The following is a 55,437-nucleotide window of genomic DNA, read 5'->3' on the forward strand; positions in this document are numbered from 1 at the left end:
GCTGGACCGCTACCACGACGCCTTCCGCAACGGCTACTTCGTCACCCTCGGGCTGATCGCGCTCGCGCTCGTGCTGGGTCTGCTCGATCTGCGCCGCCGCCGGGTGACCGCCCGCGGAGCTGAGGTAGACTAGGACCCGTAACTCCACAGTGTGCGACGAACGACCCACTCCAGCGGCCTCCGGGCCGTCGGGTGCTCGCGGGGATGATCGGTTTCGACATTGCCTGCGAAACTGCGAGAAGCGGGTCGAGGATCCAGGGTCATCTCGTCAACGATCCCTGGAAAACACAGGTGCCGAACAGAAGCGCACCGACTTCGCTCTCGCTGCCTAAGCCAGAGTAGATAGTCCGTCAGCCCGTGGGTGCGTCCTCGCCCCGGATCCTGGCGTCATCTAGAGGACTTGCTGCGTCGTTACGCCTGAGGGCGACGCGGGACTTGCACTCGGGCTGGGCCCGTCGACCGATGCGCCGATGGTAACGGTCGGGGCCGAGCAGAACGCTCTCATCGGCTACACCCGTAGAAGGCGCAGAATCACAGCGATGGACGGGGGTTCGATTCCCCCCATCTCCACCACCGGTCGTCGTCGCACACTGGGAGCTCCGCTCCGCCGCCCTCACGACGGGCGCACGTCGAGCTGTCTGATCCGCCCGTAGAGGGTGAGCATCGCCAGCCGGTCGTCGTCGTCGTGCGCCGGGCCGGCGAGAGCCTGCGGCGGGGCCCAGTCCCGGTAGAGCACGCCCGGCGCCAGCACGGCGACGGCGGTGCCGGCCGGGTAGTGGGCGCTGCGGTCCACCGGCAGCTCGGCGAACGCGTCGGGCAGGAGCCGGTGCAGCACCTCCAGCAGAGGACGGAGGCGTACTGCTCGCGCCTCGTGCACGGAGAGGGTCACGGCGTTCATCGCGGCGAGCGCGGCCACCAGGTGCTCGGCGGCGGCGTCGTCGTCGCACCGCTCGGTGACCAGCAGCGAGACCACCCCGCGCGGCTTCAGCCAGCCGAGCGTGGCGGCCTCGGCGTCGCCGTCCACCGAGACGACGCGGTCGGAGGCGTGGGCGTAGTCGTGCAGGAGCCGCGACCAGACGTCGCCCGGGCCGGGCCCGTCGACCTGCGCGACCGCCTCCGCCGCGGCGAGCAGGGAGCTCTGCCGGTGGAGCCTCGGGAACAGGCTGTCCGCCGGTCCCCAGTGCTGCTCGGCCGTGCGCGAGCGCTCGGGGGGTTCCTGATCGTGCCGGTCCTGCATGTCGACTCCTGAGCCGCCGGTCTCCGCGCCCCCTCGCGCCTGCCGGTCGTCCCTTCACCCTGCGCTCCGCCGGAGCGCGTGTCAATGAGCCGAACGGGGGTCGATCGGAGCCGTGGTCAGCGAGCGGAGCCGAAGAGGCTGCCGGTGGTGGAGTCGTCGGCCGGATCGAGGACCGCGCAGACGATCGTGCGGTCCCCGTGGCGCCAGCCGACCTCGGAGGGGACGAGCGAGCGGTACTCGAGGGCGGAGTCGCCGTAGGCGATCCCCATCACGGCGCCGAACTCCGGCTCGCAGCCCGCCTCGGCCTGGGCGAGCAGCGTGTTGCGGCTGGTGTAGCGGTCTCCGGGCTGCGCGAACGTGTGGAAGACCTCCAGTTCGTGCTCCTCGGCGCAGGGAACGACGTCCACGTCGGCGATGCGGTCGTCGCCCGGGTCGGCCAGGCAGTCGCCGCGCCGCAGCGAGAACACGTCGGTGACGCCGGCGGTCGCCACCGTGCCGCCCTCGTCACGCACGGCCTCCGGGCCGTCCGGCCCGACGACGGAGGAGCAGCCCGAGAGGAGCAGGAGGAGCGCCGCCGAGGCGAGCGCGGCCGTCCGGCTCCTCATCGCGGCGCCACGATCGCGAGCACCTCGTCGTGCAGCAGGCCGTTGGTGGCGACGGCGCTGCCGTGCCACGGCCCGTCCTCCCCGTCGGCGGAGGTGAAGCGGCCGCCCGCCTCCTGCACGATCGGCACCAGGGCCGCCAGGTCGTAGGGCTTCACATCGAACTCGCCCGCACCGTCGAGGAGGCCCTCGGCGACGAGCATGTAGGGCCACGCGTCCCCGTACGCCCGGTCGCGCCAGACGGCGCCGGCGAGCTCGAGCAGCTGCGGGAGACGGCCCGCGCCCTCCCACTGCTGGATGCTGTTGTAGCTGAAGGTCGCCGAGGCGAGCGTGTCGATCCCCGAGACGCGCAGCGGTCGCGGCTCGGCCCCGGCCTCCAGCTCGACGGCCCAGGCGCCGGAGCCCTCGGCCGCCCACCAGCGCGTGCCGAGAGCGGGAGCGGAGACGACTCCGACGACGGGGACGCCGTCGACCGCGAGCGCGATCAGGGTCGCCCAGATCGGGACGCCGCGGAGGAAGTGGGCGGTGCCGTCGATCGGGTCGAGGATCCACTGCCGCGAGGCCTCGCCCGAGGTGCCGAACTCCTCGCCGAGGATCGCGTCGTCCGGACGCTCGGCGGCGAGCAGCGCGCGGATCGCCTCCTCGACGGCGCGGTCGGCGTCGGTGACCGGGGTGCGGTCGAGCTTCGTGTCCACGACGAGGTCGAGCGCGCCGAACCGCTCCCGCGAGATCGCATCGGCCGCGTCCGCCAGGCGGAGGGCGAGTCGGAGGTCGTCGTCGAAGCTCTGGTCACTGCTCTGCGGGGTCACGCGACCACGATACCGGTGGGTCCCGCGGAGCCTCCGATCGCTGCCGCGGGCTTTCCGTCGCACTCGATTTGACGAGACGGGGGGAGACGCTGGTAATGTGATCCCTCGGTTCGGCAAGCACGATCAGCCGGCCGGAACGCACCTCTAGCTCAATCGGCAGAGCAACTGACTCTTAATCAGTGGGTTCTCGGTTCAAGTCCGAGGGGGTGCACCACCAGCCCCGCACCTCCTCGTGAGGTGCGGGGCTTCGTCGTTCCCGGACCGAGTCCGTTCCCGACCTCCTCGGAGCGCCCGCGGGGGGAGCGCCGGCCCGTGCTCACTCGCTGGAGGGTGCGGCGGTCGACGGGTCGAGCAGCGGCAGGACTCCGCGGAAGCCGACGCTCGTGGAGCCGATCCCGACGTCGAGCGCGTCGGAGGCCTGGCCCTGGTCGTCTGCGGCGGCGGTCAGGCTCAGGGTGATGCCCGTCCGCGTGAAGGCCCGGGCGACGGTGCTCCAGGCGAGGTCGACGTCTCCGTCCGCCGACGCCAACAGGCGCCTGAGCATCCGCACGGTGTCCGGCGCAGAATGCGGACCGACCCCCGTTCGCGTGGCAGGATCTCCGTTCGCTTCCGTTTCCCCTCCAGAAAGGACCGATGTGCCCGAAGACGTCCTCCCCGTGATCGGCTCGATCGCGCTCGCCGTGGTGATCGCGGTCGTGATCGCCGTGGTCGCGACCGCCGTCGTCGCCCTCGTGCTGCGCTCGGTCGGCAAGCGCAAGACCTGGGCGCGCCTGCTGATCCGGCGTCTGCGCATCCCGTTCCGCGTGCTGCTGATGACCATCGCGGTCTGGGCCGCGCTCGCCGCCACCGTGTCGGGCGACCCCTGGCCGGGTCTCGTGCAGCGGGTGTTCCAGATCGCCACGATCGGCGCGGCGGCGTGGGTGATCGGATCCCTGTTCGTGTTCCTCGAGGACCTGGGCGCCGAGCGCTACCGGACCGACACGGCCGACAACCGCCGGGCACGCCGCCTCCGCACGCAGATGACGATCATCCGGAGGGTCGCCGTGGCGGCCGTCGTGGTCATCGCGATCGGCGCCTCGCTGCTGACCTTCCCCGAGGCCCGCACGGCCGGTGCGAGCCTCCTGGCCTCGGCCGGCGTGCTCTCGATCGTGGCGGGCCTGGCCGCGCAGTCGAGCCTCACGAACATCTTCGCCGGGATGCAGCTCGCCTTCAGCGACGCCATCCGCCTGGACGACGTGGTGATCGTCGAGACCGAGTGGGGGCGGATCGAGGAGATCACGCTGACCTACGTCGTCGTCCACCTCTGGGACGACCGCCGCCTGGTGCTGCCCACGAACTACTTCACGACCCAGCCGTTCCAGAACTGGACCCGCACCGGGTCCGAGCTGCTCGGCGCCGTCGAGCTCGACCTGGACTGGCGGGTCAGCCCCGAGCAGATGCGCGAGGAGCTGCACCGCATGCTCGAGGAGACCGACCTCTGGGATCGGCGCACCAGCGTGCTGCAGGTGACCGACGCGACGGGCGGCTTCGTCCGGATCCGGGTGCTCGTCACTGCGAAGGACGCGCCGACGCTCTTCGACCTGCGCTGCTACGTGCGCGAGCGGCTCGTCTCGTGGCTGCACGAGAACGACCCCGTCGCCCTCCCGCGTCAGCGCGTCGAGATGGAGCGGGAGCCCGCTCCCGCCGCGACCCCGCGCCGGCACGGGTCCTCCGCCCCGGACAACCTGTTCTCGGGCGACGAGCGCTCGAACGAGCGGGGGGCGATGTTCACAGGTCTCATCGACCTGCGGGACACCCCGAAGCGGGACACCCCGAAGCGGGAGCTGCCGCCGCGGGACTGACTCCTGCGAGGACGCCGCTCGCACGGCCGCACCCGGGGTGCGCGCGGCGAGCGGCGTCCGCAGGGCGGTCAGCGGTTCACGGAGCTCATGTCGGCGTAGCGGTCGCCGACGGGGGCCTCGAGCGAGCCGAGGACGTCGAGCTGCTCCGCGGTCAGCACGAGGGCGTCCGCGGCGGCGTTCTCCTCGATGCGCGAGACGCGCTTGGTGCCCGGGATCGGAGCGATGTCCTCGCCCTGGGCGAGCAGCCAGGCGAGCGCCACCTGCGCGGCGGTCGCGTCCGCCTCTGCCGCCACACGGTCGACGGCCTCCACGATGCGGAGGTTCGCCTCCAGCGCTCCGTCGGCGAAGCGGGGGTTGTCGCGGCGGAAGTCGTCGCTGCCCAGCTCGGCGACCGAGCGGATGCTGCCCGTGAGGAAGCCGCGGCCCAGCGGCGAGTACGGGACGAAGCCGATGCCGAGCTCGCGGAGGACCGGCAGCACCTCCGCCTCGGGGTCGCGGGTCCAGAGCGAGTACTCGGACTGCACAGCGGTGACCGGGTGCACGGCGTGAGCGCGCCGGATCGTCGCTGGCGCCGCCTCCGAGAGGCCGTAGCCGCGGAGCTTGCCCTCCTGGATCAGCTCCGCGAAGGCCCCGGCGGTCTCCTCGACCGGGACGCCCGGGTCCATGCGGTGCTGGTAGTAGAGGTCGATGCGGTCGGTGCCGAGGCGCGCGAGCGAGCCCTCGACGGCGAGCCGCAGGTTCTCCGGGGAGCCGTCGAGTCCGCGGCCCCCGTCGCCGCGGTGGCGGATCATGCCGAACTTGCTCGCCAGCACCACCTCGTCGCGGCGGCCTGCCAGCGCGCGGCCGAGCAGCTCCTCGTTGGTGTACGGGCCGTAGATCTCGGCGGTGTCGAGGAACGTGACGCCGAGCTCGAGGGCGCGGTGCACGGTGCGGATCGACTCCGCGTCGTCGGTGCCGGCGCCGGTGTAGAACGCCGACATGCCCATCGCGCCGAGACCGAGGCGCGAGACCTCGAGGGCGGCGACGTCGGATCCGAGGGTGATCGTCTTCATCAGTGGGTGGTCCTCTCCTGGTACGCCGCGATCTTGATGTCGATCGCGGCGAGGCTGGCGTGTGTCCGGGCGAGCTGCGCCTCGACCTCCTCGCGGTGCGTCCGGAGCAGCGCGAGGCGCTCCGGCTCCGTGGCGGGCCCGATCCGGAGGAGCCGGGCGTACTCGCGGATCCGCGCGATCGGCATCCCGGTCGCGCGGAGCTTGGTGAGGAAGTCGACCCAGCCGACGTCGGCCGGCCGGTAGCGGCGGTGCTGCGACGAGGCGCGCTCGACCGGGTCGAGCATGAGCCCGGCGCGCTCGTAGTAGCGCAGGGTGTGCACGGTGAGACCGGTGACGGCGGCGACCTGCGAGATCGACAGCACCTCCGGCTCGGCCGGGGCGGCGGTGGCGGTGGACATGGCGTCAACCTACGACTTCGAGTGCGCTCGAGGTCAAGCGGGAGCGGGCGACTCAGCCGACCTCGCGGCTGAAGCCCAGGAGGGCCTCGGCGATGCGGGCGTCCGCCTCCTCGTGGCTGATGGTCGCCTCGCCGTCGCCCGCCTGCGGCCCGTACCAGCCGAAGTGGGCGTGGTTGGCGCCGTCGATCTCGACGAGGTCGGCGGAGGAGGGCAGCCGGACGCTCGCGTCGGCGACCTTCTCCGGCGTGCTGAGCCCGTCCTCCGATCCGCTGACACTGAGGACGGGGAGCCCGGAGCCCGAGAGGTCGTTCGCGCAGTAGCTGCCGAGCAGCACCAGGCCCGCCACGGCCGGGTCCTCGGCCCACTGGCAGGCCTTCACGCCGCCGAGGGAGTGGCCGCCGACGAGCCAGCGGTCGACGCCCTCGGCCTGGCTGGTGAAGGTCTCGAGCGAGCGGAGATCGAAGAAGGCCAGGTGCAGGATCGGCCGCGTGATCACGACGGTCGCCCCGGCGTCGACCAGCGGAGCCAGGGTCGCCTCGTAGGAGGAGGCGTCGACCTTCGCTCCGGGGATGAAGACCAGGCCCGTGCCGGCCAGCTCGCCGGTCGAGGTCGGCGTCATCACGAGCGCGTCGTCCGTGCGCTCGACCGCGATCGCCGGATCGGCGCGCACGCGGGCGAGGGCGTCCTCGTCGGGGCCGCTGACGATCGAGCTCCATGTGAGGAAGCCGAGGACCGCGACTCCGAGGACTCCGCCGATGCTCGCGAGAACGACGCGGCGGCGCCTCATCGGGCTGCCGCGATCGCGTCGGCCGCCTGCACCAGGGCGAGGTGGGAGAGGGCCTGGGGAGTGTTCCCCGCGTGCCGGCGGCCCTCGACGTCGTACTCCTCCGAGAGGAGGCCCACGTCGTTGCAGAGCCCGACGAGCCGGTCCATCAGGGTCCGCGCGTCGTCGATCCGGCCGGAGTCGGCGTACTGCCGGACGAGCCAGAAGGAGCAGGCGAGGAACGGGTGCTCGCCGCCGGCGAGGCCGTCGACCGAGGACTCGGTCCGGTAGCGGTGCAGCAGGCCGTCCTGCAGGAGCACGCGCTCCAGCTCGGCGACGGTGCCCAGCATCCGCGGGTCGTCGGCGGGGACGAAGCCGACCATCGGCAGCACGAGGAGCGACGCGTCGACCTCGGGCGAGCCGTAGGACTGCACGAAGTGGCCGCGCTCGGCGTCGAAGCCCTGGGCCTCGATCTCGGCGCGCACCTCGTCGCGGAGGCGCTCCCAGGTCTCGACCGGACCGGGCAGGCCGTTCTCGCGCACGGCGCGGACGCCCCGATCGAGCGCGGCCCAGATCATGACCCGCGAGTGCGTGAAGTGCCGCGGCTCGCCCCGGATCTCCCAGATGCCGTTGTCCGGCCGCTGCCAGTTGGTCTCGACGAAGCCCAGGAGCGCGCGCTGGAGCGGCCAGGAGAACTCCGTCTCGTCCACTCCGGCCACGCGGGCCTCGTGCAGAGCGACCATCACCTCGCCGATCACGTCCGCCTGGTACTGGTCGACGGCGGCGTTCCCGATCCGCACGGGGGAGGCGCCGTCGTAGCCGGGCAGGCTCGGCATCTCCCGCTCGGGCAGGTCGCGCTCGCCGGCGAGGCCGTACATGATCTGCACGTCCTCCGGCGCGCCCGCGACCGCGCGGAGCAGCCAGGCCCGCCACTTCTGCGCCTCCTGCTCGAACCCGTGCGCGAGCAGGGCCTGCAGGGTGAGCGAGGCGTCGCGGAGCCAGACGTAGCGGTAGTCCCAGTTGCGGGCGCCGCCGAACTGCTCCGGGAGCGAGGTGGTCGCCGCCGCGACGATGCCGCCGGTCTCGTCGTCGGTCAGGGCGCGGAGGGTCAGCAGCGAGCGGACGACGGCGTCGCGGTGCGGCCCGTCGTAGTCGATCGCCGACGCCCACTCGGACCACCAGGAGAGCGTGCGCTCCAGCGCGCGGTCGACGTCGAGGCGCTTCGGCGCCCGCTGGTGCGAGGGGAACCACGCCATCGAGAGGTCGACGACCGCGTCCGCGTCGACGTCGAACTCCGCCGCGTGGGCGTGGTCGACGGCCTTCAACCGCACTCCGCGCACCACGACCGCGTCGGGCCCGGCGACGGCGACGAGCAGCGGATCCTCGTCCGTCCCCTCCTGCCGCACCCACGGCATGGTGCGGGCGTAGTCGAAGCGGATGCGCAGCTCCTGCCGCATCCGGACGGTCCCCGACACTCCGCGCACCCGGCGCACCAGCTCGGCGCGCTCGTCGCGCAGCGGCATCACGTCGACCACCTCGACGACGCCGGTGGGAGTCGTCCACCGGGTGACCAGCGCGAGCGTGTCGCCGAGGTAGTGGCGCTCGCTCGTCGCCTCCCCGTCCACCGGCCGCAGCGACCAGCGCCCCTGGTCGTCGCCGCCGAGGAGGGCGCCGAAGACGGAGGCGGAGTCGAAGCGCGGCAGGCACAGCCAGTCGATCCCCCCGTCGCGGGAGACGAGAGCGGCCGTGCGGCAGTCGGAGAGGACGGCGTAGCCCTCGATCGGGGAGACCATGCGGCGATCCTCTCAGGTGCGGCTGTGGCCTCCCAGTCAAGGCGGAGCGGGGCTCTTCAGCGCCGCCGTAGGGTGAGCCGCATGGCACAGACCGTCTCGACCCTGCTCATCCTCGGAGCGACGGGGGACCTGTCCTCGCGGCTCCTCCTCCCCGCCGTCGGCCAGCTGCTGACCCGCGAGACCGACCGGCGGGTCCACCTCGTCGGCGCAGGACGCGAGGACTGGACCCAGGAGCACTGGCACGAGGTGCTGACCGCCTCCTTCGCCACCGTCGAGGCGCAGGGCGAGGGCGTGGACGCGCTCACCTCCGGCACGCGCTACCAGCAGGTCGACGTCACCGATCCGGAGGCGCTCGCCGCACTGCTCGCGAGCTGCGCCGGTCCGGTGGCGGTCTACTTCGCCCTCCCGCCGGCGATCGCGGCGAAGGCCTGCGAGGCGCTCGCCGCCCACGACCTGCCGGAGGGCACCGTGCTGGCGTTGGAGAAGCCGTTCGGGACCGACGAGGCGAGCGCGCACGCCCTCAACCAGCGTCTCGCCGCGCTGGTCCCCGAGGACCGCATCCACCGCGTCGACCACTTCCTCGGCCGCGCGACCGTGATGAACGTGCTCGGCCTGCGCTTCGCGAACCGGATCCTCGAGCCGCTGTGGTCGGCCGAGCACATCGAGAGCGTCGAGATCGTCTACGACGAGCAGCTGGCCCTCGAGGGGCGGGCGAGCTACTACGACGGCGCGGGCGCGCTGACCGACATGATCCAGAGCCACCTGCTGCAGGTCCTCGCGGTGATCGCGATGGAGCCGCCGTCCTCGCTCGACGCGGCCGACCTCCGGGACGCGAAGTCGATCGTCCTGCGCGCCACCCGCCTGCACGGCGACGACCCCGCCGCGAGCTCGCGCCGCGCCCGCTACACGGCGGGGACGATCGACGGGCGCGAGCTGCCCGCCTACGCGGACGAGAAGGGCGTGGACCCCGCTCGCCGGACCGAGACGCTGGCCGAGCTGGTCGTCGAGATCGACACCTGGCGCTGGGCCGGCGTGCCGTTCACCCTCCGCTCCGGCAAGGCGCTCGGGGAGCGGCGGCGCGAAGTGGTCATCCGCTTCAAGCCGGTGCCGCACCTGCCCCGCGGCTTCGTGGGCACCGAGGCGCCGTCCGTGCTGCGGCTGTTCCTCGCGCCCGACCAGATGTCGCTCGAGCTGAACATCAACGGCCCCGGCGACCCGTACACGCTCGAGCGCGCCTCGCTGGAGGCGACCTTCGGCGCGGGCGAGCTGCTGGCGTACGGCGAGGTCATCTCGGGGATCCTCGACGACGACCCGTCGCTCTCGGTCCGCGGGGACGCCGCCGAGGAGTGCTGGCGCATCGTGCAGCCCGCGATCGACGCCTGGCACGCGGACCGGGTGCCGCTCGACGAGTACCCGGCGGGCAGCGAGGGACCCGGGAGCTGGCCGACGCTCTGACGGGCGGCCGGGGGAGGGGCGGCCGCGGGGGATCTCGAGACGGCGGCCGCGCCGCCTCCTCGATCAGCGGGGAAGGGCGACGTCGCTCGTCGGGTCGGCCGGAGGGCGAGCCCGCCGGCCGACCGCTCGGGTCAGGAGCGGGTCGCGACGGGGGTGTCGACGGCGACGTCGGCGGGGGCCGGCTCCGCCCAGACGGCGATCGGCTTCGGCTCCCAGGTGAGGGCGGCCGGCTCCACCGGGGGAGTGGAGGCGCGCATCGCGGGGATCGCCTCGGTGACCGGGGACGACGTCCGCTCGGCGCCGGCGCGGAGCTGCTCCTCCTGGATGGCGGCGGAGAGCTCGTGGGCGAGGGAGCGCGCGAGCATCCCGTGGAAGATCGGGTCGCGGTCGTCGTGGCTGCGGCGCGTGACGACCCAGGCGCCCTCGGATCCGACGAAGGCCGCGAGCCGCTCGTGGACGACGGCGAAGAGCTCGTCCTGCGTGAGGACGGGGGCCGCCTCGACGACCTCGGGGGCCGCCTTGCGACGCCTCAGACGAAACCTCATGACGAACCCCGTTTCCCGTGCCGGCAGCGACTGAGGACAGTGTCGCCGCCACCGGGTCGGGAGACCGGCCGACACGCCGCCCCGCGGGGAGGCGGCGCGTCAGGAGGGCCTAGCGGTCGCCCTTCTTGCCGCGCTCCTCCTTGACGATCTCCTTCGAGTCGTAGGACACGGAGCCCAGCGCGACGGTGACCGAGATGGCCCAGCTGACCCACTGGAGGGCCAGGCGCCAGTCGCGCGGGCCCTTGCGCGTGGTCTGCAGGATCGACCAGCCGCCGACGATCGCGCTGATGACGCTGGAGTTGAGGATGAACTTGCGCATGCGTGTGCCTCCCGTGTTCACCCCGACGCTAGCGGGTGCGAAAGCTCTCAGAGGAACGCTTGACAGCACCGAGGGGTTGTCCCGCTACGGTGGACCGCCGCCGGGACCCGAATCCTCGAGCCGGGGCACGCCGAGGAGAACGGGAACGACATGCGCACGGCTGTGATCGGGGCGGTGCTGCTCGTCGTCGGGGCGGTGGCCGTCGTCACGGGGGTCCTCCCGATGGACGCGCTGGGCGAGCTGGTCGAGCGGACGGCGCCGATCCTCGGCTTCGTGGTCGCGGTGACCGTGGTCGCCGAGCTGGCCTCCGAGGCCGGCGTCTTCACCGTGGTCGCCGAGCGCTCCGCCGAGTGGGGCCGCGGGCGGACCGCGGTGCTCTGGCTGCTGGTGGTGGCGATGGCCGTCGTCAGCACGGTGTTCCTCTCGCTCGACACGACCGCCGTGCTCCTGACCCCGGTCGTGGTCCTGCTCGCGGCGCACGTGCGCGTCCCGCCCCTGCCGTTCGCGATGGCCACGGTCTGGCTGGCGAACTGCGCCTCCCTCCTCCTCCCCGTCTCGAACCTCACCAACCTGCTCGCGCAGCGGCGCCTGGGGGTCGAGGGCCCCTTCGCCTTCGCCGCGCTGACCGCGGTGCCCGCGCTCGTCGCGGCCGTCGTGCCCGTGCTGATCCTCGCGATCCGCTACCGGCGCGAGCTGGCCGGGCGCTACACCCCGGGGGAGCGGACGCCGGTGGAGGACCGGGTGCTGCTGGTCGGCGCGGGGATCGTCGTGGCGCTGCTCCTGCCGGCGCTCGTCTCGGGCCTCGAGGTGTGGATCCCGGCGACGGTCGCCGCGGTCGCGCTGATCGTCCTCTTCGCGGTGCGCCGTCCCGCGGCGCTCACGCCCGCCCTCCTGCCGTGGCAGCTCGTCGTCTTCGCGGCGGGCCTCTTCGTGGCGATGGAGGCGGCGCACCAGCTCGGGCTGGGCGCGGCGCTCGCCGTGGTCGCGGGGGAGGGGAGCGGGACGCTCGACCTGCTGCGCCTCGCCGGCTCCGGCGCGGTCGCCTCCAACCTGGTCGACAACCTGCCCGCCTACCTCGCCCTCGAGCCCGTCGCGGCGGATCCGCTCCGACTGATCGCCCTGCTGATCGGCGTGAACGCCGGACCGCTGATCACCCCGTGGGCCTCGCTCGCCACCCTGCTCTGGCACCAGAGGCTGACCGCGCTGGGCGTGCACGTCTCGTGGCGCCAGTACGCGCTCCTCGGACTCGTCGCGGTCGTCCCGACGGTGGGCGGAGCGACGCTCGCCCTCGCCCTCGTGCAGGGCTGACCCGCCGTCCCCCGTGCGGGGCCGGCTGATAGCCTCGACGGGCACGACGACGGCTCGACCGACGAAAAGGGACCACCATTCCTCCGCACTCCGCCTCCGCCTCCTCCGCCGCTGACAGGACCGACGCCGGGACCTCGGGAGGGACAGAGCGCAACGCGTTCGTGGTCGTCTCGAACCGCCTCCCGGTGGACCGCGTCGTGGCCGAGGACGGCACCGCGTCCTGGAAGACCTCGCCCGGCGGGCTGGTCACCGCGCTCGAGCCGGTGATGCGCGCGAACGAGGGCGCCTGGGTCGGCTGGCCCGGCGTGGCCGATGAGGAGGTCGCCCCGTTCGTCGACAACGGCGTGCAGATCGTCCCCGTCGCCCTCAGCGCGCAGGAGCTCGAGGACTACTACGAGGGCTTCTCGAACGACACGCTCTGGCCGCTGTACCACGACGTGATCGCGCCCCCGACCTACCACCGCGACTGGTGGGACGCCTACGTGCGGGTCAACCAGCGCTTCGCCGAGGCGGCCGCGGCCGTGACGGAGGAGGACGGCGTGGTCTGGGTCCAGGACTACCAGCTCCAGCTCGTGCCCAAGATGCTGCGGGAGCTCCGGCCCGACGTCACGATCGGCTTCTTCAACCACATCCCGTTCCCGCCCTACGGGATCTTCGCGCAGCTCCCGTGGCGCCGGCAGATCGTCGAGGGCCTGCTCGGCGCCGACGTGATCGGCTTCCAGCGCCAGGGAGACGCGGGCAGCTTCCTCCGCGCGGTCCGGCGCCTGCTGGGCTACGACACCCGCAGCACGGTCGTCGAGGTCCCGGTCGAGGAGGAGGCCGTCGGCGGCACCCGCCGCGTCAACCGCTCGCGGCGCGGGGCGAGCGTGCGCCCGGTCGTCGCCCGGCACTTCCCGATCTCGATCGACTCCGCGTCGTTCGAGGCGATGGCGCGCACCCCCGAGATCCAGGCCCGCGCCGCCGAGATCCGCGCCGAGCTGGGCAACCCCGCGACGATCATGCTCGGCGTCGACCGGCTCGACTACACCAAGGGGATCGGCCACCGCCTGAAGGCCTTCGGCGAGCTCCTGGCGGACGGCCGCCTCACCTCCGAGGACGCGGTGCTGGTCCAGGTCGCGAGCCCGAGCCGCGAGCGCGTGGACACCTACCGGCAGCTGCGCGACGACATCGAGCTGCAGGTCGGCCGGATCAACGGCGACTACAGCACGCTCGGGCACCCGGCGATCAGCTACCTCCACCACGGCTACCCGCGCGAGGAGATGGTGGCGCTCTACCTCGCCGCCGACGTCATGCTCGTCACGGCGCTGCGCGACGGGATGAACCTCGTCGCGAAGGAGTACGTCGCGTCCCGCTTCGACAACGACGGCGTGCTCGTGCTGAGCGAGTTCGCCGGAGCGGCCGACGAGCTCAAGCAGGCCGTGCAGGTGAACCCGCACGACATCTCGGGGCTGAAGGACGCGATGGAGGCCTCGGCGCGGATGCCGCGCGTCGAGCGCACCCGGCGCATGCGCGCGCTCCGTCGCCGCGTGCTCGAGAACGACGTGGCGCGCTGGTCCGAGTCGTTCCTCTCCGCTCTCGCGGAGCACGCGGCCGGCCAGCAGCTCGACGTGCGGCCCGCCGCCCGCGGGCAGGAGGCGCCGCACGGCCAGGAGGCCGAGCACCGCGACGACGCGGCCCACGGACAGGCGGCCGAGCTCGAGCGGGAGGCCGCCGACGACCGCGAGCTCGACGGCGGCGCGCGATGAGCGAGGGAGTGCCCGAGCGGCTCGCGGCGGCGCTGCGGGAGCTCGCCGCGACCGACCGGCTCCTGGTGGCCCTCGACTTCGACGGCACCCTCGCGCCCGAGGTCGACGACCCCGCCCGCGCGCGGGCGCTCCCCGAGGCGCGCGAGGCCGTGCTGCGGCTCCTCGCCCTCCCCGGCACCCGGGTCGCGCTGGTCTCCGGCCGGGCGCTCGGGAGCCTGGAGGAGGTCTCGCAGCTGCCGGACGAGGCGCTGCTGGTCGGCTCCCACGGCATCGAGATCCGCCTCGACCCCGAGGAGGACGCGGTCCGGCTCGACGACGACGAGCTCGAGAAGGTGGGAGTACTCGAGGACGTCCTGAAGGGCATCGCCCGCGGGATCGACAACGTCTGGATCGAGGACAAGCCCGCCGGCTTCGCCCTGCACACCCGCCTCGCGACCGAGCGCCACAGCCGCGTCGCCCACGTCGTCGCCCTCTCCGAGGCGCGCGCCGAGGTGCAGGGGGTCACCGTCCGCGAGGGCAAGAACGTCCTGGAGTTCTCGGTCCGCTCGACCACCAAGGGCGAGGCCGTGCAGCACCTCCGCCGCTACACCGGCGCGACCGCCGTGCTCTACGCGGGCGACGACGTGACGGACGAGGACGCCTTCGCGGTCCTCGGCTCCGGCGACGTCGGCATCAAGAGCGGCGAGGGCACCACCGCGGCCTCCTACCGGGTCCGCGGTCCCGAGCAGGTCGCGCACGCACTCCGGCTGCTGGCCGACCTGCGCGCGGAGTAGCAGCCCCCTTCCGGCGGTCAGCGCCGGCGGGTCCCGGATCGCCGACTCGCCGAGGACGGCCGTCCGCCGACGCGGGGAGCGGCCGTTCGCGACGAGTCGGAGATCCGCGGGGACGTCCGCATCCGGTGCCGCTGCCGGAGGCCGGGGCCGGGACGGGTGCGCGGGCCGGTCCGGGTCCGCCCGGCGAGCAGGGGCACCGCGCGCGAGGCGGTAGCCTCATCGCATGCCGGAAATCGATTGGAAGCCCCGCTCGCGCACCGTCACGGACGGCATCGAGGCCACGACGTCGCGCGGGATGCTGCGGGCGGTCGGGATGGGCGATGACGACTGGGAGAAGCCCCAGATCGGCATCGCGTCCTCGTGGAACGAGATCACCCCCTGCAACCTCTCGCTCGAGCGCCTCGCGCGCTCCGCGAAGGAGGGCGTGCACTCCGGCGGCGGCTACCCGCTCCAGTTCGGCACCATCTCCGTCTCGGACGGCATCTCGATGGGCCACGAGGGCATGCACTTCTCGCTCGTCTCCCGCGAGGTCATCGCCGACTCCGTCGAGACCGTGATGATGGCCGAGCGCCTGGACGGCACCGTCATGCTGGCCGGCTGCGACAAGTCGCTGCCCGGCATGCTGATGGCCGCGGCCCGCCTCGACCTCGCCGCCGTGTTCGTCTACGCCGGCTCGATCGCTCCGGGCTGGGTCAAGCTCTCGGACGGCACCGAGAAGGACATCACGATCATCGACTCCTTCGAGGCCGTCGGCGGCGTCAAGGCCGGGATCATGTCCGAGGAGGACGCCAAGCGCATCGAGTGCGCCTTCGCCCCGGGCGAGGGATCCTGCGGCGGCATGTACACCGCCAACACCATGGCCAGCGTGGCCGAGGCGCTCGGCATGAGCCTGCCCGGCTCCGCCTCGCCCGCCGCCGCCGACCGCCGTCGCGACTACTTCGCCCGCAAGTCCGGCGAGGCCGTCGTCGAGCTGCTGCGCAACGGCACCACGGCCCGCGACATCCTCACCAAGGAGGCGTTCGAGAACGCGATCGCGGTGGCGATGGCCTTCGGCGGGTCGACCAACGTCATCCTGCACCTGCTCGCGATCGCCAACGAGGCCGAGGTCGACCTCACGATCGACGACTTCAACCGCATCGGCGACACGATCCCGCACATCGGCGACCTCAAGCCCTTCGGCAAGTACGTCATGAACGACGTCGACCGCCACGGCGGCGTCCCGGCCGTGATGAAGGCGCTCCTGGACGCCGGGCTGCTCCACGGCGACTGCCTGACGGTCACCGGGAGGACGGTCGCCGAGAACCTCGCCGCGATGGACATCGCGCCGCTGGACGGCGAGGTCATCCGCACCCTCGACAACCCGATCCACGCGACCGGCGGGCTCACCATCCTCAAGGGCTCGCTCGCCCCCGAGGGCGCGGTCGTCAAGACCGCCGGCTTCGACGCCTCCGTCTTCGAGGGTCCGGCCCGCGTGTTCGAGCGCGAGCGCGCCGCGATGGACGCCCTGACCGAGGGCCGGATCGAGAAGGGCGACGTGGTGGTCATCCGCTACGAGGGCCCCAAGGGCGGCCCCGGCATGCGCGAGATGCTCGCCATCACCGCCGCCATCAAGGGGGCCGGGCTCGGAAAAGATGTACTACTGTTGACGGACGGACGATTCTCAGGCGGCACAACCGGCCTGTGCATCGGCCACATAGCTCCCGAATCGGTGGACGCAGGTCCCATCGCATTCGTTCGCGACGGAGACCCGATTCGGGTCGACATCGCCGCTCGCTCGATCGACCTACTCGTCGACGAGTCCGAGCTCGCCGCCCGCCGAGAAGGCTGGGCCCCTCTCCCTCCGCGCTACACCCGCGGTGTCCTCGCCAAGTACGCCAAGCTCGTCCGCTCGGCAGCCGAGGGCGCCGTCACCGGGTGACCCGGCCCGCTCCGGCCGGCCGCGCACTCGCGTTCCCGGGCACTCGCCTCCGGCTCTGCCCGCCGCCGCACCACCTCCTGAAGGAATCGACACCCGCATGACTCCGGATCCGTCCGCCGTGCAGCCCGCACCGACGCCCCAGCCACCCCGACCCGCCCACGCTCCCGGGGCCGCCCCCGCGGCCGAGACCCTCACCGGAGCGCAGGCGGTCGTCCGCTCGCTCGAGATGCTCGGGATCGAGGACGTCTTCGGCCTTCCCGGAGGCGCGATCCTCCCGGTCTACGACCCGCTGATGGACTCCTCGAAGATCCGGCACATCCTGGTCCGCCACGAGCAGGGCGCCGGCCACGCCGCCGAGGGCTACGCCTCGGCGACCGGCAGGCTCGGCGTCTGCATCGCGACCTCGGGCCCCGGAGCGACCAATCTGGTCACCGCGATCGCGGACGCCTACATGGACTCCGTCCCGATGCTCGCGATCACCGGCCAGGTGTTCTCGACGCTCATGGGGACCGACGCGTTCCAGGAGGCGGACATCGTCGGCATCACGATGCCGATCACGAAGCACTCCATCCTCGTGACGCGCCCGGAGGACATCCCCTCGGCCCTCGCCTCCGCCGCGCTGATCGCCACCACCGGCCGCCCCGGCCCCGTGCTGGTCGACATCACGAAGGACGCGCAGCAGGACCAGGCGCCGTTCCTCTGGCCGCCGAAGATCGACCTGCCCGGCTACCGTCCGGTCACGAAGGCCCACGGCAAGCAGATCCAGGCCGCGGCCCAGCTGCTGGTCGAGTCGCGGAAGCCGGTGCTCTACGTGGGCGGCGGCACCATCCGCGCCCGCGCGGCCGCCGAGCTGAAGGCGTTCGCCGAGGCCTGCGGCGCCCCCGTGGTGACCACGCTGATGGCTCGCGGAGCGTTCCCGGACTCGCACGAGCAGCACCTGGGCATGCCCGGCATGCACGGCACCGTCCCCGCGGTGCTCGCGCTGCAGGAGGCGGACCTGATCCTCGCGCTGGGCTCGCGCTTCGACGACCGCGTGACCGGCAAGGCGGCGCTCTTCGCGCCTCACGCCAAGGTCGTGCACGTCGACATCGACCCGGCCGAGATCTCCAAGATCCGCACCGCCGACGTGCCGATCGTGGGCGACCTGAAGGACGTCCTCCCGGACCTCACCGACGCGTTCGCCAAGGCCTCCGCCGACGGCCGCGCCGACACCTCCGAGTGGTGGAGCTACCTCAAGGGCCTGCAGACGGAGTTCCCGCTCGGCTACACCGAGCCGAACGACGGCCTGCTCTCGCCGCAGTACGTCATCAAGCGCATCGGCGAGATCACCGGCCCCGAGGGCGTCTTCGCCTCCGGCGTCGGCCAGCACCAGATGTGGGCGGCGCAGTTCATCAAGTACGAGCGCCCCAACTCGTGGCTGAACTCCGGCGGCGCCGGCACCATGGGCTACTCCGTGCCCGCGGCGATGGGCGCCAAGGTCGGCGAGCCCGAGCGCACCGTGTGGGCGATCGACGGCGACGGCTGCTTCCAGATGACCAATCAGGAGCTCGCCACCTGCACGATCAACGACATCCCGATCAAGGTCGCGGTGATCAACAACTCCTCGCTCGGCATGGTGCGCCAGTGGCAGACCCTGTTCTACGAGGGCCGCTACTCCAACACCGACCTCAACACGGGTCACGACACCGTCCGGGTGCCCGACTTCGTGAAGCTCGCCGACGCCTACGGCGCGCTCGGCATCCGCGTCACGAAGCCGGAGGAGATCGACGACGCCATCCGCCTCGCCATCGCCACCAACGACCGGCCCGTGGTGATCGACTTCGTCGTCAGCCGCGACTCCATGGTCTGGCCGATGGTCCCGCAGGGCGTCTCCAACAGCTACGTCCAGTACGCCCGAGACCACAGCCCGACCTGGGACGACGAGGAGTAGACCCGCATGACGCACCACGTTCTCTCCCTGCTCGTCGAGGACAAGCCGGGACTGCTCACCCGTGTCGCCGGGCTGTTCGCCCGCCGCGGCTTCAACATCGAGTCGCTGGCGGTCGGTCCGACCGAGCTGGCCGGGCTCTCGCGCATCACGGTCGCCGTGGACGTCGAGGACCTGCCGCTCGAGCAGGTCACGAAGCAGCTCAACAAGCTCGTCAACGTGATCAAGATCGTCGAGCTCGACACCGACCAGTCGGTCCAGCGCGAGCACCTGCTCGTCAAGGTCCGCGTCGACAACGTCACGCGCTCGCAGGTGCTCGAGGCCGTCACGCTCTTCCGCGCCCGCGTGGTCGACGTCGCGACGGACGCCCTGGTGATCGAGGTCACCGGCGACACCGGCAAGACCAACGCGTTCCTGCGGGTGATCGAGCCCTACGGCATCAAGGAGATCGCGCAGTCGGGCCTGCTCGCCATCGGGCGCGGCTCCAAGTCGATCACCGAGCGCGTCTTCAAGAACTGACCGCGAACTCTCCACTACAGAAAAGGACTCACCACGTGACCGAGCTCATCTACGACGCCGACGCCGACCTCTCCATCATCCAGTCCAAGAAGGTCGCGATCGTCGGCTACGGCTCGCAGGGCCACGCGCACGCGCAGAACCTCCGCGACTCCGGCGTCCAGGTCGTCATCGCGCTGAAGGAGGGGTCGAAGTCGACCGCCAAGGCCGAGGACGACGGCTTCGAGGTCAAGAGCGTCGCCGACGCCGCGGCCTGGGCCGACCTGATCATGATCCTCGCGCCGGACCAGCACCAGCGCGCGATCTACAGCGAGCAGATCGCCTCCGCGCTGACCGAGGGCAAGACCCTCGCCTTCGCGCACGGCTTCAACATCCGCTTCGGCTACATCGAGGCGCCCGCGGGCGTCGACGTCATCCTCATCGCGCCGAAGGCCCCCGGCCACACCGTGCGCCGCGAGTTCGTCGCCGGCCGCGGCATCCCGGACATCATCGCCGTCGAGAACGACGCGACCGGCACCGCCTGGGAGACCGCGAAGTCCTACGCGAAGGCCATCGGCGGCACCCGCGCCGGCGTCATCAAGACCACCTTCACCGAGGAGACCGAGACCGACCTGTTCGGCGAGCAGGCCGTGCTCTGCGGCGGCACCTCGCAGCTCGTCCAGTACGGCTTCGAGACCCTCGTCGAGGCCGGCTACCAGCCCGAGATCGCCTACTTCGAGGTGCTGCACGAGCTCAAGCTCATCGTCGACCTCATGTGGGAGGGCGGCATCGCCAAGCAGCGCTGGAGCGTCTCCGACACCGCCGAGTACGGCGACTACGTCTCCGGCCCGCGCGTCATCGACCCGCGCGTGAAGGAGAACATGAAGGCCGTCCTCGGCGACATCCAGAGCGGCGCCTTCGCGAAGCGCTTCATCGGCGACCAGGACGCGGGCGGACCCGAGTTCCAGGAGCTGCGCGCCAAGGGCGAGAAGCACCCGATCGAGGAGACCGGCCGCGAGCTGCGCAAGCTCTTCGCCTGGAAGCAGACCGACGAGGACTACACCGACGGCAGCGTCGCGCGCTAGTCGCACCGCGTCGACCGGGGGAGCCCCGGCCCGACGAGGGACCCGTCCACCGGGATCCCCTCGCCGGGCCGGGGCTCCTCCGCGTCCGGGGCGCGACTACTGCTCGAGCTCGCGGACGAGACGGCGGAGACCGCCCTTCGGCGGGACGAGGACGGGGTCCGGCCACCGGGGCGAGAGGTGGTCGCCGAGCGTGACCCGGCGCAGCTTGCGGCCGACGAGGGGGAGTACCCAGTCGGCGGCCCAGCGGCGCTGCTCGCGCAGCCGCGCGCGGAGGCGGAGCGGCTCGGGGGTGTCCCAGGGCCCGGTCGAGATCGTGTGCGGCACGCCGAGCGTGTCGAGCACGCGACCGGCCAGGACGCGGTGGCCGCGCTTGGAGAGGTGCATCCGGTCGGGCGACCAGAGCACGGGGGAGTGGAACTCCCGCATCGCCCAGTAGTCGACGAGGATCGCGCCCCGCTCGCGGGCGATCCGGCGGACGGCGCTGTTGTAGAGGTGGTTGCGGCGCAGGAACATCCGCGGGGCGGGCAGTCCCGGGATGTCGACGCCGGTGAAGAGCACGAGGGAGGCGCCGGTGGTCGCGAGCGCGTCGACGAGCGCCTCGTAGCGGGTGATCAGATCGACGGTGTCGGTGCCGAGGTCGAGGATGTCGTTGCCGCCGGCGTACAACGTGATCAGGGTGGGGCGGAGCGCGAGGGCGGGCGCGAGCTGGTCCTCGGTGATCTGGGCGAGGCGCTTCGAGCGGACGGCGAGATTCGCGTACTCCCAGCCCGGCTCGGCCTTCGCCAGGCGCTCGGCGACGCGGTCGGCCCAGCCGCGCACCCCGTTCGGCAGGCGCGGGTGCGGGTCGCCGACCCCCTCCGTGAAGGAGTCGCCGAGGGCGACGAAGCGGCGGCGGCGGTCGTCCATCCGCTCAGCCTCGCCCCCGGGGGAGGACGCGGGGTGTCCGCCGGGTGTCGGGGAGGCGGCGGCGGGCTCCGAGCCTCCTGCGAGGTGCGCGCGGCTAGGGTGTTGCGGTGATCGATGGTGGACCGGGCCGCTCCCCGGAGGACGACGACGCGGCGACCCCGCCGGTGGACCGCGGGCCGGACGCCGGCCCGGAGGACGACGCCGACGACGAGGCCCTGGAGTGGGCGGGCGGGGGCGCGGACCCGACGCTCGCCGCGGGGACGGCGCGCGTGCGCCTGACGCCCCGCACGGTCGCGGGGGCGGGCCCGGCGGACGACGGCTCGGACGACGACGACTCCGAGGACGAGGACCCCGACGACGAGGCCGCGTCCTCGTCCGCTCTGCTGATCGCCGCGGGCATCGCGGCCGGCCTCTACCTCCTGTACGCCATCGCCTGGGCGATCACGGCGACGCGGCAGTCGCCGGTCGCCGCGGCCGGCTTCGCGGGCGATGCGCTCGGCGGCGCCCTCTACTCGCTCGGGCTCTGGCTGGCGGTCCTGGCGCCGCCGGTGTGGTTCGCCGTGGTGCTCCTCGCCACCCGCGACTCCCGGGTGCGCACCCGCGTGCTCTGGCTGGTCGCCGGACTCGTCCTCCTCGCTCCGCTGCCGTTCCTCAAGGGGGCCTAATGACCGACTCGACCCGGGCCACCCTCGGCGGGACCGGCCGGCGCGACCGGCCCGGCCGGCGCCTGGCCGCCTCCGTCCTCGTCGCCGTGGTGTTCGCGCTCTTCTTCGCCTGGGACGTCTGGGAGGCGGTCGGCAACCTGATCGGCCTGCGCAGCTACGCGGCCTCCCTCGGCACCGACCTGAATCCGACGGGCTGGGCGGTGCTCCTGCTCGGCCTGGTGCTGCCGGTCGCCTGCTTCGTCGCCGCCGTCCTGCTCGGGCGCCGCCGGGGGCTCCCGGCGCGCGTCGGACTGCTCGCGGCGGCCCTCTGCCTCTCGGCGGCGCTCTCGCTCGACGTGCAGCTCGTCCTCGGCGTCGAGAGCCTGGTCTCGCTGAGCTGACCGGCGGCGTCACACGGCGCGGGGCGCGCGCACCCCTCCGCTACAGTGACGGGGGGCTGCCGACGCCCCCGCCTCGGTGCCCGCTCCGTCCCCTCTCCGAAGGAAGCGCCTCTCGTGACAAAGCCGGTCGTCCTGATCGCCGAAGAACTCTCGCCCGCCACCGTGGACGCGCTCGGTCCCGACTTCGAGATCCGCTCCGTGGACGGCACCGACCGCCCGGCGCTGCTCGAGGCCCTCGCTACGGCGCACGCGATCCTGGTGCGCTCCGCGACGCAGGTCGACGCGGAGGCGATCGCCGCGGCCCCCTCGCTCCAGGTGATCGCCCGCGCCGGTGTGGGCCTGGACAACGTCGACATCACCGCCGCGACCGCCGCGGGCGTCATGGTCGTGAACGCGCCGACCTCGAACATCATCTCGGCCGCCGAGCTCACCGTCGGCCACATCCTGAGCCTCGCCCGCCACATCCCCGCCGCCCACAGCGCGCTCGCGCAGGGCCTCTGGAAGCGCTCGAAGTACACGGGCGTCGAGCTCTACGAGAAGACCGTCGGCATCATCGGCCTCGGCCGCATCGGCGCGCTGATCACCGCGCGCCTGCAGGCCTTCGGCGTGAACGTCGTCGCCTACGACCCCTACGTGACCAGCGCCCGCGCGCAGCAGCTCGGCGTCACGCTCCTCTCCCTGGAGGAGCTGCTGGCCGAGAGCGACTTCATCACGATCCACATGCCGAGGACCCCCGAGACGACGGGCATGATCTCGGACGATCAGCTGGCGCTGATGAAGCCGTCGGCGTTCATCGTGAACGTGGCCCGCGGCGGCCTCATCGACGAGGACGCGCTGCACCGCGCGCTCGTCGCGAAGACCATCGCCGGCGCCGGGCTCGACGTGTTCGTCAAGGAGCCGCCGACCGGATCGCCGCTGCTCGCCCTCGAGAACGTGGTCGTCACTCCGCACCTCGGAGCCTCGACCGACGAGGCGCAGGAGAAGGCCGGCGTCTCGGTCGCCCGCTCGGTGCGCCTCGCGCTCTCGGGCGAGCTCGTGCCGGACGCCGTGAACGTCGCCGGCGGCGTGATCGACGAGTACGTGCGCCCCGGCATCCCGCTGGTCGAGAAGCTCGGCCAGGTCTTCTCGGGCCTCGCGGACTCGCCGGTCACCTCCATCGACGTCGAGGTGCGCGGCGAGCTCGCCGGCTACGACGTGAAGGTCCTCAAGCTGGCGGCTCTCAAGGGCGTGTTCACCAACGTGGTCTCGGAGACGGTGTCCTACGTCAACGCGCCGGTGCTCGCGGAGCAGCGCGGCATCGAGGTGCGCCTGATCACGGAGCCGGTCTCGGACGAGTACCGCAACGTGATCACGCTGCGCGGCGCGCTCTCGGACGGCTCGCAGATCTCGGTCTCGGGCACGCTGACCGGCACCAAGCAGGTCGAGAAGATCGTGGCGATCAACGGCTACGACGTCGAGGTCCCCCTCGCGAAGCACCTCGTCGTCATGAGCTACGTCGACCGCCCGGGGATCGTCGCGGTCTACGGCCGCGAGTTCGGCGACGCCGCGGTCAACATCGCGGGCATGCAGATCGCGCGCACCGAGGCGGGCGGCAAGGCGCTCTCGGTGATCACCATCGACTCTCCCGCCCCGGACGGCCTGCTCGAGAAGGTCCGCGTCGCGATCGACGCCGACCTCATGCAGGAGATCGACATCACCGAGCAGTGAGCACGCGGCGGTTCGCTCAGGTCGACGTCTTCGGCGCCGCGCCGTTCCGGGGCAACCCGGTGGCGGTCGTCGTCGACGGCGACGGCGTGGGCGACGCCGCGATGGCGGAGTTCGCGCGCTGGACGAACCTGTCCGAGACGACCTTCCTCCTCCGCCCGAGCGACCCCGCGGCCGACTACCGGCTGCGGATCTTCACGCCGGGCGGGGAGCTGCCCTTCGCCGGGCACCCGACCCTCGGGAGCGCGCACGCCTGGCTCGCGGCCGGAGGGACGGCCCGCGCGGCGGGGGAGCTCGTGCAGGAGTGCGCCGCGGGTCTCGTCCGACTGCGGGTGACGGAGGAGGGCATCGCCTTCGCCGCCCCGCCCCGCCGGCGGACCGGACCGGTCGACGAGGCGACGCTCGAGCGGGTGGCTGCGGCTCTGCGGATCCCGCGCGCGGAGATCCTCGACCACGAGTGGGTCGACAACGGTCCCGGCTGGCTGGCCGTGCGGCTCGCGTCGGCGGAGCAGGTCCTCGCGCTGCGGCCGGACCAGGCTCTCCTCGCCGGGCTCCCCGTCGGCGTCGTGGGCGAGCATCCGGCGGGAGGCGAGTGCGCGGTCGAGGTGCGGGCGTTCATCCCCGACGCCGGCGTGTCCGAGGACCCGGTGACGGGGAGCCTCAACGCGGGAATCGCCCAGTGGCTGATCGGCAGCGGCGTGCTGCCCGAGCGCTACACGGCCGCCCAGGGGGCGGCGCTGGGCCGAGCCGGGCGCGTGCGCGTCGAGAGCACGGACGGCGCGATCTGGATCGGCGGCGCGACGGTGACCCTGATCGACGGGGTCGTCGAGCTGTAGCGGGTCCGCCGGGGCGGCGCGGCTCAGCTCCCGAGGAGGCGCTGGACGACCGCGAGGACGTCCTCGGCCTCGCCGCGCGACTGCGAGCCCGTGGGGAGCAGGGCGGAGTTGTAGTAGAGCCCGTCGCTCATCAGGACGATCGCCCGGGCGACGAGCGGGTCGCCCACGGCGTCGGCGACCACCTCGTTCCAGCTGTCGTGGATCCGCGCGAGGCCGCCGCTGGCGCGCTCGTCGTGCCCCTGCGCGATGCGCGACACGGCGAGGATCGTGCGGTCGAAGGCCGAGTCGGCGGCGAAGGAGGTGCGCAGCAGGTAGGCGACCACGCCCTCGGGAGCGGCGAGGCTCTGCGCGACGTCCGCCTCCCGCCGCGCGTCGAGGCGCTGCAGGAGCCCGTCGACGAGGGCGTCCTTCGAGGGGAAGTGGTAGAGCAGCCCGCCCTTGGAGACTCCGGCCTCGCGGGCGACGGCGTCGAGGGTCGCGGCGCGCTCGCCCTGCTCGATGAGGAGCTGCTCGAACGCGTCGAGGACGCGGTCGCGGGCGGGGGCAGGAGGCACGGCGACCATCCTACGGCGGATCAGTGGCGACTGTACCGGCTGGACGGTATACTCTCTCCGTTCTCCTCTGAAAGGTCGTCCCCGTGTCCGCGCGCACCGCTCCCGTCTCCACCCACGACACCGCCGGCGCCGCCGACAGGGTCGGGCGACGCGCCTGGGTAGCGCTCGCGGTGCTGATGCTCCCGGTGCTGCTGGTTTCGGTCGACAACACGGTGCTGAACTTCGCGCTCCCCTCGATCGCCGAGGACCTGGGCCCCTCCGGCACCGAGCTGCTGTGGATCGTCGACGCCTACCCGCTGGTGCTCGCGGGCCTGCTGGTGGCGATGGGCAGCCTCGGCGACCGCGTCGGGCGGCGGCGCCTCCTGCTGGTCGGCGCGGTCGGCTTCGCCGCCGTCTCGGTCGTGGCCGCGTTCGCTCCCACCGCCGCGGCGCTCATCGGCGCCCGCGCGGCACTGGGCTTCTTCGGCGCGATGCTGATGCCCTCGACGCTCTCGCTCCTGCGCAGCGTCTTCCCCGACCGCGACCAGCGCCGCCTCGCGATCGCGATCTGGGCGACCGGCTTCGCCGTGGGCTCGGGCATCGGCCCGCTGGTCGGCGGCGTGCTGCTCGAGCACTTCCCCTGGGGGTCGGTGTTCCTGCTCGCGGTGCCCGTGCTGCTCCCGCTGGTCGTCCTGGTGCCGATCCTGGTGCCGGAGTCGCGCGACCCGCAGCCCGGCCCGGTCGACGTGGTCAGCATCCTGCTGTCGCTGGCGACCATGGCGCCGGTCGTCTACGCGGTGAAGTCCTTCGCCGAGCACGGGATCGACGCGGTCGGCGTCGCGGCGCTCGTCGTGGGCGTCGTCTCGGGAGTTCTGTTCGTCCGCCGCCAGCAGCGCCGGGCCTCGCCGATGCTCGATCTCTCGCTCTTCCGCCGCGGCTCGTTCAGTGCGGCGATCGTGGTCAACCTCCTCAGCGTCACCGCGCTGGTCGGCGGGCTCTTCTTCCTCTCGCAGCACCTGCAGCTCGTGGTCGGGCTCTCGCCCCTGGAGGCGGGCCTCGTGCTCGTGCCGGGCCTCGCCGTGATGATCCTGGCCGGGCTCGGCGTGGTGCCGATCGCCCGCCGCGTCGCTCCGCGCCTCGTCGTCCCGGCCGGACTGCTGGTCTCGGCCGTCGGGTACATCCTGCTGGCCCTCGGCAGCGGGGCGCCGGGAGGAGCGTCCGCGCTCACCGTCGCCGTCGCCTTCGCGTTCCTCGGCCTGGGCATCGGTGCGGCTGAGACGGTGTCGAACGAGCTGATCCTGGCCAACGCGCCCGCCGACAAGGCCGGTGCGGCCTCCGCCGTCTCCGAGACCGCCTACGAGCTCGGTGCCGTCCTCGGCACCGCGACGCTCGGCACGGTCCTCACCGCCGTGTACCGCGGGGGAGTCGTGCTGCCCGAGGGCCTCGACGCCGCGCAGGCGCAGCGGGCCGGGGAGACCCTCGGCGGCGCCGTCTCGGTCGCCGGCGAGCTGCCCGCCGACTCCGCCGCGAGCCTCGTCGCGTCGGCGAGCGCGGCGTTCGACTCGGGCGTCGGCTGGTCGGCCTGGCTCGGTGTCGTCCTCGTGCTGGCCGCCGCCGCGGTCGGCGCCTGGCGCCTCCGCCGGAGCTGACGCTCCTCCTCTCCTCCCGAGGGAGGCCGCCCGCGACGCGCAGCGCCTCCCGGACGGCCCTCGCCAGCCCGACGGGGGCGCGTGCGCCGGACCGCGGCGCGGGCGGGCCGCGAGTACGCTGGGGGGACTCCGACCCCGTACGCCTGAGGACCGCCATGCCCCGCACCGTGAAGCTCGCCGTCATCCCCGGAGACGGGATCGGGCCCGAGGTGACCGCCGAGGCCGTCAAGGTCCTCGACGCCGTCACCGCCGACTCCGACCTTGTGCTCCAGACGACCACCTTCTCGCTCGGCGCCGCCCGCTACCTCGAGACCGGCGACGTCCTCACCGACGAGGACCTCGCGGCGATCGCGGGACACGACGCGATCCTCCTGGGCGCCGTCGGCGGAGCACCGGGCGACCCGCGCCTCCGGGACGCGAACATCGAGCGCGGACTGCTGCTGCGGCTGCGCTTCGAGCTCGACCACTACGTCAACCTGCGGCCCACCCGTCTCTACGCGGGCGTCCCCTCGCCGCTCGCGGCTCCCGGCGAGGTCGACTTCGTGGTCGTCCGCGAGGGCACGGAGGGGCCCTACGTCGGCACCGGCGGCTCGATCCGGCAGGGCACCCCGCACGAGGTCGCCAACGAGGTGTCGGTCAACACCGCCTACGGGGTCGAGCGCGTCGTCCGACACGCGTTCGAGCTCGCCCGCACGCGCCGCTCCCGGCTGACGCTCGTCCACAAGACGAACGTCCTCGTCTTCTCCGGCTCGCTCTGGAAGCGGATCGTCGACGAGGTGGGGGCCGCCTTCGAGGACGTGGACGTCGACTACCTCCACGTGGACGCCGCCACGATCTTCCTCGTGACCGACCCTGCTAGGTTCGACGTCATCGTCACCGACAACCTCTTCGGCGACATCCTGACCGATCTGGCCGGCGCGATCAGCGGCGGCATTGGACTCGCGGCCTCGGGCAACATCAACCCCGACGGCGCGTTCCCCAGCATGTTCGAGCCGGTCCACGGATCCGCGCCCGACATCGCCGGACGGCAGCTCGCCGACCCGACCGCCGCGATCCTCTCGGCGGCGATGCTGCTGGACCACCTCGGCCGGAGCGACGAGGCCGCCCGCGTCACCGCGGCCGTGACCGCCGACATCGAGTCGCGCGACGGCACCCCGCGCTCCACGGCCGCGATCGGCGACTCCGTCGTCGCCCGCCTCCGCTGATCCCCCGCAGAAGGACACCACCACGATGAGCACCGACTCCGCCCCCGCCGACCTCGCCTTCGAGGTGACCGCCGCCCCCGCGCCCCGCTCCGCCGAGGAGCGCGCCCGGATCCTCGCGAACCCCGGTTTCGGCATGCACTTCACCGACCACATGGTCGGCCTCCGCTGGACCCGCGCGGACGGCTGGCACAGCGCCCGCGTCGAGCCCTACGGCCCGCTCGCGCTCGACCCCGCCGCCGCCGTCCTGCACTACGCGCAGGAGATCTTCGAGGGGATGAAGGCCTACCGCCACGAGGACGGCTCCGTCTGGACCTTCCGCCCGGAGGCGAACGCGCGCCGCCTGCAGCGCTCGGCCCGCCGCCTCGCGCTGCCGGAGCTCCCGACGGACCTCTTCGTCGAGTCGCTGCGGCAGCTGATCGCGGTCGACGGCGACTGGGTCCCCTCGGAGCCGGAGACCAGCCTCTACCTGCGCCCGTTCATGTTCGCGCAGGAGGCGTTCCTCGGCGTGCGCGCGGCCGAGGACGTCGGCTACTACGTGATCGCCAGCCCCGCCGGCGCCTACTTCTCGGGCGGGGTCGCCCCTGTGTCGATCTGGCTCTCCACCTCCTACGCCCGGGCGGGCAAGGGCGGCACGGGAGCGGCGAAGACGGGTGGCAACTACGCCTCCTCCCTCCTTCCACAGCAGGAGGCCTACAGCCACGGCTGCGCGCAGGTCCTCTTCCTCGACTCGCAGGAGTCGCAGTGGATCGAAGAGCTCGGCGGCATGAACGTGGTGCTGGTGAAGAAGGACGGCACGCTGGTCACCCCGGAATCGGACTCCATCCTCGAGGGCATCACGCGCGACAGCGTCCTGCAGCTCGCCGAGGACCGCGGCCACCGCGTCGAGCGGCGCCGCGTGAGCATCGACGAGTGGCGCGACGGGGTGGCCTCCGGCGACGTGGTCGAGGTGTTCGCCTGCGGGACCGCCGCCGTGATCACCCCGATCGCCGAGCTCAAGGGCGAGGGCTTCTCCGTCGGCCGCGAGGGCGCGCCCGCCGGAGAGCTCACGATGTCGCTCCGCGAGGAGCTGACCGGCATCCAGTACGGACGCCGCGAGGACACGCACGGATGGATGACGAGGCTGGACGCATGAAGATCGCACGATTCGCCACGCAGCGCGACGGGGACAACGGGGGAGCGATCCACTTCGGGATCGTGGACGAGGACGACCTGGTCGTGCTCGCCGGCGACCCGATGTTCGCCGGGTTCGACACCACGGGGGAGCGCATCCCGATCGCGGAGGCGAAGCTCCTCGCGCCGGTGATCCCGCGCTCCAAGGTCGTCGGCATCGGGAGGAACTACGCCGACCACGCGGCTGAGATGGGCGGCGACGCCCCGGCGGAGCCGCTGGTGTTCCTCAAGCCGAACACGTCGGTCATCGGCCCGGACGAGGCGATCGTCCTCCCCGAGGACAGCCAGCAGGTGGAGTTCGAGGGTGAGCTGGCGATCGTGATCGGCGCCGTGGCCCGCAACGTCCGCGCGGAGGACTACGAGGACGTGGTCTTCGGGTACACGATCGCCAACGACGTCACCGCGCGCGACCTCCAGCGCTCCGACGGCCAGTGGGCGCGGGCGAAGGGCTACGACACCTTCTGCCCGCTCGGCCCGGTCATCGAGACCGAGTTCGTCTGGAACGAGAGCGCGATCGAGACGCGCGTCAACGGGCGCGTGCAGCAGTCGGGCAGCACCGGCGACATGATCCACGGGGTGCCCGAGCTCGTGGCCTACGTCTCGCGCATCTTCACGCTGCTCCCCGGGGACGTGATCCTCACCGGGACGCCCGCCGGCGTCGGGCCGATCGCGAACGGCGACACCGTCGCGGTGGACGTCGAGGGCATCGGCACGCTGTTCAACCCGGTGGTCGTCCGGCGCTGAGCCCGGGCCCTCCTCCGCGGAGGGACGAGCGCCTCCGGCCCGCAAGGATCCTCGGATCCGGCGGGCCGGACGCGTCCGAGCGGGACGTCAGTCGGCGCTCGCCGGGTCGCTGCCGACCGCGCCCTCGGTCTCGTCCGGCAGGTCGGCGTCGCCGGAGACGGTGTCTCCTCCGCTGTCGCCGTCGGTCACGGCGTCCGTGACACCGCGGTCGATCGCGGTGCCCCCGGGAGCGGCTCCCGCGGCGGACGCGTCGGCCGCGTCCTCGCCGGGCAGCACCGTCTGCGCGCCGCCGGTGTTCGGGACGGCGTCGCCGCCGGATCCGGGAAGGTCCTCGTTCACGTTCTGGTCGGCCATGTCGGCTCCTCTCGTCGGGGCTCCAGCCCAGCACGCGACGGGCCCCTCCGCAGGACGTTGACAGCGCGGGGACGAGGGGGCAGAGGCGGGCCGCGAGGCCGGGCGACGCGCCTTCACCGTGCTCCCCGGCGCTGTCAAGCGGACTGCCTCCGGGGCCGTCTGGTCGTAGCGTCGAGCTATGAACTCCTCCCGCACCGACTCTGTCAGCCGCATCGCCCGGGAGGATTTCGGCTGGTCGTCGCTGCTCCCCGGTCAGCGCGAGGCGATCGAGTCGGCGGCCTCCGGGCGCGACACGCTGCTGGTGCTGGCGACGGGCGGCGGCAAGTCCGCGGTCTACCAGATCGCCGGAGCCGAGCGCGGCGGCGTCGTCCTGGTCGTCTCCCCGCTCGTCGCCCTGCAGGCCGACCAGCTCGCCGCGATCGAGGCGGCTCCGGCGGCCCCGCCCGCCGTCGCGATCAACTCCTCCCAGGGCGCCGCGGCCGTCGCCCGCGCCTGGGACCGGATCGACGAGGGCGGCCCGCTCTACGTGCTCCTGGCGCCCGAGCAGCTCGCCAAGCCCGAGAACGTGGCGCGCCTGGCGGCCGCAGGAGTGTCGCTCCTGGTCGTCGACGAGGCGCACTGCGTCTCCTCCTGGGGCCACGACTTCCGCCCCGACTACCTCCGCCTGGCCGATGTGCGCGGCGAGCTCGGCGACCCGCCGGTGCTCGCGATGACCGCCACCGCCTCCGGGCCGGTGCGCGACGAGATCATCGAGCGCCTTCGGATGACCGACCCCGAGATCCAGGTGCACGGCGTCGACCGTCCGGAGATCCGGCTGGTGGTGCACCGCCACGAGAGCGAGAACGAGAAGCGCGCCGCCGTGGTCGAGGAGGCCCGCAGCTGGACGGCTCCGGGCCTGGTCTACGTCGCCACCCGCAAGGAGACGGAGGCCTACGCGGCCGACATCGCGGCGGAGGGGCGCCGGGTCGCGGCGTACCACGCCGGACTCAAGGTGTCCGAGCGCAAGGTCGTGCACGAGCAGTGGCGCGCCGGCGAGCTCGACGTCGTCGTCGCGACCTCGGCCTTCGGGATGGGCATCGACCGGGCCGACGTCCGCTTCGTGCTGCACGCGACGACCACCGAGTCGCTCGACGCGTACTACCAGGAGATCGGCCGCGCGGGCCGCGACGGCGAGCCGGCGACGGGCGCGCTGCACTACCGCGCCGAGGACCTCGGTCTCCGCCGCTTCTTCGCCAAGCGCTCGGTCGACAAGGCCGCGCTGCGCGTGATCTGGGCGGCCGTCTCGGAGCAGCCGGGGCTCGACTCCGCGGCTCTCGCGAAGGAGCTGGGGAAGCCGGCCCGCACGATCGCCCGGATCGTCAACGATCTCGCGGACGCGGGGCTGGTGGAGACCGGGTCCGGTCTGCGCGCCACGCGCGAGGCCTCGGGCGACGAGGCCGTGCACGCGGTGAAGGAGGCTCTGGCCTCCCGCGAGCGGATCGCGGAGTCGCGCCTGTCGATGATGCGCGCCTACGCGGAGACCAGCCAGTGCCGACGCCGAGTCCTGCTGGACTACTTCGGCGTGGAGTCGGCCGAGTGGTGCGGCAACTGCGACGGCTGCGAGCGGCACGAGGCGAGCGGCGAGACCGTCGAGGCGCCCGTGGACGCCCCTCTGAGCGTCGACGAGTCGGTGGAGCACCGCGAGTGGGGCGCCGGCACCGTGATGAGCGTGGAGGCCGACCGGGCGACGATCTTCTTCGAGTCCGAGGGCTACAAGGTGCTGTCGTTCCAGGCGCTCGAGTCCGGCGTCCTGCGCGAGCACGAGCACGCCTCCGCCTGACCCCGGCTCTCCGCGCCGGCCGATCGCCGCTCGCGGGACGCCGCTCCGGTACGGCAGGCACGGCGTGCCGTGCACCGGAGCGGCGTCCCGCGGAGGGGGTCAGACCTTCGAGACGGCCGAGCTCACGTCGGTGGGCTTCTCGTAGTCGCCGTCCGGGATCGCACGGAGGGCCTCGAGGACGTCGCCGTCCGCGCCCTCCTTCTCCGCGGTCTCGACGATCGTGTCCTTCGAGGCGGGGTAGTCGATGCCCGAGAGGTACTTCTGGATCTGGATCGGGTTGGGTGCGTCCATCGTGCTGTCCTTTCGTCGCCTTGCTGAGTGTTACGAGTGCTCTTCGGCGAAGAGCCGGTCGAAGGCGTCGACGCGCCGGTCGGTGACCGTCGTGGGCGTCTCGAGGTGCACGGCGCCGCTGGGCACGAGGCCCGCGCCGCCGAAGCGCTCCATGACGCGCCACTGCGCGGCGACGTCCTCACCGCTGTGCTCCGGGGGCAGCTGCTCCCAGAAGTCGAAGCCGCCGACGGCCAGGAGGGCGTCGCGGCGGTAGAGGACGCACGCGCCCAGCCAGGCGACCCGGTACGCGCGCCAGGCGCCCTCCGGGACGTCGAGGCGGGCGGCGACGTGCGTGAGATTGGCCGCGTTGTGCAGCGGCCAGCGCTCGAACTCCGGGGTTCCGCGCCGCACCCGCTCGGGCTCCACGCGCTCCTCCCAGGTCTCGAACGACTCGGTCTCGTGCGGGCGCACGTCCTCGAGGTAGGACAGGCCCTGCACCGCGGAGCCGACGAAGCCGCAGTCGAGGCGCTCGAGGGCCTCGTGCAGCCGCGAGAGCGTGCCCGGCTCGAGCCACACGTCGTCGTCGAGGAAGAGGACGGCCGGGGCGGTGGCGAGGGAGAGGAGGTAGTGCCTCTGCTCCGCGAGCCCGCGCCGGGGCAGGTGCCGGCGCACCACCGGAGCCCGGCCCTGCGCCTCCAGCACGCGCAGCATCGCGAGGATCGTCGGGTCGCTCTCGGCGACCGCGTCGTCGGACTGGTCGCTCACGATCACGCGGAAGGGCGGGTCGTCCTGGGCGGCGAGTCCGGCGAGCGTGGCGGCGAGCTCGGCACGGCGGCCGACCGTCGGCACCAGCACGTCGATCAGCGGCTGCCGGGGAGCCTCCGGGACCCCCCAGCGCCCGGACCACCGGCGGCTGGTCACGGCGCGGCCGATCGGATGCGCTGGACCATCTCGGTCGTGGAGTGCTCCGAGACGTAGCCGACCGTGGTGACGACGCCCCCGTAGGAGCGGACGATGGCCGCCTCCGCGAGCATGTTGGGGTTGTAGTCCCCGCCCTTCACGTAGACGTCGGGCTGCACGCGCTCGAGCAGCGGGATGGGGGTGTCTCCGCCGAAGAGAGTCACGTAGTCGACGCAGCCCAGCTCGGCGATCACGCCCGCGCGGTCGCCCTCCGGGTTGATCGGCCGTCCCTCGCCCTTCAGCCGCCGGACGGAGTCGTCGTCGTTCACCGCGACCACGAGCACGTCGCCGAGCTCGCGGGCCTGGCGGAGATACGCCGTGTGGCCGCGGTGCAGGACGTCGAAGCAGCCGTTGGTGAACACCACGCGGCGACCGCGGTGCGACTGCTCCGCGAGGACCTCGACGAGGGCGTCCTCGCCGAGCACGACGGCGCCGGGAGCGGCGAGGGAGGCGAGCAGGTCGTCGCCCGAGCAGACGGAGGTGCCGGGGCGCTGCACGACCACGTCGGCGGCGGCCTGCGCCAGATCGACGGCGGTGGCGAGGGAGCGGCCGGCGGCGAGGGCGAGGGTGGCGGTCGCGGCGAAGGTGTCTCCGGCGCCGGACGCCTGCTTCTCCTCCGCGGGCTGAGCGAAGGTGCGGCTGACCGTGCCGTCGGCGTCGAGCGCGGTGGAGCCGTCCCGGTCGAGGGTGACCACGACGTGCCGGGCGCCCGAGCGGGCGCGCAGGTCGTCCGCCGCGTCGCGCACGGCGGCAGCTCGCTCCGTCCCGCGGCCGAGGGAGCCGCCGAGCAGCCGCTCCGCCTCCTTGGCGTTCGGAGTGACGAGGTCCGGCCGGGCGAAGGCCCAGTCGGAGAGCTCGTGCGCGTCGACCACGAGGAGGCCGGGGCGCTCGACGGCGAGCAGGCGCTCGACGGCCTCGCGGAGGATCCCCGAGCCGTAGTCGCAGACCAGGACGGCGTCGGCGCCCGCGGCGGCCTCGGCGGCGGCACCGGCGAGCAGGGCCAGCTCGTCGTCGGCCGGGCGGTGCGGGCCGGAGTCGACGCGCAGCATCACGCTGTCGCCGCCGACCACGCGGGTCTTGATCGTCGTCGCGGCGCCGGTGCGGACGACCCGGGAGGTGTCCAGGCCGGCCCGGTCGAGGGCGCGCACGAGCCGGTCGCCCTCGGAGTCGCGTCCGGCCACACCGACCGTGCGGACGACGGCGCCCAGCGCGCGCAGGTTGGCGGCGGTGTTGGCGGCCCCGCCCGCGACGTCGACGACGTCCTCGAGCCGCAGGACCGGCGCGGGCGCCTCCCGCGTGACGCGCTCCGCCTCGCCGAGCCACCAGGAGTCGAGGATGAGGTCCCCGATCACGGCGACGACCGGTGGGCGCTCGTGGACGTGCGCCAGGAGGGCGCTCGCCCGCTGGAGCGCCGAGCCCTCGAGGCTCATCGCGCGCCTCCCGGCAGGACGGGCAGGCCGAAGTGCACGACCGTGGTGGTGGTCATCTCGTCGAGCAGCTCCGGGCCGTAGCCGAAGCCGGAGCCGGATGCTCCGCGGGGCTGGGCGCTGCCGCCCGGCGCTCCTCCGAAGACGCCGTTGACCTTGACTGTGCCGACCGGCAGCGTCGCCGCGGCGCGGTGAGCGTGCTCCATGTCGGCGGTGAGGATCGAGGCGGCCAGGCCGTAGGGGCTCGCGGCGGCCAGGTCCAGGCCCTCGTCGAAGGAGTCGACGACGCGGATCGGCGCGACGGGCCCGAAGGTCTCCTCCGTCATCACCAGCATCGACTCGGTGCAGTCGGCCAGGACGGTCGCGGGGTAAAAGGTGCCGTCCCCGGGAGTGCCGCCGGTGAGGGCGCGCGCGCCGCTGCCGAGCGCCTCCGTGACGTGCTCGTGGACGGCGTCGCGCATGCGGGCGTCGACGAGGCGGGGGAGCGGGCCCGCGCTCCAGCGGTCGGCCTCGGCGACCAGCGCCGCCGTGAACGCCTCGGCGATGTCGCGGTGCACGTAGATCCGCTCGACGGAGGTGCAGATCTGGCCGGCGTTGGCGAAGGCGCCCAGCGCGGCCTGCTCGGCGGCCCAGACCGGATCGACGTCGCGGTCGACGACGAGCGCGTCGTTGCCGCCGTTCTCGAGGATCACGTGCGCGCCGGTGACGGCGGCGACCCGGGCGAGCGCGCGGCCGGTGGCGGTCGAGCCGACGTGGGCGAGGACGTCGACGCCCTCGGTGCGCGCCAGCTCGTCGCCGACCGCCCCGTCGCCCTCGACCAGGGTCAGCACGCCCTCGGGCAGCGCCTCGGCGAGGATGCTCGTGAAGAGGGCGCCCGTGCCCGGACTGCGCTCGCTCGGCTTGTGCACGACGACGTCACCGGAGACGATCGCGGCGCCCAGGAGGCCCGCAGCGACGGCGACCGGGTCGTTCCACGGAGTGAGGGCGAGCACGACACCGCGCGGGTGCGGCAGGGCGAGATCGACGTTGAGCGCCCCTCCGCGCAGGCTCCTCCCGCGGTGCAGCGGGCCGAGCTCGGCGTACTGGAGCAGCGTGTCGACACCGGCGCGGACGCCGCCCAGGGCGTCGCCGGCGGGCTTGCCCGTCTCCTGCGTGTTGAGGTCGGCGAGCTCCTGCTCGCGCTCGGCCACGCGGTGGGCGGCGGCACGGAGCAGGGCGCCGCGCTCGGCGGGCGCGGTGGCGGCCCACGCGGGGAACGCGGTCCGCGCGCGGCGGACGGCGTCGGCGGCGGTCGTGGCGGGGGTCGTGATGTCGATGGTCACGGTCACCTCTCGGTCGGGGGCGCCCGCGGAGTGGCGGACGCATTCGTCCGGTACCCGGGTGGTGCGCGCCTAGACACGCCGCCTCGGGAATCCGCCCCCGGATCGGCGACGAGGGCTCGCCGCCGATCCGGTTTCGGATCGGTCCCGGCGGGGAAGTGGAGGAGTGCACCGTCCCCGGAGTGGCGCCCGCGCGCCCTCCGCACCTGAGAGGAACCCGTCGTGGTCGCCATCGCCCCCCTCCGAGAGCCCTTCGCCGGAGTCGAGAGGATCGCCGTCCTGCGCGGCGGCGGACTCGGCGACCTGCTGTTCGCGCTGCCCGCCGTCGACGCCCTCGCGGCCGCCTACCCGGGAGCCGATATCACCCTGCTCGGGACGCCCGCGCACCGGGTCCTGCTGACGGGCGTCGAGTCGCCGATCGCCGACGTCGAGATCCTGCCGGTGGCGCAGGGCGTCCGCGACGGAGAGGGGGAGGACCCCCGGGTCGTCGAGGACTTCACCGAGCGGATGCGCGCGCGCCGCTTCGACCTGGCCGTGCAGCTGCACGGCGGCGGGCGCTACTCCAACCCGTTCCTCCAGCGCCTCGGCGCGCGCCACACGGTCGGGTCGCGCACCGACGACGCCGCGGAGCTCGAGCGCACGATCCCCTACGTCTACTACCAGCACGAGATGCTGCGGGCGCTCGAGATCGTCGGGCTGGCCGGAGCGCCCGCGACCCGCCTCGAGCCGGCGCTCGCCGTGGATCCGGAGCGGCGGGACCGCCTCGCCGCGGCGCTGCCCGCGGGCGGCCCGCTGGTGCTGATCCACCCCGGGGCGACCGATCCCCGCCGGCGCTGGCCCGCCGCCTCCTTCGCCGCCGTGGCGACGGAGCTGCTGGCGGACGGCGCGCGCGTGCTGGTGGTGGGCGACGCCTCCGACGTGCCCGCCGCAGACGAGATCGTCGCCGGAGCGCCGGGAGCGGTCTCCTGGGCGGGCGTCGTGGACCTCCCGGACCTCGCTCCGCTGCTCTCGCTCGCCGACCTCGTGCTCGGCAACGACTCCGGACCCCGCCATCTCGCCGCCGCGGTCGGCGCTCCGACGGTCGGGGTCTTCTGGGTGGGCAACGCGATCAACGCCGCGGCCCTCGGGCGGCAGCGCCACCGGGTGCAGCTGAGCTGGACCACGCACTGCCCGGTCTGCGGGCGCGACGCCACGCAGGTCGGCTGGACCGCTCCGCGCTGCGAGCACGACGTCACGTTCGTCGGCGACGTGCGCGTCGAGGCGGTGCTCGAGGACGTCCGCGGGGTGCTCGCCTCCACCCGCTGAACCGCGAGACGCCGCCTCGGTACGCGACGCGCCGGGGCGTGCGGACCGAGGTGGCGTCTCGCGGCGGGGGATCCGGGGCGCGCCCGGATCAGCGGATCACGGCCAGGACGGCTCCTCCTCGTGCGTGATGACGAGCTCGCGGACCTCGCAGCCGCGCGGCTGGCCGAGGACGAACATGACGGCGTTCGCCACGTTCTCCGGGTCGTTCAGCAGCGCGTCCGGACCCGGCTTGTACTGCTCGTCGCGGTCGTCGAAGAAGCGCGTCTTCATGCCCGACGGGATCAGCGTGGTCACGCCGATCTCGCCCTTGGTCTCGGCCGCGAGCGCGCGGGTGAAGCCGAGCACGCCGAACTTCGAGGCGCAGTACGCGGTCGCGTCCGAGACGGCCTTGATCGCGAGCGAGGAGGCGACGGTGACGACGCGGCCGTGCGTCTCGGTGAGGAAGGGCAGGGCCGCCCGGACGACGGCCGCGGTGCCGAGGAGGTTCACGGAGATGACCCGCTCCCACTCCTCCGGCTCCACATCGACGAGGCGGCCGCAGCGATCGATGCCGGCCGCGGTGACGACGGCGTCGAGCCCGCCGTGCTCGCGGGCGATCTCGACAACCGCCTTCTCGGCCTCGCGGGTCTTCGCGACGTCGACCTGGTAGGCGGCGACGCCCTCCTTCACCGACGACACGTCGCGGTCGAGCACGATCGGGGTGCCGCCGGCGGCGGTGACCGCGGCGGCGACGGCCGCACCGAGCCCGGAGGCTCCTCCGGTGATCAGGACGCGGCCGATGGGGGTGGGAGTGGTGCTCATGGTTTCCTTCCGGGGGTGGTCTGCGGGCCTCGTGGGCCGCGGGTCAGCCGACGCGCGCGAGCGCGGCGGCGAGATGGGTGGTCGAGCGTCCCGGGTGGTACGGCACGGTCAGGACCCGGCCGCCCCACTCCGCCACCGTCGCCGTCTCGGGGAGGGACTCGGCGGAGTAGTCGCCGCCCTTCACCCAGACGTCGGGGCGGATGCGGCGCAGCGCCTCGTCCGGCGTGTCCTCGCCGAAGACCAGCACGGCGTCGACGCACTCGAGCGCGAGCAGCAGGTCGACGCGGTCGTCCTCGGGGATGATCGGCCGCGCCGCGCCCTTGAGGCGGCGGACGGAGTCGTCCGAGTTGAGGCAGACGATCAGGCAGTCGCCGAGCGCGCGCGCGGCCGAGAGGGTGCGGGCGTGGCCGGCGTGGAGCAGGTCGAAGCAGCCGCCGGTCGCGACCACGGTGCCTCCTGCCGCGCGGACGGACTCGGCGACGCGCAGGGCGTCGACACCGCCGCCGTGGAGGGGAGCGGGGTCGGCGGGAGCGGACAGGGAGGCGACCCCTCCCGCGAGGAGGTAGGCGCCGGCCGCGGCGACCGCCGCCTGCACCGCCTCCGACGTGCTCGCGCCCTCGGCGAGGGCGACGGCGGCGGAGGCGGCGAACCGGTCGCCCGCGCCGCACGGGTCGGTGGGCGGCACGGCGACGGCCGGTGCGACGACCGGGACGCCGGCGCCGCGGGAGCGCAGCAGTGCGCCGGAGGATCCCATCGTGACGGTGACCGCACCGCAGCCCCAGCGCTCGAGGAGGGTGGTCGCGGCGGACTCGGCGCGCGTCACTCCGCGGCCGACGGCTCCCGAGAAGGCGGTGGCCTCGGCCAGGTTCGGGGTGGCGAGGGAGGTGGCGGCGACCGGCTGCGAGCCCCGCGGGTGCGGATCCCACACCAGCGGCACGGTGAGCGCGTCGAGCGCCGTGCGGAGCGACGGCTCCTCGGTCAGGCGGCGGCCGTAGTCGGCGACGATCACGGCGTCGGCGTCGGCGAGCGCGGCGAGCATCGCGTCGGTGACGCCGGGGACGGGCGGCGTCTCGCAGCCGCGGTCGATCCGCACGACGGCCTGGCCGGAGGCGGCGACGCGGGTCTTCACCGGCGTCGGCGCTCCCGAGGGCCCGGCGACCAGGCGGACGCCGGACAGCTCGGCGCGCAGCTCCGCCACGTCCGGATCCGAGTCCTCGGCGAGCGCGGTCACCAGCGTCACCTCGTGCCCGTCGCGGGCGAGCATCCGGGCGACGAGTCCGGCACCGCCGGCGCGGGCACTGCGGGCCGACACGTCGACCACGGGGACGGGGGCGTCCGGGCTCAGCCGCTCGGCGGGTCCGGAGAGGTCGACGTCGAGCATCACGTCGCCGACGACGACGAGGCGCAGGCGGCTCACGCGGCGGCCGCCGTCCGCGCGCGGATCCGGTGCTCGAAGGCCCGGCAGAGCGCGTGAACGAGCACCAGCTGCGCCTCCTGCACATTGGAGCCGTGGCCCTCGAGGGCGATCGCCTCATCGCAGAGCTCGGTGAGCGGGTTCGGCCCCTCGCCGGTCAGCGCCCACGACCGGGCGCCCGCCGCACGGGCGGCCTCCGCGGCGTGGAGGAGGTTCGCGCTGCGTCCGCTGGTGGAGAGCAGCACCACGACGTCCCCCGCCCGGGCGTGCGCGGTGACCTGGCGCGAGAACACGTGGTCGAAGCCGTAGTCGTTGCCGATCGCGGTCAGGCTCGACGTCTCGGCGTGCAGCGAGATGGCGGAGAAGGGGACGCGGTCGCCGTCGAAGCGGCCGACGAGCTCGGCGGTGAGGTGCTGCGCCTCGGCCGCGGAGCCGCCGTTGCCCGCGGCGAGCAGGCGCGCGCCGGAGTGCAGGCGGTCGGCGAGCTCGACGCCCCAGGCGGCGATCCTGTCGGAGTGGCGCTCCAGCTGCGCGACCGCGTCGAGCGCGCGCGCCACGTGGTCGTCGACGAGGCGCCGGGCGGCATCGGCCGGGGTGTCCAGAACGGTGTCGATGGTCGCGGTGTCGATGGTCATCGTCGCGGAGCCGCCTTCCGGGTGGTGGGGGATGAGGGTGCGCTCGTGGCGCCGGTGAGGAGCGACTCGTCGCCGAGGCCGGCGAGGGTCGTGACGTAGGCGCGCTCGGTGTCGGCGGCGACGCGGTCCCAGGAGTAGCGGGACTCGACGCGCTCGCGGCCGACGGCCCCGTAGGCGCGGGCGCGGTCGGGGTCCTCCAGCAGCGAGCCGAGGGCGGCGGCCAGGGCGACCGGGTCGCGCGGAGGCACGTGGACCCCGGTGACGTCCTCGACCACGGTGTCGATCAGGCCGCCCACGGAGGAGGCGACGACCGGCACGCCGCAGGCCATCGCCTCGAGCGGAGTGATGCCGAACGGCTCGTACCAGGGCGCGCAGACCACGACGTCGGCCGAGCGGAGCATCGCGGGCATCTCGGTCTGCGAGAGCTGGCCGACGAAGTCGACGCGGTCCGCGACGCCGAGGCTCTCGGCCACGCCGTGCAGCCGCTGGTACTCGGGGTCCGCGGTCAGCGCGTCGCCGGAGCCGGAGCCCCCGACGACGACGAGCTCGGCGTCGTGTCCGGCCGCGACCAGGTGCGCGAGCGCCTCGATCGCGATGCCCATGCCCTTGCGCGGCACCAGGCGTCCGATGGTCATCAGCCGCGAGCGCTCGCCGCGGGGCGCGACCGGGCCCTCGACCGAGAACCGGTCAATGTCGACACCGCAGGGCACCACCGAGATGCGCGAGGTCGGCACGCCGAGCCCCTTGAGCTCGAAGGCCTCGTCCGAGCAGGTGGCGACGACGCCGTCGGCCTTCTGGCCCACTCCGGGCTCGAGCCAGGCGCGCTCCTCGGGGCTGGTGTCGAGCGCACCCTGCTGGCGGCGCTTGACCACGCCCAGCGCGTGGAAGGTGTGGAGGACGGGCACGCGCCGCCCGGTGGCGCGCTCCACCCGCTCGGAGGCGTCGAGCGCGGCGACCCCGGACATCCAGAAGTGGCTGTGCACGAGGTCCGGCCGCTCCTGCAGCCACTCCTCGGTGAGGTCGACGGCGAAGTCGCCCATGAAGGGCAGCAGCTCGTCCTTGGACACCCGGCGCGGCGGTCCGGCGTCGATGTGCACGACCTCGACTCCCGAGGTGAAGGGCACGCGCCGGGGGAGGGAGGGGTCGTCGCGGCGGGTGTAGACGACGACGCGGTGGCCGCGGCGGGCGAGCGCGTCGGCGAGCGCCGCCACGTGGACGTTCTGACCGCCGGCGTCGACGCCGCCGAGGGTCGCCAGCGGGCTCGCGTGCTCCGAGACCATGGCGATCGTCAGCGCGGGCGCGGCGGAGAGGTGCTGCTTCATCGGGTGCTCCCTTCCAGAGCGGGCTCCGGCGACCGGCGTCCGGGGAGGTCGGCGAGGACCTCGTCCCAGTCGCGGTGGAACCGGGCGAGGCCGTAGTGCGCGAGCGCGGCCTCGCGGGCGACGGCGCCGGCGCGGGCGGCCCGGTCCGGGTCCTCGACGAGCGCCCGGGCCGAGGCGACGAGGGCGTCGAGGTCGTTCGAGACCGCTCCGGCCTCGGGCGGGACGGCGCGCCCCGCCTCCGTCACGTCGAGCGCGACGACGGGCATCCCGAGGTGCATCGCCTCCAGCAGTGCGAGGCCGAGGGAGGTCCAGCGGAACGGGTGCAGGTAGACCCGGCGGCGGGCCAGGGCCGCGTGCATCGCCTGGGTGCGGACGTCGCCGAGGACCGTCACGTCCTCCAGGCCCGGCAGCTCGGCGAGCCGGTCGGTCTTCATCCCGAAGACGTCCAGCGGAGCGACGGCGCCGAAGCGGGGGAGCAGGTCGGTCCCGGCGACCCGGCCCCGGCGGACGGGCTCGTTGACGACCACGCCGAAGTGCGGCAGCTCGCCGGTGTAGAGGGGACCCGGGTCGTGGATCCCGTGCTCGATCACCGTCGTCCGCGTCGATCCGGTGTCCCACATCAGGGCGTTGAAGTGGGTGACGTGGACGATCAGCAGGTCGTCGCGGTCGGCGAGCGGGTGGCGGTTGTCCGGCACGTCCCCGCGGGGGGTGTTGTGCTCCACGTAGACGGCGGGCACGTCGCGGCCGAGGCGTCGCCCGAGCAGGCGCTCGGCCTCGGCGAGCTCCTCGGGCCTCTGGAGGAGGACCGCGTCGACGTCGGCGTCGTGCAGCTCCTCGGGGGCGATCTCGACGGCGCTCGGCCAGTCGCGGCCGCCGGTGCCCAGGCCCCAGCCGTCGCGGGCCGGAGTCGTGGGGAGCAGGTAGGTGTGGGCGCCGCGGACGAAGGCGTCCGCCCAGCCGCCGTGCACGTGCCAGAGCAGGATCCTCATGCGATGGCCTCTCTCGGGGAAGTCGTGGGTCGGAGTCGGAGGGCGGCGGCGACCGCCTCCTCGGCGCTCACCTCCGCGAGGCACGGATGGCCGGGGACGGGGCACACGCGGGCGCGCGAGCCGGCGCAGGGCGCCTCCTGGTCGCCGAGCAGCGCGACCGGGACGCCGTAGGGCGCCCAGCGCACGGCCGGGACGACCGGCGCGAAGAGGCTGACCACGGGGGTTCCGACCGCGGCGGCGAGGTGCGCGGGGCCGGTGTTGCCGCAGATCACGACCTCGGCGCCGGCCAGCACCTCGGCGGCGCCGGGGAAGTCCGTCGCCCCGCCGAGGTCGATGCCGCGGGAGCCCGCGACCTCGGCCGTGAGGGAGCGCTCGCCCGGGCCGCCGGTGACGACGACGGCGAGGCCCGCGTCCGCCAGCAGCTCGACGGCGCGGGCCGCGTTCGCCGCGGGCCAGGCGCGGGCGGGGACGGCTGCCCCGGGGTGCACGACCGCGTAGGGGCCGATCCCCTCGAGAGCGGCGGGCAGCACGCCCTCGCGGCGCACGCGGAGCCGTCCGTCGTCGCCGGCGGGCAGCGCGAAGCCGGCCGCCGCCGCGATCGCGAGCGCGCGCTCCGGCTCCGGCTGGTCCTCCTCGAGGGTCTCGCCCGGGACGAGGCGCACATCGAGCAGGGCGCCCGCGAAGTCGACCGAGGCGCCCGTGATGCGGGCGACACCGGCGAGGCGGAGCAGCAGGGCCAGCGGCAGCGGCGACTGGTGGAAGGAGGTGAGGATCACGGCCTCGTCCGGCGCGAACTCCTCGACGATCGCGCGCAGCTCGTCGACGAGCTCGTCGTCGACGGGGCGGGAGGCGTCGCCGATCCACGGGCACCACCAGGTGCGGACGGAGGAGGGACCCGGCAGCAGCGCGGCCGCGGGCGCTCCCTGCGGACCGCTCAGCAGCAGCACCTCGGCGTCGGCCGCGATCGCGCGGACGGCGGGTCCGCACAGCAGGACGTCTCCCGCGCTGTCCAGGCGGGCGACGAGCACGCGGCGCCTCACTCGGCGTCCTCGTCGGGCTGCATCGCGAGCAGCAGCTCGACCGCCTCGAGGAGCGTCGCCGCCTGCAGCGGAGCGGCGTCCACCTCCTCGGCGCGGGTGACCGGAGTCGGCACCAGCACTCCACGGGCGCCGGCCGCGGCGGCGGCGCCGACGTCGGCCCCGATGTCGCCGATCACGGCGAGGGACCGTGCCGGCAGTCCCAGCTGCTCGGCGGCGCCGAGAACCATGCCGGGCCGGGGCTTCCGGCAGGAGCAGCCGTCCTCCGGGCCGTGGGGGCAGAGCATCCACACGTCGAAGCCGCCGAAGAGCTCGTCCACGCGCCGGTTCACCGCGTCGGCCTGGCCGCGGTCGATGATCCCGCGGGCGATCCCGGACTGGTTGGTGACCACGCCCAGAACCAGTCCCGCCTCGCGCGCCCGCTCGACCGCCGCGAGGGCGGTGGGCATAGGGGAGACCTGCGCCGGGTCGCCGTTGTAGGGCACGTCGACCACGAGCGTCGCATCGCGGTCGAAGAGGATCCCCCGCAGGCGCGGGGCCCTCGCGCGCTCGTCGGCGCTCCGGGAGGAGGAGTCGTTCACCTTCTCCTCGTACCCCTCGACCGGGGATGTAAACCCCCTTCCGGGGAAGTCGGTCCCTCCGGGCGCGTCGCTCGCATCTGCGGGCGGCGCGTCTGAGGTGCGCGCAGCGGGGTACGGGGACTCCGACAGGAAGGAGGCGCCGTGCGCGCTCTCACCGCCCCGGACGGGACTCCGGAGATCCTCGCGCTGCGCGCCCTCAAGCTCGGCGACCTGCTCGTCGCCGTCCCGGCGCTCAAGGCTCTGCGCCGCGGCTTCCCGGACCACCGGCTGATCATGGCGACCACGCCCTGGCTCGAGCCGATCGTCGACCTGGTCGAGGGCGTGGATGCGCTCGTGCCCACCCTCCGCGGACTCGACGACCCGCTGCCGATGGCCGCCGGCCGGGTCGAGCTCGGCGTGAACCTCCACGGCAACGGCCCCGAGTCGCGGCTGCGGCTGCGCGAGATCGCGCCCGAGCGCACGCTGGAGTTCCGCGTCCCGGCGCTGGACCCGGGCGCGGGCCCGGAGGACCCGCGGCCGCTCTGGATCGACGGCGAGCTCGAGCGCGCCCGCTGGGCCCGGCTGGTGAACTCGATCGGTCTCGACGCCGACCCCGAGGACGTCGCGATCGCCGTCCCGGAGGAGCCCGCCTCGGCCCCCGGAGCCGCCGTCGTGCACATCGGGGCCTTCTACGGCTCGCGCGAGTGGCCGGAGGAGCGCTTCGCCGCGGTGGCCCGCTCCCTCACCGCCGAGGGGCACCGCGTCGTCTACACCGGGGGCGCGAACGAGGCCGACCGCGCCCGCCGCGTCGCCGAGCTCGCCGGCACGGGCGAGGTGCTGGCGGGGGAGCTCGCGCTCAGCGGGTTCGCCGCGGTCGTCGCGGCCGCCGAGGTCGTGGTGACCGTCGACACCGGAGCCGCGCACCTCGCCTCCGCGTACGGCGTCCCCTCGGTCGTGATCTTCGGTCCGGCACCGCCCGAGGCCTGGGGCCCTCCGGCCTCGGGTCCGCACGTCGTGCTGACCGACGCCTCCCTCCGCCGCGGCGACGTCTTCTCCGCCGAGCCGGACCCGGCGCTGCTCGCGGTCCAGGTCGACGACGTCCTCGCCGCCCTCGCGTCGCTCCCGTCGCGTGCCGAGGCCCACCTCAGGCGGACTTCAGCCGCGTCGCCGGTCGGACCGGAGTGACCGTGGCCACGCGGGCCCGCGGAGCGCGCGGCTGATGGCTGCGCGAGGGGGCGCCGAGCCGGTCGGCGAGCTGCGCGAGGATCCGCCGCTGCAGGCGCGAGACCTGCATCTGCGTCGTCCCCAGGGCGTCGGCTATCTGCTGCTGGGTCCGCTCCTCGACGAAGCGCATGCGCAGGAGCTCGCGCTGGCCCTCCTCGAGCTCGGCGAGGGCCTCGGCGAGCCCGTGCCGCCGGTCGATCTCGAGCAGCCGCTCGTCCTCGCCGCCGAGGGTGTCGCCCAGGCCGACGCCGCCCTCGCCCACGGTCTCGTCGAGGGAGAGCGGATGCCCCGCGAGGCGCGCGTCGGCCACCTCCGTCGCGTCCACTCCGAGGCGGCGGGCGATCTCCTGGTCGGTGGGGTGACGGCCGAGCTCCTGCGCGAGCTCGTCGGCGACGACGGCGGAGCGGCGGTGCAGCTCCTGCACGCCGCGCGGCGGCCGGATCATCCAGCCGAGGTCGCGGAGGTGGCGCTTGAGCTCGCCGGTGATCGTGGGGACGGCGAACGCGGCGAAGCTGTCGCCGCGCTCGGGAGTGAAGCGGCGGGCGGCCTTCACGAGGCCCACGTAGGCGACCTGGCGCAGATCCGCCCAGTCGCCTCCGCTCCGGGAGACCCGGCGGGCCATGGCCTCGGCCAGGCCCAGGTGGTCGAGCACGATGCGCTCGCGGATGCGCGCGCCCTCGGCGGCCTCCGCGCTCACCGCGGCCTGGAAGAGCGAGAGCGTGCGGGCGTCCTTCTCCTCCCGTGCCGCCTCGGTGAGGGCGCTCGGGCGGTCGGTGCGGGGGTCGAGATCGATCGTGCTCATCAGTGCTCCTTCCGGGCACGCTCGCGCGGAGGCCCGGCGCGGCCTGCGGTGCGGCGCTCGGGCCCTCTCGACGAGAGGCCCGGGGTCAGCGCACCACTGCTCCTGCTCGCTCGGGGAGTCCGTTGACTCGGAGCAGTGCTGTCCGGTAGAAGCAGTCGCCGCGAGGCGCGCACCGTGCCCGGGGCGGAGGCGCCACGGCCCCCGCGATCCCGGGCGCCGCACCGCCTCCCGCCGGTAGGATCGGCCTCGTATGTCTGAGCTCACCCCGCCCCTGGAAAGCGCGCCGGACGCGCACCCGTTCACGACCGCGACCGGGAGCGACGTCCGCGTCCGCTTCTGCCCGTCGCCGACCGGGACCCCGCACGTCGGCCTCATCCGCACCGCCCTGTTCAACTGGGCGTACGCGCGCCACACCGGCGGCACGTTCGTCTTCCGCATCGAGGACACGGACGCCGCCCGCGACAGCGAGGAGAGCGTGGAGCAGATCCTCGACGCGCTGCGCTGGCTGAAGCTCGACTGGGACGAGGGCGTCGGAGTCGGCGGCCCGCACGGCCCGTACCGGCAGTCCGAGCGCACCGATGTCTACCTCGACGTGATCGCGCGCCTGACGGCCTCGGGGCACCTCTACGAGAGCTACTCCACGGCCGAGGAGATCGACGCGCGCAACGAGGCGGCCGGCCGCGCGAAGCAGCACGGGTACGACAACCACGACCGCGATCTCACCGAGGAGGAGCGCGCCGCCTTCCGCGCCGAGGGCCGCGCCCCGGCGCTGCGCCTGCGCGTGCCGGACGCCGACCTGTCCTTCGACGACCTGGTCCGCGGCCCGATCACGTTCCCCGCCGGCTCCTTCAGCGACTTCGTCGTGGTGCGCCCCAACGGCCAGCCGCTCTACACGCTGGTGAACCCGGTCGACGACGCGATCATGCAGATCACCCACGTGCTGCGCGGCGAGGACATCCTCCCCTCGACCGCCCGGCAGATCGCGCTGTACCACGCGCTGATCGACATCGGAGTGACGACCTTCGTCCCGCGCTTCGGGCACCTCCCCTACGTGATGGGCGACGGCAGCAAGAAGCTCTCCAAGCGCGATCCGTCCTCGAACCTCTTCCACCACCGCGACCGCGGCTTCATCCCGGAGGGCCTGGTCAACTACCTCGCCCTGCTCGGCTGGTCGCTCACGCACGACCGCGACGTCTTCTCGATCGACGAGATGGTCGCCGCCTTCGACGTCGCCGACGTGAACCCCAATCCGGCCCGCTTCGACCTCAAGAAGGCCGAGTCGATCAACGGCGACCACATCCGCCTCCTGGCCGTCGACGACTTCACCGAGCGGACGATCCCGTACCTCGTGGCGGCCGGAGTGCTCGCGGGCGAGCCGACCGCCGAGCAGCGCGCGGTGCTCGACGCCGCCGCGCCCCTCGTGCAGGAGCGGATCGGCCTGCTGGGGGAGGCCCCCGGGATGCTCGGGTTCCTCTTCACCTCCTCCGACGCGCTCGAGTACGACGAGGACGCGCTGAAGGGCCTGCCCGCGAACGCCGGCGAGGTGCTCGCCGCCTCGATCGGCGCTCTCGAGCTCGTCCCCGCGTCCGAGTGGCTGACGGCCTCGATCCAGGAGGCGCTCGCCTCCGCGCTGATCGAGGGCCTCGGCCTCAAGCCCCGCATCGCCTACGGGCCGCTGCGCACCGCGGTCTCCGGGCGCCGCGTCTCGCCGCCGCTGTTCGAGTCGATGGAGATCCTCGGCAAGCAGGAGTCGATCGCCCGCCTCGACCGCCTGGGCGCTCACCTCGGCGCCTCCCGGCAGGCCTGACCGTGGCGGAGACGGTCGGCGGACGCTACGACGTCGTCGTGATCGGCGGGGGCCCCGCCGGGCTCTCGACCGCGCTCAACCTCGTCCGGGCGCGCCGCAGCGTGCTGCTGCTCGACAGCAACCGCCCGCGGAACGCCGCGACCCTGCACTCGCACGGGTTCCTCACCCGCGACGGCATCTCGCCGCTCGAGCTGCGCCGCCTCGGCCGCGAGGAGTTCGAGCGCTACGAGGCCGCCGAGGTGCACAACGCCCTCGTCACGTCGGTCGAGCGCTCCGGCGGCGAGTTCGTGGTCGGCGCGCGCGGCGTGCGCGGCAGCGCGGACCGCTCCGTCGTCGCCACCGCCGTCGTGGTCGCCGCGGGACTGCTCGAGACGCCGCCCGCGCTCCCGAGCCTGCGCGCCTACTACGGCACCGTCGTGCACAGCTGCATGGAGTGCGACGGCTACGAGAAGGCGGGGGAGGCGCTCGCCCTGATCGGCGAGACCGACGACCTCGCGGAGCGGGCCATGCTCCTCTCGCAGTGGTCGACCGACCTGATCGTCTTCACCAACGGCGTCGGGACGGTGAGCGACGCCGACGAGTCGCTGCTGGCCTCGATCGGCATCCGGGTCGACCGGCGCCCGGTCGCCGACCTCGCCGGGGAGCGCGCCGAGATGACCGGCGTCCGCCTCGTCGACGGCGACGTCGTCCCGCGCACCGGGGCGTTCGTCCGACCCGTCTGGACGCCCGCGCTGGACTACCTGGACGCGGCCGGCCCCGACCGCGACGTCGACGGCTTCCTCCGCGTCGACGCCGGTGGCCGCACGTCCGTCCCCGGCCTCTACGCCGCCGGCGAGGTCACCCCTCCCGGCCCGCAGCAGCTGATCGTCGCCGCCGGATCGGGCGCCCAGGTCGCCTCCGCGATCAACCGCGACCTCGTCCGCGCCCGCCTCGGCGAGGCCGCCCCGGAGTCCGAGGGCAGCGTCGTCCGCGGCTCGATTTGAGCGGGATGCTCGCGTAGGGTACTGTCGTCTCTCGGCGCTCAGGTCTCGATCCGGTCGCCGCCTGGTCCCGGGATCACCTCCGGATGACCATTGGGGTATGGTGTAATTGGCAACACGGCTGATTCTGGTTCAGTTGTTCTTGGTTCGAGTCCAGGTACCCCAGCACTGATCTCCTCCGCGGCACTCCGCGCGACGCCCTCGTTCGTGGCGTCCTCCTCCGGGCCCGCCTCCCGCGAACCGCTCTCGGCGGCGACCGCAGTATCCCCCCTCCGGCCGACGCGGCCGTCCGAGGCGCTGTGACACGATGGAACCTGTACGTCTCTCAGGTACCCGCGTCTCGCGGGTCGGACGAAAGGTCGCCCGCCCATGGAACCGGATCTCCTCTGGATCGTCCTCGCCGGAGTCGCCGTCGGCGCACTCCTGCTGATCGCCCTCATCGGCTTCTTCCTCTTCCGCGCCTGGTACCAGGTGCCGCAGGCCGACGAGGCGATCGTGATCGTCGGGAAGAAGCAGAAGGGCGAGGACGGCCTCACCTCGAACATGACCGTCATCACCGGCGGCGGCGCGTTCGTGAACAAGCTGACCCAGCGGTCAGACCGCATCTCGCTGCGCTCCCGCCAGATCAAGATGGAGCCGGTCGCGCAGACCAAGAACGGCGTGACCATCCACCTCGCGGGCGTCGCCCTGGTCAAGATCGGGTCCACGGCCGACCAGGTCCGCGCCGCCGCCGAGCGCTTCGCGTCGCAGGACCAGTCCATCGACGTCTTCACGACCGAGCAGCTCGAGGGCGCCCTCCGCGGCGTCGTCGCGAAGCTCAGCGTCGAGGAGGTCATGCAGGACCGGCAGAAGCTGGGAGACGAGATCGCCGAGGGCATCAAGGGCGACCTGCTCGCCCAGGGCCTCGTGCTCGACTCCTTCGCGATCCAGGGCGTCACCGACCGCAACGGCTACATCGAGGCGCTCGGAGCGCAGGAGATCGAGCGCGTCCGCCGCGAGGCCGACGTCGCGCGGATCAACGCGGCCCGCGAGGTCAAGGCTCGTCAGCTGGCCACGGACGAGGCGAACCTGATCGAGCAGACCGCCTACGACAAGAACACCGCCGCCGCGAAGTCCGAGGTCGGCCGCGCCAACGCCGAGGCCGAGCAGGCCGAGAACCTGGCCCGCGCCGAGCGCGAGCAGGCCGTCCTCGTGCAGCGCGCCGAGAACCGGCAGGCCGAGCTCGACGCCGACGTCAAGCGCGTCGCGGACGCCGAGAAGTACCGCCGTCAGACCGAGGCCGACGCCGACGCCTACGGACGCGAGAAGAAGGCCGAGACGGACCGCCAGGTCGCGCAGCAGGTCTCGGACGCCGAGGCCTACGCCGTCCAGCGCCAGGCGGAGGCGCGCCAGGCGTCCGCCGCCGCCGAGGCCGCCGCCGTGAGCGCCCGCGCCGAGGCCGAGGCCCACGCACTGCGGGCCAAGGCGGGCGCCGAGGCCGAGGCGCTGCGCGCGAACGCGACCGCCGAGGCGGAGGCCATCCGTGCGAAGGGCGAGGCGAGCGCGGCGGCCATCGCGGCCGAGGCGGAGGCGCTCCGCGAGAACCAGGAGGCGATCCTGGGTCGCGAGCTCATCGGGCAGCTGCCCTCGCTCATGGCCGAGTTCGCGAAGGGCTACCAGAACGTCGGCTCGGTGACGCTGATCGGCGGCGACACCGCCGGCACCCACATCGCGCGCGAGCAGGCGGCGGGTCTCGCCGCCACCTTCGACAGCGTCAAGTCGGCGACCGGCGTCGACCTCGGCGCGATCCTCCAGGGCCAGGCCTTCGGCCGGGGGATGGCGACCGGCGGCACCGTCGTTCCGACCGGCGCGTCGGTGGCGACGGGATCGGGTGACGCCCCGCGTCCGTCCGGCACCGGCGACCCGACCGCCGTCGCCTCCACGAGCTGACCGCAGGGTCCCGCCGATCCCCGGCGGTTCCACCATCGCCGCCGTGCTCGTCGGTGGGCGCCCGTCGGCGTCCGCCCTCGAGCACGGCGTGCGGCGTTCTGCGCGACCGGGTCGTGCCCCTGCCCGGCGTCGAGCGGCCCCGCTCAGGCCAGCGGCTTGCGCATCTGCAGGGACGTCGTCTCGTAGCCGAGCGACTCGTACAGAGCCCGCGCGGCGGTGTTGAAGCCGAACACGTTCAGCGCGAGGGCGGAGCCGCCCTGGGAGCGGACGTGCGACTCCGCGAGCAGCATCGCCGCCCGGCCGAGGCCGCGGCCGCGCTCGGCGGCGTCGATCTGCACGTCCCAGACGTACCCGACGCCCTCGAGTCCGCTCGGGTGCGGGCCGAGCCAGAGCGACCCGACCGCGCGGCCGTCCTCGGAGACGAGGAGCACGTCGTGCCCGGCGGCGGGGGAGCCGCCCGGGAAGTACTTCTCGTACGAGGCGTCGGCGTTGCGGGTCGCGGCCGCCTCGTCGTCGCCCGCCCGCATCCGGTCCTCGATGTACGCCGAGCGCTGGACCCGCATCCAGGCGGCGAGAGCGGCGGCGGGCATCGGCTCGAGCGTGACGGTCATAGCCTCACGATCCCACTCCTCACCGCCCCCCCGCGATCGATCCGTCGCGAACGGCCCGCAGGGGATCCGCGGACGGGCCGCTCGCGACGGATCGCCGCCGGCCCGGATCAGTCCGGGGTCCGCTCCGCGTGCTTCCGCTTCCCCAGGCGGGTGGCGAGGAACAGCAGCGTCCCCACGACCACGTAGCCCGCTGTCGCCAGCCAGACCACGCCCGTCTGCTGCGTCAGCAGCACCACGCTCGCGATGGTCGCGAGCACCGGCACCACGCGCGGCACGGAGTAGTGGGCGTGGTCGACGCGGTCCTTCTTCAGCACCAGCACCGAGACGTTCGCCGCGATGAACACCAGCAGGAGCAGCAGCACCGTCGTCTCGGCGAGGGTGCCGACGTCGCCGATGAGGCTGAGCAGCATCGTCACTCCGCCGACGACCACGATCGACACCCACGGCGTGCGGCGGCCCGGGAGCACCTTGCCGAAGGCGCTCGGCAGCAGCCCGGAGGTGGCGAGCCCGAAGCCGACCCGCGACGCCATCACCATGAACAGCAGAGCGCCATTCGCGATGGCGACGAGCGCGATCAGGCCGAACAGCCACGGCGGCACCGCCACTCCGCTCGCCGCGACCACGTCCAGCAGGGGACCGCTGGAGGCCGCGAGCTCGTCGTTCGGCAGCACGATCACGGCGCCGAGCGCGATCAGGAGGTAGACCACGGCCGCGGTGATCAGCGCACCGAAGAGGGCCCGCGGGTAGACCTTCGAAGGGTTCCGCACCTCCTCGGCCATGTTCGCCGCGGCCTCGAAGCCGAGGAACGAGAAGAAGGCGACGATCGAGGCGGCGAACGCCCCCTGCAGCGGAGCGACGTCGGGGTTGAACTCGAGCACGCGGGAGGCGTCGCCGTCGCCGGAGCCGAAGAAGACCGCGGCGCAGACGATGACGATGACCAGTCCGCTCACCTCGATCACCGAGGCGACCAGGTTCGCGGTCAGCGACTCCTTCACACCGCGCAGGTTCACCAGGGTGAGGATCGCGATGAAGACGATCGCGGTCGGGATCGGCGGCACGTCCAGCAGAGCCCCGAGGTAGTCGCCCGCGAACGCGTTCGCCAGGGAGGCCGCCGTCGTGATGCCGGAGGCCATCATCAGGAAGCCGATCAGGAACGAGAGGTACGGCTTCCCGAACGCGCGGTCCACGTAGCGCGCCGCCCCTCCGGCGTGCGGGTACTTGGTGATCAGCTCGGCGTACGTGCCCGCGGTGAGCAGGGCGACGACCAGCGCGATCAGCAGCGGCAGCCAGATCACGCCGCCCACGTCCTCCGCCATCGTGCCGACCAGGGTGTAGATGCCGGCGCCGAGTGTGTCGCCCACGATGAAGGCGAACAGCAGCGGCCCGGTGATCACCCGCTTGAGCGACGCCTTCCCGGGAGCGGTCTCGGCGGTGTCCGTCGTGTCGGTCATCCGGACACTCCACCGAAGCGGAGGGTCCGAGCGCAAGCCTCGCCGCCCGATCGCTGCGAGATTTCTCATCATCGCGACCCGTGTGGCAGGGGCCCGGGCGGCGAGGACTCCCACAGCACGCGGATCCCGGGACTCGGGCGATCGGCCGCATCAGAGGGAGCGGACCCGGTGCGCACAGGGTGAACAGGGGGCGACCGCGCGTGCCGCCGCGCGCCCGCACTGGGTAGGCTGGAGCGCTTCGTCGTGAGTGGAGCGGTCGCGGAGGAATCATGGGCAAGAAGCGCAACCAGGGACGATCCGGAGGCGGTCAGAGCGGGTCCGGCGGTCAGGGCGGCGGCCGCACGGCCGAGACCGCGCTGATGGTGCGGTTCCGCAGCTGGTACCGCTCGCACCTCGCCGAGGTGGGCATGCAGCACGAGCACCTCGAGGCCGACGAGGCCGTCGAGGTGCTGACCGACCTCTTCGCGATGACCCGCGACCTGCGCCCGCGCGGCTCCTTCGCCCAGCCCGACGCCGAGCTGCTCGAGGCCGTCTTCGACCAGATCGAGGCAGACCTGTCGGGGGAGGAGAGCGAGGCCGACCTCGACGACACCCTCTTCACCGTCGCCGAGGTCGTCGAGCACTTCCTCGACTTCCTCACCGACGAGGACCTCTGGACCGGCACCGACGAGGAGCTGGACGAGTGCCAGGCCGTCCTCGACGAGGTCCTCGACCTCGCCGGCTCCTTCGTGGAGGCCGTGCTCGACGACCTCGCCGAGCTCGACGAGGTCCCGGCCGAGGAGCAGCTCTCCGCCGTGCGCGCGACCGCTCTCGTGCACGCCGCCGACGTCGTGGTCGAGCACCTCGCCGCCGACGACGGCGCGACCCTCACCGAGCGCGCCGCCCGCGAGATCGCGGTCGAGGCGGGCATCTCCTCCGCGGGATCCACCCCGAGCGACGACTCCGTCCGCATCCCGGTCTCGGCCTGGTGGGACGCGCTGGTCGGCTCGGCCGTGCTCGAGCAGGAGGGATCCGCCGCAGGTCTCGGCGAGGCCGCCGTGCTCTGGCGCAGCTCCGACGCGCACGAGGCCGCCGCCGAGCGCATCGCCTACGTCGCCCGCTTCCTCGAGCAGTGGATCCTCAGCGCCCAGACCGCGCTGGCGGCCGCCGACACCGAGGACGGCGCCTTCTCCCCGGAGGAGCGCGCGGTCACCACCACCGACGCCGTGCTGGTCCGCATCGCGGTCGCCTGCCAGGCCGAGATCCACCCGGGCCTGGTCGTCGGTGAGCTGGTCGACGAGCTGGCCGCCGACTCCGGAGTCTCGCTCGACGAGGCCCTCGACGAGCGCGAGCGCATGGTCGGCACGGCCGAGCGGATGCTCGACGACACCGCCGAGCTCGGGCTGCTGCTGCACTCGCCCGAGTTCGGCTACGCGGTGCCGGAGGGCCTCGCGCCCGTCCTCGCCTCCGTCGTCCGCGCGACGGTCGTCCTCCTCGGCGAGCGCGAGGCCACCCGCCTCGAGATCCTCGACGAGGCGACCCAGGACACGGCGACGGCCTACGCGCTCCACGTCGCCCTGCTCGGGACCAAGCCCGTCGTCTGGAGGCGCCTCGAGCTCTCCTCCGAGTCGTCGCTGCGCGATCTGCACCTCGCGCTCCAGCTCTCGCTGGGCTGGACCGACGCGCAGCCGCACTACTTCAGCGTGGGCGTGCCCGACGAGGAGCAGGCTCCGATCGGCTCGCCGTCCGACGCGGAGGAGTTCGGCGCCGACCTCGTGGACGAGGCGGGCGTCGCGCTCGCCGAGGTGCTCGAGCAGGAGCAGGACGAGCTCTTCTACGTCTACGACCTCGAGGACGAGTGGCGCCACGTCATCCGCCTGGAGGCGATCGCGCCGCTGTCGACGGCTCTGCCGCGCTGCACGGGCGCGCGCGGCGCGGCTCCGCTCGACGTGCCGGGAGGCCCCGCGGCCTGGGCCGACACGGTGCGGGCGGCGACCGACCCGTCCTCGGCCGACCACGCGGAGGCGCTCGAGGCACTCGGCCTCGCCGCCGGAGCCTCGTTCGATCCGGCCGCGGTCGACGTCGACGGCATCAACCGCTCGCTCGGACTCCTGCGCTCCGCCGTCTGACGCCCCGCCGCAGGGCATCACCGGAGGAGGCCCCCGCTCCCGCTCACCGCCGGCGGCGGAGGCCTCCTCCGGTGTCGGGCGTCACGGGGTGAGCAGCAGCTTGCCGATGTGGCCGGAGGAGCGCATCACGTCGTGCGCCCGCTCGGCCTCGGCGAGCGGGACCACCTCGTCCACCACCGGGCGCACCGTCCCGGCGGCGACCAGCGGCCAGACCTCCGCGCGCACCTGCGCGACGATCGCGCGCCGCTCCTCGAGGGGCCGGGCGCGGAGAGTCGTGGCGTGCACCGCCCCGCGCTTGCGCATCAGCACCCCGAGGTCGAGCGAGCCCAGCGCGCCGGACTGGTTGCCGATGAAGACCACGCGCCCGCCCACGGCCAGCGCCTCCAGGTCTCGCGCCAGGTAGTCGCCGCCGACGGGGTCGAGGATCACGTCGACGCCGCGCCCGCCGGTCGCCTC

The 55,437-nt window shown here is 73.7% G+C and carries 53 protein-coding genes, 2 tRNA genes and 1 other RNA gene (2 of these 56 running past the window's edge); 28 read left to right on the forward strand and 28 right to left on the reverse strand.

All coding sequences use genetic code 11. From position 1 onward, the window contains the following. Both C5C95_RS02625 and ssrA read left to right on the forward strand, forming a co-directional pair. Positions 1 to 133: the end of an MFS transporter gene (locus tag C5C95_RS02625; RefSeq protein WP_104223557.1), read on the forward strand. Its footprint begins 1,355 nt before the window's first position; only the last 133 of its 1,488 coding nucleotides appear in the window; its start codon lies beyond the left edge, outside the window; it ends in the stop codon at positions 131 to 133. A 67-nt stretch (positions 134 to 200) separates the two neighbouring features. Beyond that, positions 201 to 573: a transfer-messenger RNA gene (ssrA, locus tag C5C95_RS02630) on the forward strand. Positions 574 to 613: 40 nt separating this feature from the next. On the opposite strand, the gene C5C95_RS02635 is transcribed toward ssrA, so the two are convergent. The 3 genes from C5C95_RS02635 to C5C95_RS02645 form a co-directional block, all read right to left on the reverse strand. Then, positions 614 to 1,237, reverse strand: a complete 624-nt coding sequence (locus C5C95_RS02635) for a hypothetical protein (protein ID WP_104250136.1) — start codon at positions 1,235 to 1,237, stop codon at positions 614 to 616. Positions 1,238 to 1,353: 116 nt separating this feature from the next. Then, the gene (locus tag C5C95_RS02640; RefSeq protein WP_104233204.1) at positions 1,354 to 1,842 is read right to left on the reverse strand and encodes a septum formation family protein; all 489 of its coding nucleotides are present in this window, start codon (positions 1,840 to 1,842) and stop codon (positions 1,354 to 1,356) included. Next, the gene (locus C5C95_RS02645) at positions 1,839 to 2,648 is read right to left on the reverse strand and encodes an inositol monophosphatase family protein (protein WP_104223554.1); all 810 of its coding nucleotides are present in this window, start codon (positions 2,646 to 2,648) and stop codon (positions 1,839 to 1,841) included. Before C5C95_RS02645 ends, C5C95_RS02640 begins: the two co-directional genes overlap by 4 nt. A gap of 138 nt (positions 2,649 to 2,786) precedes the next feature. Here C5C95_RS02645 and C5C95_RS02650 point away from each other — a divergent pair. Continuing rightward, positions 2,787 to 2,862 (forward strand) — tRNA-Lys (locus C5C95_RS02650). 102 nt (positions 2,863 to 2,964) lie between these two features. On the opposite strand, the gene C5C95_RS17290 is transcribed toward C5C95_RS02650, so the two are convergent. Beyond that, on the reverse strand, positions 2,965 to 3,192 hold the full coding sequence (locus tag C5C95_RS17290) for a hypothetical protein (RefSeq protein ID WP_181028778.1): 228 nt from the start codon (positions 3,190 to 3,192) through the stop codon (positions 2,965 to 2,967). Positions 3,193 to 3,283: 91 nt separating this feature from the next. On the opposite strand from C5C95_RS17290, the gene C5C95_RS02660 reads away from it, so the two are divergent. Next, positions 3,284 to 4,489, forward strand: coding sequence for a mechanosensitive ion channel family protein (locus tag C5C95_RS02660; protein ID WP_258065409.1), 1,206 nt, complete (start codon positions 3,284 to 3,286; stop codon positions 4,487 to 4,489). Between the two features lie 68 nt (positions 4,490 to 4,557). Here C5C95_RS02660 and C5C95_RS02665 read toward each other — a convergent pair whose 3' ends face one another. Genes C5C95_RS02665 through C5C95_RS02680 form a run of 4 tightly spaced genes read right to left on the reverse strand, consistent with a single transcriptional unit; the run spans position 4,558 to position 8,495 of the window. After that, on the reverse strand, positions 4,558 to 5,541 hold the full coding sequence (locus tag C5C95_RS02665) for an aldo/keto reductase (RefSeq protein ID WP_104223552.1): 984 nt from the start codon (positions 5,539 to 5,541) through the stop codon (positions 4,558 to 4,560). Beyond that, positions 5,541 to 5,939 (reverse strand): MerR family transcriptional regulator, encoded by a 399-nt coding sequence (locus C5C95_RS02670; protein ID WP_104223551.1) that lies wholly within the window; start codon positions 5,937 to 5,939, stop codon positions 5,541 to 5,543. Before C5C95_RS02670 ends, C5C95_RS02665 begins: the two co-directional genes overlap by 1 nt. Positions 5,940 to 5,991: 52 nt before the next feature. After that, on the reverse strand, positions 5,992 to 6,726 hold the full coding sequence (locus C5C95_RS02675) for an alpha/beta hydrolase (protein ID WP_104323736.1): 735 nt from the start codon (positions 6,724 to 6,726) through the stop codon (positions 5,992 to 5,994). Further along, a complete protein-coding gene (locus tag C5C95_RS02680) occupies positions 6,723 to 8,495 on the reverse strand; it encodes a glycoside hydrolase family 15 protein (RefSeq protein WP_104323737.1) in 1,773 nt (590 codons plus the stop codon). The genes C5C95_RS02675 and C5C95_RS02680 overlap by 4 nt, the downstream gene beginning before the upstream one ends. Before the next feature lie 81 nt (positions 8,496 to 8,576). On the opposite strand from C5C95_RS02680, the gene C5C95_RS02685 reads away from it, so the two are divergent. Then, positions 8,577 to 9,950, forward strand: coding sequence for a glucose-6-phosphate dehydrogenase (locus C5C95_RS02685; RefSeq protein ID WP_181065465.1), 1,374 nt, complete (start codon positions 8,577 to 8,579; stop codon positions 9,948 to 9,950). A gap of 131 nt (positions 9,951 to 10,081) precedes the next feature. Here the strand turns inward: C5C95_RS02685 and C5C95_RS02690 are convergent, their stop codons facing one another. Next, the gene (locus C5C95_RS02690; protein ID WP_104268711.1) at positions 10,082 to 10,495 is read right to left on the reverse strand and encodes a hypothetical protein; all 414 of its coding nucleotides are present in this window, start codon (positions 10,493 to 10,495) and stop codon (positions 10,082 to 10,084) included. A 109-nt stretch (positions 10,496 to 10,604) separates the two neighbouring features. Next, entirely contained in the window at positions 10,605 to 10,814 is a 210-nt protein-coding gene (locus C5C95_RS02695) for a hypothetical protein (protein WP_104323738.1), read from the reverse strand. A gap of 150 nt (positions 10,815 to 10,964) precedes the next feature. On the opposite strand from C5C95_RS02695, the gene C5C95_RS02700 reads away from it, so the two are divergent. The 7 genes from C5C95_RS02700 to ilvC all read left to right on the forward strand — a co-directional run bounded on the left by C5C95_RS02700 (position 10,965) and on the right by ilvC (position 20,065). Beyond that, a complete protein-coding gene (locus C5C95_RS02700; RefSeq protein ID WP_104323739.1) occupies positions 10,965 to 12,122 on the forward strand; it encodes an SLC13 family permease in 1,158 nt (385 codons plus the stop codon). A gap of 161 nt (positions 12,123 to 12,283) precedes the next feature. Beyond that, a complete protein-coding gene (locus tag C5C95_RS02705; protein WP_104250140.1) occupies positions 12,284 to 13,867 on the forward strand; it encodes a trehalose-6-phosphate synthase in 1,584 nt (527 codons plus the stop codon). Beyond that, positions 13,864 to 14,640, forward strand: coding sequence for a trehalose-phosphatase (otsB, locus tag C5C95_RS02710; RefSeq protein ID WP_104250141.1), 777 nt, complete (start codon positions 13,864 to 13,866; stop codon positions 14,638 to 14,640). Before C5C95_RS02705 ends, otsB begins: the two co-directional genes overlap by 4 nt. A 223-nt stretch (positions 14,641 to 14,863) precedes the next feature. Then, positions 14,864 to 16,558: a dihydroxy-acid dehydratase gene (ilvD, locus tag C5C95_RS02715; RefSeq protein WP_104233215.1), complete on the forward strand. Its 1,695-nt coding sequence runs from the start codon at positions 14,864 to 14,866 to the stop codon at positions 16,556 to 16,558. Between the two features lie 97 nt (positions 16,559 to 16,655). Then, positions 16,656 to 18,488, forward strand: a complete 1,833-nt coding sequence (locus C5C95_RS02720) for an acetolactate synthase large subunit (protein WP_104323740.1) — start codon at positions 16,656 to 16,658, stop codon at positions 18,486 to 18,488. 6 nt (positions 18,489 to 18,494) lie between these two features. Continuing rightward, on the forward strand, positions 18,495 to 19,004 hold the full coding sequence (gene ilvN / locus C5C95_RS02725) for an acetolactate synthase small subunit (RefSeq protein ID WP_104223540.1): 510 nt from the start codon (positions 18,495 to 18,497) through the stop codon (positions 19,002 to 19,004). Between the two features lie 35 nt (positions 19,005 to 19,039). Continuing rightward, positions 19,040 to 20,065, forward strand: a complete 1,026-nt coding sequence (gene ilvC / locus C5C95_RS02730) for a ketol-acid reductoisomerase (RefSeq protein WP_104223539.1) — start codon at positions 19,040 to 19,042, stop codon at positions 20,063 to 20,065. Between the two features lie 96 nt (positions 20,066 to 20,161). Here the strand turns inward: ilvC and C5C95_RS02735 are convergent, their stop codons facing one another. Further along, positions 20,162 to 20,971: an SGNH/GDSL hydrolase family protein gene (locus tag C5C95_RS02735; protein ID WP_104323741.1), complete on the reverse strand. Its 810-nt coding sequence runs from the start codon at positions 20,969 to 20,971 to the stop codon at positions 20,162 to 20,164. A gap of 107 nt (positions 20,972 to 21,078) precedes the next feature. On the opposite strand from C5C95_RS02735, the gene C5C95_RS02740 reads away from it, so the two are divergent. The 4 genes from C5C95_RS02740 to C5C95_RS02755 all read left to right on the forward strand — a co-directional run bounded on the left by C5C95_RS02740 (position 21,079) and on the right by C5C95_RS02755 (position 24,556). Then, on the forward strand, positions 21,079 to 21,636 hold the full coding sequence (locus C5C95_RS02740; RefSeq protein WP_104323742.1) for a hypothetical protein: 558 nt from the start codon (positions 21,079 to 21,081) through the stop codon (positions 21,634 to 21,636). Beyond that, on the forward strand, positions 21,636 to 22,016 hold the full coding sequence (locus tag C5C95_RS02745; protein WP_104233218.1) for a hypothetical protein: 381 nt from the start codon (positions 21,636 to 21,638) through the stop codon (positions 22,014 to 22,016). Before C5C95_RS02740 ends, C5C95_RS02745 begins: the two co-directional genes overlap by 1 nt. Positions 22,017 to 22,130: 114 nt before the next feature. Continuing rightward, on the forward strand, positions 22,131 to 23,723 hold the full coding sequence (gene serA, locus C5C95_RS02750; protein WP_104223535.1) for a phosphoglycerate dehydrogenase: 1,593 nt from the start codon (positions 22,131 to 22,133) through the stop codon (positions 23,721 to 23,723). Next, entirely contained in the window at positions 23,720 to 24,556 is an 837-nt protein-coding gene (locus C5C95_RS02755) for a PhzF family phenazine biosynthesis protein (RefSeq protein WP_104268716.1), read from the forward strand. The genes serA and C5C95_RS02755 overlap by 4 nt, the downstream gene beginning before the upstream one ends. A gap of 23 nt (positions 24,557 to 24,579) precedes the next feature. Here the strand turns inward: C5C95_RS02755 and C5C95_RS02760 are convergent, their stop codons facing one another. After that, positions 24,580 to 25,119, reverse strand: coding sequence for a TetR/AcrR family transcriptional regulator (locus C5C95_RS02760; protein ID WP_208543367.1), 540 nt, complete (start codon positions 25,117 to 25,119; stop codon positions 24,580 to 24,582). A 74-nt stretch (positions 25,120 to 25,193) separates the two neighbouring features. Here C5C95_RS02760 and C5C95_RS02765 point away from each other — a divergent pair, with 74 nt between their 5' ends. From C5C95_RS02765 to C5C95_RS02780, 4 genes are all read left to right on the forward strand, one after another. Continuing rightward, positions 25,194 to 26,738, forward strand: coding sequence for an MFS transporter (locus C5C95_RS02765; RefSeq protein ID WP_258059394.1), 1,545 nt, complete (start codon positions 25,194 to 25,196; stop codon positions 26,736 to 26,738). A gap of 155 nt (positions 26,739 to 26,893) precedes the next feature. Beyond that, positions 26,894 to 27,943 (forward strand): 3-isopropylmalate dehydrogenase, encoded by a 1,050-nt coding sequence (locus tag C5C95_RS02770; protein ID WP_104323743.1) that lies wholly within the window; start codon positions 26,894 to 26,896, stop codon positions 27,941 to 27,943. Positions 27,944 to 27,968: 25 nt separating this feature from the next. After that, positions 27,969 to 29,075 (forward strand): branched-chain amino acid aminotransferase, encoded by a 1,107-nt coding sequence (locus C5C95_RS02775; protein WP_104239273.1) that lies wholly within the window; start codon positions 27,969 to 27,971, stop codon positions 29,073 to 29,075. Further along, the gene (locus tag C5C95_RS02780) at positions 29,072 to 29,857 is read left to right on the forward strand and encodes a fumarylacetoacetate hydrolase family protein (protein ID WP_104309445.1); all 786 of its coding nucleotides are present in this window, start codon (positions 29,072 to 29,074) and stop codon (positions 29,855 to 29,857) included. Before C5C95_RS02775 ends, C5C95_RS02780 begins: the two co-directional genes overlap by 4 nt. 87 nt (positions 29,858 to 29,944) lie before the next feature. Here C5C95_RS02780 and C5C95_RS02785 read toward each other — a convergent pair whose 3' ends face one another. Beyond that, positions 29,945 to 30,211, reverse strand: a complete 267-nt coding sequence (locus C5C95_RS02785) for a hypothetical protein (RefSeq protein ID WP_104226254.1) — start codon at positions 30,209 to 30,211, stop codon at positions 29,945 to 29,947. A 178-nt stretch (positions 30,212 to 30,389) separates the two neighbouring features. Between C5C95_RS02785 and C5C95_RS02790 the strand changes: the two genes are divergently transcribed. Then, positions 30,390 to 32,030 (forward strand): RecQ family ATP-dependent DNA helicase, encoded by a 1,641-nt coding sequence (locus C5C95_RS02790; protein WP_104323744.1) that lies wholly within the window; start codon positions 30,390 to 30,392, stop codon positions 32,028 to 32,030. A 99-nt stretch (positions 32,031 to 32,129) separates the two neighbouring features. Here C5C95_RS02790 and C5C95_RS02795 read toward each other — a convergent pair whose 3' ends face one another. From C5C95_RS02795 to C5C95_RS02810, 4 genes are read right to left on the reverse strand one after another with little or no spacing between them, the layout of a single operon-like run. Beyond that, complete coding sequence (locus C5C95_RS02795; RefSeq protein WP_104223528.1) at positions 32,130 to 32,321, reverse strand: DUF2795 domain-containing protein; 192 nt, start codon at positions 32,319 to 32,321, stop codon at positions 32,130 to 32,132. 30 nt (positions 32,322 to 32,351) lie between these two features. Further along, positions 32,352 to 33,221, reverse strand: coding sequence for a glycosyltransferase family A protein (locus C5C95_RS02800; protein WP_219812158.1), 870 nt, complete (start codon positions 33,219 to 33,221; stop codon positions 32,352 to 32,354). Further along, positions 33,218 to 34,690, reverse strand: coding sequence for a D-glycero-beta-D-manno-heptose 1-phosphate adenylyltransferase (gene rfaE2, locus C5C95_RS02805; RefSeq protein WP_104323745.1), 1,473 nt, complete (start codon positions 34,688 to 34,690; stop codon positions 33,218 to 33,220). Before rfaE2 ends, C5C95_RS02800 begins: the two co-directional genes overlap by 4 nt. Continuing rightward, the gene (locus tag C5C95_RS02810; RefSeq protein ID WP_258063235.1) at positions 34,687 to 36,009 is read right to left on the reverse strand and encodes an aldehyde dehydrogenase; all 1,323 of its coding nucleotides are present in this window, start codon (positions 36,007 to 36,009) and stop codon (positions 34,687 to 34,689) included. Before C5C95_RS02810 ends, rfaE2 begins: the two co-directional genes overlap by 4 nt. Positions 36,010 to 36,228: 219 nt before the next feature. Between C5C95_RS02810 and C5C95_RS02815 the strand changes: the two genes are divergently transcribed. Further along, complete coding sequence (locus C5C95_RS02815) at positions 36,229 to 37,311, forward strand: glycosyltransferase family 9 protein (RefSeq protein ID WP_104323746.1); 1,083 nt, start codon at positions 36,229 to 36,231, stop codon at positions 37,309 to 37,311. A 96-nt stretch (positions 37,312 to 37,407) separates the two neighbouring features. Here C5C95_RS02815 and C5C95_RS02820 read toward each other — a convergent pair whose 3' ends face one another. The 7 genes from C5C95_RS02820 to C5C95_RS02850 are packed head-to-tail and all read right to left on the reverse strand — an operon-like array spanning position 37,408 to position 44,090. Further along, complete coding sequence (locus C5C95_RS02820; RefSeq protein ID WP_104250150.1) at positions 37,408 to 38,112, reverse strand: SDR family oxidoreductase; 705 nt, start codon at positions 38,110 to 38,112, stop codon at positions 37,408 to 37,410. Positions 38,113 to 38,155: 43 nt separating this feature from the next. Beyond that, positions 38,156 to 39,520 carry a PfkB family carbohydrate kinase gene (locus tag C5C95_RS02825; protein ID WP_104239116.1) on the reverse strand — a complete coding sequence of 455 codons (1,365 nt, stop codon included), beginning with the start codon at positions 39,518 to 39,520 and terminating at the stop codon, positions 38,156 to 38,158. A gap of 5 nt (positions 39,521 to 39,525) precedes the next feature. Then, the gene (locus C5C95_RS02830) at positions 39,526 to 40,161 is read right to left on the reverse strand and encodes an SIS domain-containing protein (protein WP_104247441.1); all 636 of its coding nucleotides are present in this window, start codon (positions 40,159 to 40,161) and stop codon (positions 39,526 to 39,528) included. Beyond that, a complete protein-coding gene (locus C5C95_RS02835; RefSeq protein ID WP_104323783.1) occupies positions 40,158 to 41,453 on the reverse strand; it encodes a glycosyltransferase in 1,296 nt (431 codons plus the stop codon). Before C5C95_RS02835 ends, C5C95_RS02830 begins: the two co-directional genes overlap by 4 nt. A 26-nt stretch (positions 41,454 to 41,479) precedes the next feature. Further along, complete coding sequence (locus C5C95_RS02840; RefSeq protein ID WP_104323747.1) at positions 41,480 to 42,472, reverse strand: glycosyltransferase; 993 nt, start codon at positions 42,470 to 42,472, stop codon at positions 41,480 to 41,482. After that, positions 42,469 to 43,512, reverse strand: a complete 1,044-nt coding sequence (locus C5C95_RS02845) for a glycosyltransferase family 9 protein (protein WP_219814738.1) — start codon at positions 43,510 to 43,512, stop codon at positions 42,469 to 42,471. Before C5C95_RS02845 ends, C5C95_RS02840 begins: the two co-directional genes overlap by 4 nt. Continuing rightward, the gene (locus tag C5C95_RS02850) at positions 43,509 to 44,090 is read right to left on the reverse strand and encodes an HAD family hydrolase (protein ID WP_104323748.1); all 582 of its coding nucleotides are present in this window, start codon (positions 44,088 to 44,090) and stop codon (positions 43,509 to 43,511) included. Before C5C95_RS02850 ends, C5C95_RS02845 begins: the two co-directional genes overlap by 4 nt. Positions 44,091 to 44,231: 141 nt before the next feature. On the opposite strand from C5C95_RS02850, the gene C5C95_RS02855 reads away from it, so the two are divergent. After that, complete coding sequence (locus C5C95_RS02855) at positions 44,232 to 45,254, forward strand: glycosyltransferase family 9 protein (RefSeq protein WP_104323749.1); 1,023 nt, start codon at positions 44,232 to 44,234, stop codon at positions 45,252 to 45,254. Here the strand turns inward: C5C95_RS02855 and C5C95_RS02860 are convergent. Further along, positions 45,214 to 46,095 (reverse strand): sigma-70 family RNA polymerase sigma factor, encoded by an 882-nt coding sequence (locus C5C95_RS02860; protein ID WP_104226266.1) that lies wholly within the window; start codon positions 46,093 to 46,095, stop codon positions 45,214 to 45,216. The two genes, C5C95_RS02855 and C5C95_RS02860, sit on opposite strands and share 41 nt — an antisense overlap. Positions 46,096 to 46,345: 250 nt before the next feature. On the opposite strand from C5C95_RS02860, the gene gltX reads away from it, so the two are divergent. From gltX to C5C95_RS02880, 4 genes are all read left to right on the forward strand, one after another. Beyond that, positions 46,346 to 47,902, forward strand: coding sequence for a glutamate--tRNA ligase (gene gltX / locus C5C95_RS02865; RefSeq protein ID WP_104223519.1), 1,557 nt, complete (start codon positions 46,346 to 46,348; stop codon positions 47,900 to 47,902). A gap of 2 nt (positions 47,903 to 47,904) precedes the next feature. Next, positions 47,905 to 48,885: an NAD(P)/FAD-dependent oxidoreductase gene (locus C5C95_RS02870; protein WP_181125527.1), complete on the forward strand. Its 981-nt coding sequence runs from the start codon at positions 47,905 to 47,907 to the stop codon at positions 48,883 to 48,885. 91 nt (positions 48,886 to 48,976) lie between these two features. Beyond that, positions 48,977 to 49,048 (forward strand) — tRNA-Gln (locus C5C95_RS02875). A gap of 203 nt (positions 49,049 to 49,251) precedes the next feature. Next, positions 49,252 to 50,811, forward strand: a complete 1,560-nt coding sequence (locus C5C95_RS02880) for an SPFH domain-containing protein (protein WP_104257243.1) — start codon at positions 49,252 to 49,254, stop codon at positions 50,809 to 50,811. Positions 50,812 to 50,954: 143 nt separating this feature from the next. Here C5C95_RS02880 and C5C95_RS02885 read toward each other — a convergent pair whose 3' ends face one another. Then, the gene (locus C5C95_RS02885) at positions 50,955 to 51,422 is read right to left on the reverse strand and encodes an N-acetyltransferase (protein WP_104250154.1); all 468 of its coding nucleotides are present in this window, start codon (positions 51,420 to 51,422) and stop codon (positions 50,955 to 50,957) included. Between the two features lie 107 nt (positions 51,423 to 51,529). Beyond that, positions 51,530 to 52,873 carry an APC family permease gene (locus tag C5C95_RS02890; protein WP_104226270.1) on the reverse strand — a complete coding sequence of 448 codons (1,344 nt, stop codon included), beginning with the start codon at positions 52,871 to 52,873 and terminating at the stop codon, positions 51,530 to 51,532. Positions 52,874 to 53,142: 269 nt separating this feature from the next. Between C5C95_RS02890 and C5C95_RS02895 the strand changes: the two genes are divergently transcribed. Beyond that, positions 53,143 to 54,981 (forward strand): plasmid pRiA4b ORF-3 family protein, encoded by a 1,839-nt coding sequence (locus C5C95_RS02895; RefSeq protein WP_104287957.1) that lies wholly within the window; start codon positions 53,143 to 53,145, stop codon positions 54,979 to 54,981. Between the two features lie 81 nt (positions 54,982 to 55,062). Here C5C95_RS02895 and C5C95_RS02900 read toward each other — a convergent pair whose 3' ends face one another. Continuing rightward, a protein-coding gene (locus C5C95_RS02900; RefSeq protein WP_104323750.1) for an NAD(P)H-quinone oxidoreductase crosses the window boundary here: on the reverse strand, positions 55,063 to 55,437 show its 3' portion. Its footprint extends 603 nt past the window's final position; the window shows 375 of its 978 coding nt (coding positions 604-978); its start codon lies beyond the right edge, outside the window — the gene reads right to left on this strand; its stop codon occupies positions 55,063 to 55,065.

It is taken from the genome of Rathayibacter sp. AY1B7, assembly GCF_002932735.1.
Taxonomy (GTDB): domain Bacteria; phylum Actinomycetota; class Actinomycetes; order Actinomycetales; family Microbacteriaceae; genus Rathayibacter.

Excerpts from the sequence above, each read along its gene's own strand:
- C5C95_RS02675 (WP_104323736.1), bottom strand. The coding sequence starts at position 6,726 with ATGAGGCGCCGCCGCGTCGTTCTCGCGAGCATCGGCGGAGTCCTCGGA.
- C5C95_RS17290 (WP_181028778.1), bottom strand. The coding sequence starts at position 3,192 with ATGCTCAGGCGCCTGTTGGCGTCGGCGGACGGAGACGTCGACCTCGCC.
- C5C95_RS02890 (WP_104226270.1), bottom strand. The coding sequence starts at position 52,873 with ATGACCGACACGACGGACACCGCCGAGACCGCTCCCGGGAAGGCGTCG.
- C5C95_RS02775 (WP_104239273.1), top strand. The coding sequence starts at position 27,969 with ATGAGCACCGACTCCGCCCCCGCCGACCTCGCCTTCGAGGTGACCGCC.
- gltX (WP_104223519.1), top strand. The coding sequence starts at position 46,346 with ATGTCTGAGCTCACCCCGCCCCTGGAAAGCGCGCCGGACGCGCACCCG.
- C5C95_RS02780 (WP_104309445.1), top strand. The coding sequence starts at position 29,072 with ATGAAGATCGCACGATTCGCCACGCAGCGCGACGGGGACAACGGGGGA.
- C5C95_RS02820 (WP_104250150.1), bottom strand. The coding sequence starts at position 38,112 with ATGAGCACCACTCCCACCCCCATCGGCCGCGTCCTGATCACCGGAGGA.
- ilvN (WP_104223540.1), top strand. The coding sequence starts at position 18,495 with ATGACGCACCACGTTCTCTCCCTGCTCGTCGAGGACAAGCCGGGACTG.
- C5C95_RS02840 (WP_104323747.1), bottom strand. The coding sequence starts at position 42,472 with ATGAGGATCCTGCTCTGGCACGTGCACGGCGGCTGGGCGGACGCCTTC.
- C5C95_RS02680 (WP_104323737.1), bottom strand. The coding sequence starts at position 8,495 with ATGGTCTCCCCGATCGAGGGCTACGCCGTCCTCTCCGACTGCCGCACG.
- C5C95_RS02685 (WP_181065465.1), top strand. The coding sequence starts at position 8,577 with ATGGCACAGACCGTCTCGACCCTGCTCATCCTCGGAGCGACGGGGGAC.
- C5C95_RS02785 (WP_104226254.1), bottom strand. The coding sequence starts at position 30,211 with ATGGCCGACCAGAACGTGAACGAGGACCTTCCCGGATCCGGCGGCGAC.
- C5C95_RS02720 (WP_104323740.1), top strand. The coding sequence starts at position 16,656 with ATGACTCCGGATCCGTCCGCCGTGCAGCCCGCACCGACGCCCCAGCCA.
- C5C95_RS02790 (WP_104323744.1), top strand. The coding sequence starts at position 30,390 with ATGAACTCCTCCCGCACCGACTCTGTCAGCCGCATCGCCCGGGAGGAT.
- C5C95_RS02635 (WP_104250136.1), bottom strand. The coding sequence starts at position 1,237 with ATGCAGGACCGGCACGATCAGGAACCCCCCGAGCGCTCGCGCACGGCC.
- C5C95_RS02735 (WP_104323741.1), bottom strand. The coding sequence starts at position 20,971 with ATGGACGACCGCCGCCGCCGCTTCGTCGCCCTCGGCGACTCCTTCACG.
- C5C95_RS02690 (WP_104268711.1), bottom strand. The coding sequence starts at position 10,495 with ATGAGGTTTCGTCTGAGGCGTCGCAAGGCGGCCCCCGAGGTCGTCGAG.
- C5C95_RS02880 (WP_104257243.1), top strand. The coding sequence starts at position 49,252 with ATGGAACCGGATCTCCTCTGGATCGTCCTCGCCGGAGTCGCCGTCGGC.
- C5C95_RS02770 (WP_104323743.1), top strand. The coding sequence starts at position 26,894 with ATGCCCCGCACCGTGAAGCTCGCCGTCATCCCCGGAGACGGGATCGGG.
- C5C95_RS02745 (WP_104233218.1), top strand. The coding sequence starts at position 21,636 with ATGACCGACTCGACCCGGGCCACCCTCGGCGGGACCGGCCGGCGCGAC.
- C5C95_RS02795 (WP_104223528.1), bottom strand. The coding sequence starts at position 32,321 with ATGGACGCACCCAACCCGATCCAGATCCAGAAGTACCTCTCGGGCATC.
- C5C95_RS02695 (WP_104323738.1), bottom strand. The coding sequence starts at position 10,814 with ATGCGCAAGTTCATCCTCAACTCCAGCGTCATCAGCGCGATCGTCGGC.
- ilvD (WP_104233215.1), top strand. The coding sequence starts at position 14,864 with ATGCCGGAAATCGATTGGAAGCCCCGCTCGCGCACCGTCACGGACGGC.
- C5C95_RS02665 (WP_104223552.1), bottom strand. The coding sequence starts at position 5,541 with ATGAAGACGATCACCCTCGGATCCGACGTCGCCGCCCTCGAGGTCTCG.
- C5C95_RS02670 (WP_104223551.1), bottom strand. The coding sequence starts at position 5,939 with ATGTCCACCGCCACCGCCGCCCCGGCCGAGCCGGAGGTGCTGTCGATC.
- C5C95_RS02885 (WP_104250154.1), bottom strand. The coding sequence starts at position 51,422 with ATGACCGTCACGCTCGAGCCGATGCCCGCCGCCGCTCTCGCCGCCTGG.
- otsB (WP_104250141.1), top strand. The coding sequence starts at position 13,864 with ATGAGCGAGGGAGTGCCCGAGCGGCTCGCGGCGGCGCTGCGGGAGCTC.
- C5C95_RS02760 (WP_208543367.1), bottom strand. The coding sequence starts at position 25,119 with ATGGTCGCCGTGCCTCCTGCCCCCGCCCGCGACCGCGTCCTCGACGCG.
- C5C95_RS02895 (WP_104287957.1), top strand. The coding sequence starts at position 53,143 with ATGGGCAAGAAGCGCAACCAGGGACGATCCGGAGGCGGTCAGAGCGGG.
- C5C95_RS02640 (WP_104233204.1), bottom strand. The coding sequence starts at position 1,842 with ATGAGGAGCCGGACGGCCGCGCTCGCCTCGGCGGCGCTCCTCCTGCTC.
- C5C95_RS02860 (WP_104226266.1), bottom strand. The coding sequence starts at position 46,095 with ATGAGCACGATCGATCTCGACCCCCGCACCGACCGCCCGAGCGCCCTC.
- rfaE2 (WP_104323745.1), bottom strand. The coding sequence starts at position 34,690 with ATGAGCCTCGAGGGCTCGGCGCTCCAGCGGGCGAGCGCCCTCCTGGCG.
- C5C95_RS02830 (WP_104247441.1), bottom strand. The coding sequence starts at position 40,161 with ATGACCATCGACACCGCGACCATCGACACCGTTCTGGACACCCCGGCC.
- C5C95_RS02700 (WP_104323739.1), top strand. The coding sequence starts at position 10,965 with ATGCGCACGGCTGTGATCGGGGCGGTGCTGCTCGTCGTCGGGGCGGTG.